General features: G+C 41.5%; 42 protein-coding genes and 8 pseudogenes (1 of these 50 cut by a window edge). 32 read left to right on the top strand and 18 right to left on the bottom strand.

Annotation, left to right across the window (positions count from 1 at the left end):
- Nucleotides 1–132 precede the first annotated feature (132 nt).
- The 6 genes and pseudogenes from V7K41_RS05650 (at nt 133) to V7K41_RS05625 (ending at nt 7290) form a co-directional block, all read left to right on the top strand.
- Nucleotides 133–2175, top strand: coding sequence for an LAGLIDADG family homing endonuclease (locus V7K41_RS05650; protein WP_442943133.1), 2043 nt, complete (start codon nt 133–135; stop codon nt 2173–2175).
- A 283-nt stretch (nt 2176–2458) separates the two neighbouring features.
- Nucleotides 2459–3532 (top strand): annotated as a pseudogene (gene nrdJ, locus V7K41_RS05645) (ribonucleoside-triphosphate reductase, adenosylcobalamin-dependent); the annotation flags it as partial.
- A 197-nt stretch (nt 3533–3729) separates the two neighbouring features.
- Nucleotides 3730–3951 (top strand): hypothetical protein, encoded by a 222-nt coding sequence (locus tag V7K41_RS05640; protein ID WP_334846271.1) that lies wholly within the window; start codon nt 3730–3732, stop codon nt 3949–3951.
- A 377-nt stretch (nt 3952–4328) separates the two neighbouring features.
- Nucleotides 4329–5522, top strand: coding sequence for a pyridoxal phosphate-dependent aminotransferase (locus tag V7K41_RS05635; RefSeq protein WP_334846269.1), 1194 nt, complete (start codon nt 4329–4331; stop codon nt 5520–5522).
- Between the two features lie 93 nt (nt 5523–5615).
- Complete coding sequence (locus tag V7K41_RS05630; RefSeq protein WP_334846286.1) at nt 5616–6053, top strand: secondary thiamine-phosphate synthase enzyme YjbQ; 438 nt, start codon at nt 5616–5618, stop codon at nt 6051–6053.
- A gap of 184 nt (nt 6054–6237) precedes the next feature.
- Complete coding sequence (locus tag V7K41_RS05625) at nt 6238–7290, top strand: aromatic ring-hydroxylating dioxygenase subunit alpha (protein WP_334846267.1); 1053 nt, start codon at nt 6238–6240, stop codon at nt 7288–7290.
- 1 nt (nt 7291) lies between these two features.
- Here the strand turns inward: V7K41_RS05625 and V7K41_RS05620 are convergent.
- A pseudogene (locus tag V7K41_RS05620) lies at nt 7292–7567 on the bottom strand (NAD(P)H-binding protein); the annotation flags it as partial.
- A 54-nt stretch (nt 7568–7621) separates the two neighbouring features.
- Between V7K41_RS05620 and V7K41_RS05615 the strand changes: the two are divergent.
- From V7K41_RS05615 to V7K41_RS05575, 9 genes and pseudogenes are all read left to right on the top strand, one after another.
- Nucleotides 7622–8017 (top strand): hypothetical protein, encoded by a 396-nt coding sequence (locus V7K41_RS05615; protein WP_334846266.1) that lies wholly within the window; start codon nt 7622–7624, stop codon nt 8015–8017.
- Nucleotides 8018–8425: 408 nt separating this feature from the next.
- Nucleotides 8426–10195: a WD40 repeat domain-containing protein gene (locus V7K41_RS05610; RefSeq protein WP_334846264.1), complete on the top strand. Its 1770-nt coding sequence runs from the start codon at nt 8426–8428 to the stop codon at nt 10193–10195.
- 451 nt (nt 10196–10646) lie between these two features.
- Complete coding sequence (locus V7K41_RS05605; RefSeq protein ID WP_334846262.1) at nt 10647–11078, top strand: hypothetical protein; 432 nt, start codon at nt 10647–10649, stop codon at nt 11076–11078.
- A 196-nt stretch (nt 11079–11274) separates the two neighbouring features.
- A pseudogene (locus tag V7K41_RS05600) lies at nt 11275–11454 on the top strand (Uma2 family endonuclease); the annotation flags it as partial.
- Between the two features lie 103 nt (nt 11455–11557).
- Nucleotides 11558–12118, top strand: a complete 561-nt coding sequence (locus tag V7K41_RS05595; RefSeq protein ID WP_334846259.1) for a Uma2 family endonuclease — start codon at nt 11558–11560, stop codon at nt 12116–12118.
- A gap of 2 nt (nt 12119–12120) precedes the next feature.
- Nucleotides 12121–12460 (top strand): annotated as a pseudogene (locus V7K41_RS05590) (ATP-binding cassette domain-containing protein); the annotation flags it as partial.
- 627 nt (nt 12461–13087) lie between these two features.
- Entirely contained in the window at nt 13088–14080 is a 993-nt protein-coding gene (locus tag V7K41_RS05585; protein ID WP_334846258.1) for a hypothetical protein, read from the top strand.
- Between the two features lie 382 nt (nt 14081–14462).
- Nucleotides 14463–14654, top strand: a complete 192-nt coding sequence (locus V7K41_RS05580; RefSeq protein ID WP_334846257.1) for a hypothetical protein — start codon at nt 14463–14465, stop codon at nt 14652–14654.
- Nucleotides 14655–14744: 90 nt separating this feature from the next.
- The gene (locus V7K41_RS05575) at nt 14745–15890 is read left to right on the top strand and encodes an AI-2E family transporter (protein WP_334846255.1); all 1146 of its coding nucleotides are present in this window, start codon (nt 14745–14747) and stop codon (nt 15888–15890) included.
- Nucleotides 15891–16009: 119 nt separating this feature from the next.
- On the opposite strand, the gene V7K41_RS05570 is transcribed toward V7K41_RS05575, so the two are convergent.
- A complete protein-coding gene (locus V7K41_RS05570) occupies nt 16010–16900 on the bottom strand; it encodes a DUF4231 domain-containing protein (RefSeq protein WP_334846253.1) in 891 nt (296 codons plus the stop codon).
- Between the two features lie 602 nt (nt 16901–17502).
- On the opposite strand from V7K41_RS05570, the gene V7K41_RS05565 reads away from it, so the two are divergent.
- Nucleotides 17503–18672, top strand: a complete 1170-nt coding sequence (locus tag V7K41_RS05565) for a homocysteine biosynthesis protein (protein ID WP_334846251.1) — start codon at nt 17503–17505, stop codon at nt 18670–18672.
- A gap of 141 nt (nt 18673–18813) precedes the next feature.
- Here V7K41_RS05565 and V7K41_RS05560 read toward each other — a convergent pair whose 3' ends face one another.
- Entirely contained in the window at nt 18814–19839 is a 1026-nt protein-coding gene (locus V7K41_RS05560; protein ID WP_334846249.1) for a hypothetical protein, read from the bottom strand.
- 378 nt (nt 19840–20217) lie between these two features.
- On the opposite strand from V7K41_RS05560, the gene V7K41_RS05555 reads away from it, so the two are divergent.
- Nucleotides 20218–21111 carry a tetratricopeptide repeat protein gene (locus V7K41_RS05555; RefSeq protein WP_334846247.1) on the top strand — a complete coding sequence of 298 codons (894 nt, stop codon included), beginning with the start codon at nt 20218–20220 and terminating at the stop codon, nt 21109–21111.
- A 129-nt stretch (nt 21112–21240) separates the two neighbouring features.
- On the opposite strand, the gene V7K41_RS05550 is transcribed toward V7K41_RS05555, so the two are convergent.
- The 8 genes from V7K41_RS05550 to V7K41_RS05515 form a co-directional block, all read right to left on the bottom strand.
- Nucleotides 21241–21861, bottom strand: coding sequence for a TMEM165/GDT1 family protein (locus V7K41_RS05550; protein ID WP_334846245.1), 621 nt, complete (start codon nt 21859–21861; stop codon nt 21241–21243).
- A gap of 339 nt (nt 21862–22200) precedes the next feature.
- The gene (gene ilvD, locus V7K41_RS05545) at nt 22201–23886 is read right to left on the bottom strand and encodes a dihydroxy-acid dehydratase (RefSeq protein WP_334846242.1); all 1686 of its coding nucleotides are present in this window, start codon (nt 23884–23886) and stop codon (nt 22201–22203) included.
- A 467-nt stretch (nt 23887–24353) separates the two neighbouring features.
- Entirely contained in the window at nt 24354–25484 is a 1131-nt protein-coding gene (locus V7K41_RS05540) for a calcium-binding protein (RefSeq protein WP_334846240.1), read from the bottom strand.
- A gap of 533 nt (nt 25485–26017) precedes the next feature.
- On the bottom strand, nt 26018–26170 hold the full coding sequence (locus V7K41_RS05535) for a hypothetical protein (RefSeq protein ID WP_334846238.1): 153 nt from the start codon (nt 26168–26170) through the stop codon (nt 26018–26020).
- Nucleotides 26171–26823: 653 nt separating this feature from the next.
- A complete protein-coding gene (locus V7K41_RS05530; protein WP_334846236.1) occupies nt 26824–27486 on the bottom strand; it encodes a calcium-binding protein in 663 nt (220 codons plus the stop codon).
- Between the two features lie 1329 nt (nt 27487–28815).
- A complete protein-coding gene (locus V7K41_RS05525) occupies nt 28816–29514 on the bottom strand; it encodes a calcium-binding protein (protein WP_334846235.1) in 699 nt (232 codons plus the stop codon).
- An 878-nt stretch (nt 29515–30392) separates the two neighbouring features.
- Nucleotides 30393–30653, bottom strand: a complete 261-nt coding sequence (locus tag V7K41_RS05520) for a hypothetical protein (RefSeq protein WP_334846233.1) — start codon at nt 30651–30653, stop codon at nt 30393–30395.
- A 215-nt stretch (nt 30654–30868) separates the two neighbouring features.
- On the bottom strand, nt 30869–33991 hold the full coding sequence (locus tag V7K41_RS05515; RefSeq protein ID WP_334846231.1) for an MFS transporter: 3123 nt from the start codon (nt 33989–33991) through the stop codon (nt 30869–30871).
- Nucleotides 33992–34529: 538 nt separating this feature from the next.
- On the opposite strand from V7K41_RS05515, the gene V7K41_RS05510 reads away from it, so the two are divergent.
- The 4 genes from V7K41_RS05510 (at nt 34530) to V7K41_RS05495 (ending at nt 37779) form a co-directional block, all read left to right on the top strand.
- Nucleotides 34530–35810, top strand: a complete 1281-nt coding sequence (locus V7K41_RS05510) for a histidine kinase (protein WP_334846228.1) — start codon at nt 34530–34532, stop codon at nt 35808–35810.
- A gap of 138 nt (nt 35811–35948) precedes the next feature.
- Nucleotides 35949–36410, top strand: a complete 462-nt coding sequence (locus tag V7K41_RS05505) for a BON domain-containing protein (protein ID WP_334846227.1) — start codon at nt 35949–35951, stop codon at nt 36408–36410.
- A gap of 183 nt (nt 36411–36593) precedes the next feature.
- Nucleotides 36594–37028, top strand: a complete 435-nt coding sequence (locus tag V7K41_RS05500) for a CAAD domain-containing protein (RefSeq protein WP_334846225.1) — start codon at nt 36594–36596, stop codon at nt 37026–37028.
- Nucleotides 37029–37371: 343 nt separating this feature from the next.
- The gene (locus V7K41_RS05495) at nt 37372–37779 is read left to right on the top strand and encodes a hypothetical protein (protein ID WP_334846223.1); all 408 of its coding nucleotides are present in this window, start codon (nt 37372–37374) and stop codon (nt 37777–37779) included.
- 172 nt (nt 37780–37951) lie between these two features.
- Here the strand turns inward: V7K41_RS05495 and V7K41_RS05490 are convergent.
- The 3 genes and pseudogenes from V7K41_RS05490 to V7K41_RS05480 all read right to left on the bottom strand — a co-directional run bounded on the left by V7K41_RS05490 (nt 37952) and on the right by V7K41_RS05480 (nt 40559).
- A pseudogene (locus tag V7K41_RS05490) lies at nt 37952–39008 on the bottom strand (IS630 family transposase).
- A gap of 514 nt (nt 39009–39522) precedes the next feature.
- Nucleotides 39523–39825 (bottom strand): muconolactone Delta-isomerase family protein, encoded by a 303-nt coding sequence (locus tag V7K41_RS05485; protein ID WP_334846221.1) that lies wholly within the window; start codon nt 39823–39825, stop codon nt 39523–39525.
- A gap of 110 nt (nt 39826–39935) precedes the next feature.
- A complete protein-coding gene (locus V7K41_RS05480; protein ID WP_334846219.1) occupies nt 39936–40559 on the bottom strand; it encodes an NAD(P)-dependent oxidoreductase in 624 nt (207 codons plus the stop codon).
- A gap of 198 nt (nt 40560–40757) precedes the next feature.
- Here V7K41_RS05480 and V7K41_RS05475 point away from each other — a divergent pair, with 198 nt between their 5' ends.
- On the top strand, nt 40758–41666 hold the full coding sequence (locus tag V7K41_RS05475) for a LysR family transcriptional regulator (protein ID WP_334846217.1): 909 nt from the start codon (nt 40758–40760) through the stop codon (nt 41664–41666).
- 599 nt (nt 41667–42265) lie between these two features.
- Here V7K41_RS05475 and V7K41_RS05470 read toward each other — a convergent pair.
- Both V7K41_RS05470 and V7K41_RS05465 read right to left on the bottom strand, forming a co-directional pair.
- Nucleotides 42266–43816, bottom strand: coding sequence for a metallophosphoesterase family protein (locus V7K41_RS05470; RefSeq protein ID WP_334846216.1), 1551 nt, complete (start codon nt 43814–43816; stop codon nt 42266–42268).
- A gap of 124 nt (nt 43817–43940) precedes the next feature.
- On the bottom strand, nt 43941–44912 hold the full coding sequence (locus tag V7K41_RS05465) for a YegS/Rv2252/BmrU family lipid kinase (RefSeq protein ID WP_334846213.1): 972 nt from the start codon (nt 44910–44912) through the stop codon (nt 43941–43943).
- A gap of 512 nt (nt 44913–45424) precedes the next feature.
- On the opposite strand from V7K41_RS05465, the gene hemC reads away from it, so the two are divergent.
- From hemC to V7K41_RS05445, 5 genes and pseudogenes are all read left to right on the top strand, one after another.
- Nucleotides 45425–46396 (top strand): hydroxymethylbilane synthase, encoded by a 972-nt coding sequence (gene hemC, locus V7K41_RS05460; protein WP_334846211.1) that lies wholly within the window; start codon nt 45425–45427, stop codon nt 46394–46396.
- 134 nt (nt 46397–46530) lie between these two features.
- Nucleotides 46531–47970 carry a glycogen synthase GlgA gene (glgA, locus tag V7K41_RS05455; RefSeq protein WP_334846209.1) on the top strand — a complete coding sequence of 480 codons (1440 nt, stop codon included), beginning with the start codon at nt 46531–46533 and terminating at the stop codon, nt 47968–47970.
- 221 nt (nt 47971–48191) lie between these two features.
- Nucleotides 48192–48410: pseudogene (locus V7K41_RS32820) on the top strand (ISH3 family transposase); the annotation flags it as partial.
- A 254-nt stretch (nt 48411–48664) separates the two neighbouring features.
- The gene (locus V7K41_RS05450) at nt 48665–49897 is read left to right on the top strand and encodes an FHA domain-containing protein (protein WP_334846208.1); all 1233 of its coding nucleotides are present in this window, start codon (nt 48665–48667) and stop codon (nt 49895–49897) included.
- 79 nt (nt 49898–49976) lie between these two features.
- The gene (locus V7K41_RS05445; RefSeq protein ID WP_334846206.1) at nt 49977–51383 is read left to right on the top strand and encodes a protein kinase domain-containing protein; all 1407 of its coding nucleotides are present in this window, start codon (nt 49977–49979) and stop codon (nt 51381–51383) included.
- Nucleotides 51384–51552: 169 nt separating this feature from the next.
- On the opposite strand, the gene V7K41_RS05440 is transcribed toward V7K41_RS05445, so the two are convergent.
- Nucleotides 51553–51972 carry a hypothetical protein gene (locus V7K41_RS05440; RefSeq protein ID WP_334846204.1) on the bottom strand — a complete coding sequence of 140 codons (420 nt, stop codon included), beginning with the start codon at nt 51970–51972 and terminating at the stop codon, nt 51553–51555.
- 672 nt (nt 51973–52644) lie between these two features.
- Here V7K41_RS05440 and V7K41_RS05435 point away from each other — a divergent pair.
- The gene (locus tag V7K41_RS05435) at nt 52645–53223 is read left to right on the top strand and encodes a L,D-transpeptidase (protein ID WP_334846203.1); all 579 of its coding nucleotides are present in this window, start codon (nt 52645–52647) and stop codon (nt 53221–53223) included.
- Nucleotides 53224–53276: 53 nt separating this feature from the next.
- Here the strand turns inward: V7K41_RS05435 and V7K41_RS05430 are convergent, their stop codons facing one another.
- Nucleotides 53277–54548 (bottom strand): HEAT repeat domain-containing protein, encoded by a 1272-nt coding sequence (locus V7K41_RS05430; protein ID WP_334846201.1) that lies wholly within the window; start codon nt 54546–54548, stop codon nt 53277–53279.
- Between the two features lie 175 nt (nt 54549–54723).
- Between V7K41_RS05430 and V7K41_RS32815 the strand changes: the two are divergent.
- The 4 genes and pseudogenes from V7K41_RS32815 to V7K41_RS05415 form a co-directional block, all read left to right on the top strand.
- A pseudogene (locus tag V7K41_RS32815) lies at nt 54724–54933 on the top strand (DUF1838 family protein); the annotation flags it as partial.
- Between the two features lie 344 nt (nt 54934–55277).
- Complete coding sequence (locus tag V7K41_RS05425) at nt 55278–55517, top strand: hypothetical protein (RefSeq protein WP_334846198.1); 240 nt, start codon at nt 55278–55280, stop codon at nt 55515–55517.
- A gap of 32 nt (nt 55518–55549) precedes the next feature.
- Complete coding sequence (locus V7K41_RS05420) at nt 55550–56458, top strand: HEAT repeat domain-containing protein (protein ID WP_334846196.1); 909 nt, start codon at nt 55550–55552, stop codon at nt 56456–56458.
- A gap of 19 nt (nt 56459–56477) precedes the next feature.
- Nucleotides 56478–56718, top strand: a pseudogene (locus V7K41_RS05415) (helix-turn-helix domain-containing protein) (its annotated part continues 83 nt past the right edge of the window); the annotation flags it as partial.

The following is a 56718-nucleotide window of genomic DNA, read 5'->3' as shown; positions in this document are numbered from 1 at the left end:
AAGGGTATGTTTTCTGAGGAGCCGGATGAGGTGAAAGTCTCATGTCCGGTTCTGGAGACGAGTAGCACTCGCGAGGGTGTTGCTTAGTTTAATGGTACTGGAGCCGTTCTAGAACCACAATTTATTAACCAGTTGCCTCCGATTCGCAATCAACTGAATGTCACTGTCCAAGGCGAAATTGGCAGCACTCCTGTCCAACAGCGGCGTGAATATACTGAAACTAATATAGAAGGTAATAACGTCACTATTCACGTTGGAGATAGTCGTGAAGGTTGGGTTGAATCATATCAAGCCCTATTAGAACTCTCTACTGATGAACAATTTTCAGCAGAAGTTGAAGTATTAGTTGATATCAGCGATGTCCGTAAATCAGGAGAAACTCTCAATGGCTTTGGAGGAGTTGCTAATCCGGTGAAATTGCCCGGACTTTATCAGCGTTGTGCTTCCATCCTGAATAAAGCTGTGGGAAGACAATTAAATTCAGTTGAATGCTGTCTATTAATCGATCAAGCCGCTGTTACAATTGTTGCTGGCAATATTCGGCGCTGTCTACCTGAGGATGCTTTAGTTCATACTTCCAAAGGTCTTATTCCCATTTGCGATGTCCAAGTGGGCGATCTAGTACAAACTCCTTTAGGATTTCGGCGAGTTGCTGATAAATTCGACCAAGGATTTCAGGATGTCTATGAAATTGAAACTAATGCTACTTACCCTAGAGCAACTTTAAACCACAGACAAGCAGTTCTTGCAGATGCTCAAGGGGGAATTACCTGGAAGTCAATTGCAAGTCTAGTTGAGGGCGATCGCCTACTGCACAACACACAAGTTCTACCTGGTACAGTTACCCATCTACCCCCTGATTTTACTGAATCTCGACCCTTAAACAGTCGTACTGCTAAGTCGTTTGTAATTCCCGAATTGACATCTGAGGTTGCTTGGCTAATTGGGTTAACCCACGGTGACGGCTATATTGCTCTCGGTCGCAATAAATTTGATAAGCCCTATGGCCGAGTTGAATGGGCAATGAACAGTTTAGATACGGAACTCACGGCTAGAATTCAAACCAAAATAGATGCTGCTTTAGCTTTATTTGGATTGACTGCTACTCATGGGATCGTTAAGGGCGAAAATACAGCCAAATCAATCTGTTCATCTATTCGACTAGCTGAGTACTTCCATCGCTACATCAAGCAGCCTAATATTCCCCTAACAATTCCTAGTTTTATTTTGCAGGGTTCAGTAGATATCAGGGCGGCTTACCTAGCTGGATTAATGGATAGTGATGGTGCTATCAATAACCGACCCCCTCACTTAGTTACCTCAGTCTATCGGTCATTTATTAGACAAGTTAGTGTAGTTTTATCTAGCTTAGGTATCGCTGGCAGAATTAGCATAACCCATCCACAGCAGCAAACATGGCAAGTTAAGTACAGCCTCACAATACCAGCCTTCAAAGAGCGTTATAACGCCCTTATTGCACCTCACTCAGTTAAGCGAGAACTGCGCCAAGGATTGAAGATGTATGATTTTACCGTCCCTGGTGCAATCATGCGGGAGGCTTACACCTATAGCGAGATGCGAGATATCGGATTTCAAGGATCTCGCACTGTTGAGGCCAATTATGAACGCTATATCGTTGAAGCTGATATTTCCCTAGATATTCCAGTTACTGTGAAAGGACTGGGCAGTTACGATTGTGTCCACACTTATGATATTGAAGTCGAAGAAGCTCATTGCTTCTATTGTGATGGCTATTTAACACACAATAGTGCTGGCATGAGGCAAGGTTCTAGCGAAGATAGTTTGTTCGCCGATGCCAAAGATAACTTATGGCAGCAAGATGAAAATGGCAACTGGCGAATTGATCCAGAACGTGATGCACTCAGGATGGCAAACCACACCAGAGTTTTTCACCGCAAGCCAACCTTAGAAGAATGTGTTGGTGCTGTCCGCAAACAATATTATAGTGGCGAGGGAGCCATTCAATGGGCTGGTGAAGCTGTAGCGCGATCAAACATTGATTTGCTGCCAACACAAGCTCTGAAAGTTGAGTTTTTACAAGCTTATGAACAAGGAACAGCAAAACAGTGGTTAAAAGAACGCCATTCCAATCTTGATGTTAATGAGTTAGAACATCGTTTAGCTCGCTATGGGCTAAATCCGTGTGGTAAGTGATTTTGCCTCACGTTAAAAACCTCGCAAAAACGGGGAAAGCTGAGATGCTAATCCCGTGGTAATCAAAGGAATTAAAAAGTCTTTGACACCGTACAGCGTAGAGAGTGAAACTAGATTACATCCGAAATTGTTGTTTAGAATATAATCTCTCCAAGAGTGCGGGGGCGGATGTGAAAAACACTTTTATTATCTCAAGTCACATCTGCAAAATGTACGCGGAGCTACTGCAAATAATCAAGCAGTAGAACTAGGGGATAAAAAGCCTCTAGGGTAACAAAGAAAGGAAATCATCGGTAGTAACTTCCACTGCAATTTGTCTGAGGTTCACCTCAATCAAATTGACCCACATAACTACAAAGAACAAGAGGAGGCTTTCACTGCTGGGGCGCTATCTGTAGCAGCACTTTTAAATCACAAATTCTTGGAACCACGCTATCAATACAGCCGTGAATTAGACCCGATTGTGGGAGTTTCTTTTACAGGTTTATTTGATTTCTTTGTCCATGCTTTTGGTGTTGATTGGCTGCGGTGGTGGGAAGCAGGAAGACCCGCAACTCCACAGGGATTAGCTTTCAAGCGTGAGGAAGAGAAATACCTCAGTTCTTGGAGAGATATTGTACATCGGGTGGTTTGGGATTATTGCGATCGCCACAATCTCAAGCGCCCAAATCGTTGCACCACAGTCCAACCCAGTGGCACTAAAGCTTTATTAACTAATGCTAGTTCAGGGTGGCATCCTCCCAAGGCGCAAAGATTTATTCGTCGGATCACCTTCGGCAAAAATGATCCAGTAGCCTTAGCTTGTATTGACTATGGTTACAACGTCATTCCCTCTCAATCAGACAAAGATGAACAGGGCAATTTGCTTAACGATCCCTTTGATTCACGGGTGAGTGAATGGCTAGTGGAAATCCCTGTTTCTGTGACTTGGGCTGATTTACCAGGGGCTGATGAAATTGATGTTTCTAAATTTTCAGTCTTAGCCCAATTTGATTTTGTCCTCCAGGTTCAACGCTGGTACGTTACTCACAACACATCAGCTACTTTGGAACTTCGCTCTGATGAAATCGAGCCTTTGGGACAGCGCATTTACGAAACCATCCAGAATGATGAAGGATATATTTCAGCGGCTCTTTTAGCACGTTTTGACGATTTGCAATCATTCCCACGTTTGCCATTTGAACCAATAAATAAATCAACCTACGATCGCTTAACTCAAGAGGTGAAAGCGCGGCGCAAAACAGATGATTTCTGTGCAGTACTAAGCCGCTACGATTTAGGCGAAATGACAGAGGCTGGTCCTAGTGGTTGTGATTCTGATAAGTGTATGTTTCCCGATCAGCAACCAAGCTCATAACGCAAAATGATCGGGGAGTAGGAAGTGGGGGAGATGAAGGAAGGCGACAAGGGGGAATTATTGAATAAGTCTCTCCCTTGTCTCCCTCCTCTTCTTCGTCTAGCTTGTCTCTTCTCCATGCCCCATGCCCAATCCTTTAACACGTTACGATCAATTAAGAAGTAATAATTTTTTACGGCAGTGCCAGGAGTCTTTTTATGTTCATTGATGAATTGTCACCTATATTCAGAGAATTTACTCGGCATCCAGTCTCATTTGTGGGTGGGTTTTTCTCTGGTGTGCTTCGACTCAATCTTGCAGACGATCCAGTTAAAAGCTGGCTAGATAAACAGATCCGCTCAAATAGTTACACCAGCAGCACCACAACGGATGCACATAACGGCAAAGCCACTGGCCCTCAGCAGATTTCGATTGACTAAAAACTCCAACCTGACATAGTTAAATTTACTACAAAATAGGGAGTCAGTCCTGACTCCCTATTTTCTATACAATAATTATTTTTATAGCCGTAGCCACATAGGTTAGGACAATGTTGATTGCTAAAAGCTTTGATTTCACTGGGTTTATACTCAGCACTCAACACTCATCAGCACTCAGCACTTTGATTTTTACTTTGGGGATTGAGATGGTAACGAGTAAACATATCATTAATTTGGAATGGTGAGGCAGTCCGGTCTTGGGGTTCCCCCCATGAGGAACTGCCGAACCCGAAGGGGTGGTTTATTTCCACCGTGCTGTACTAGTTGGTTGTTCACCTATTAAGAGATACTAAAGGCAGGTACATAGGCAAGAAAATATGGAATCCCTAACCTCTCGTATGCAGGCGGTACAGTCGCCAATTATTCCTGTGGTTGGGGAACTAATTAAAAACTCTCCTGGAACTATCTCTCTAGGACAAGGTGTTGTTTCTTACAACCCACCACATGAAGCTATAGAATTTTTAGCCAAATTCTTAGCCGAACCCGCAAATAATTTATACAAATCAGTTGAGGGAATTCCCCCATTGCTGACAGCACTTGCAACAAAATTGCAAGCCTTCAACAGCATTGAAATCAATGGGGAAAACTGCATCGTCGTGACAGCAGGGAGCAATATGGGATTTATGAATGCCATTCTTGCTATCACCAACCCAGGCGACGAAATTATTCTGAATACACCCTACTATTTCAACCACGAAATGGCGATCGCAATGGCTGGTTGTCGTGCGGTATTAGTGGCGACAGATGAAAATTACCAACTCTGCCCAGAAGCGATCGCTCAAGCAATTACTCCTAAAACACGGGCTGTGGTGACAATTTCACCAAATAATCCGACTGGAGTTGTCTATTCACAAGCCGCATTGCGCCAAGTAAATCAAATTTGTGGCGTTCAGCGAAGCTGTGCCGAAGGCACTCGCAGTATTTATCATATCAGCGATGAAGCTTATGAATACTTTACCTATAACGGGGTAAAACACATTTCACCTGGCTCATTTGGTAATAATAGCGAGTACACCATTTCTCTCTATAGCCTTTCCAAAGCATACGGTTTTGCCAGTTGGCGCATTGGCTACATGGTGATTCCCAAACACTTACTTGTCGCTGTTAAAAAAGTCCAGGATACAATTTTGATTTGTCCGCCAGTCATTTCTCAATATGCAGCTTTAGGGGCATTGCAGGCAAAAGATGAGTATTTGAAGAGTAATATAGGAGCCATTGCTCAAATACGCCAACTAGTATTAGACTCCCTTAACCGTCTACAAAGCTTATGTAGCATTATTCCTGCCAATGGCGCTTTCTATTTTCTCCTCAAAGTTCATACCCAGATGGATGCTTTTGAGTTAGTCAAAAGACTGATTCAGGAACATAAAATAGCAGTTATTCCAGGTACAACCTTTGGCATGGATGACGGATGTTACCTACGGGTTGCTTATGGGGCGCTACAAAAAGAGACGGTAAAAGAAGGTATAGAGAGATTAGTGCAAGGTTTGGAAACTATAGTCAAGATTTAGTAGTCATCCAATTTTTGCCTCCTGCCTCCTTCAAAAAGAAGTTAAGCTGTGTTAGCGTACCTCGTCCGCAATCCTAAATATAAAATTCAACAGATGTCAATTATTAATAAGTTAATTGAAATTGAAACTGAGCCAAAAATTAATATTCATAATATCACCCCACAAATTCAAGATTTTATTGCCTCAACATCAATTAAAAATGGACAAGTTTTAGTATTTTCTCGACATACGACAACAGCATTAGCTATCAACGAAAATGAAGTTAGATTATTAGAAGATATAAAAGTGTTTTTGCAAAAATTAGCACCTGAGTCAGACAGCTATTTGCATAATGATTTGCATTTAAGAGATGTTCCAGAAGATGAGCCGATTAATGCTCATTCTCATTTGATGGCAATGATGCTGACCACGAGTGAGATAATTCCCATTGTGGATGGTAAATTAGCTCTGGGAACCTGGCAATCTGTGTTGTTTTTTGAGTTGGATGGCCCGCGAAAAAGAACGGTATTTGTACAAATTTCTGGCGAATAATGCAACTTTACACCCGCAGTTCTCCCAGAAGAACCTAAATCTGAGAAAATTACAAACACGATCAATAAATGTATCAGTTGAATTTATCTACAGTAATTTAAAACCTGAAAGAATGTTTTCTAACATAACCTTCCTTTCCACAAACCAGGACTTTCGTTGTGTCAAAGGCAGACACCATTAAGTTATGAAAAATAACGATAATTTTGTATTACGTAATACTTGGTACTATGCTTTGCCCAGCAATCAAATCAAGCCAGGTATGATGATCAGCCGCATTTTCTTAGGAGAACCGGTGCTGTTAGTTCGTAGCCAGGATGGCAAAGTGTCTGCAATGACGGACATTTGTCCCCATCGTGGTGTGCCCTTGAGTTGTGGGAGATTCAATGGGCAGGAAGTTGAATGCTGTTATCACGGTTGGCGCTTTAACTCTGCTGGGCGCTGTACTGCGATACCTTCTCTTGTAGAGGAGCAGCAAATGGATTTGAGTCGCTTTGATGTGCAGTCATATAGTGTTCGCGAAGCCCAAGGGAATATCTGGATATATATGCCCGATCCCGATAAACCTCAACCGGCTTCTGAGATGGAAATCCCGGTAATTCCAGGGTTTGACGATCGCTCGCACCAGTTTGTAGAGGTGGTAAAATTCCCTTGTTTTATAGATCATGCGGTAGTAGGTCTGATGGACCCTGCCCATTCACCTTATGTTCATCGCGCTTGGTGGTGGCGAAATGAGCAATTGCATGAGGAAGTAAAGCAATTTGATGCTTCGCCCTACGGCTTTACGATGCGACGACACCGATTACCAGCAAATGGGGGTCGATTATACTGGCTGATTGGCGGTGGTGTCCCGGAAACGGAGATTTCTTTTCGTTTACCTGGAGTCAGAATCGAAGAAACTACCATTGGTAATAATCGAGTTGTTAATTTGACAGCAGTTACACCGATTTCAGACACAGAAACGGAGGTTACTTTTGCTCTTTACTGGACACTTCCTTGGGTAGGATTTTTCAAGCCACTGCTACATGTGCTGGCGCGGACTTTCATTGGTCAAGACCGAACGGTTGTGGAAAAGCAGCAGATTGGTTTGAAATATAATCCTGTGCTACGGCTGATTAAGGACTCAGATATGCAAGCGCAGTGGTACTACCAGTTAAAGCGGGAGTATGCTCGTTCTGTTGCTGAAAGACGAGAATTTGTGAATCCTGTCAAGGGTCAAATACTCCGCTGGCGTGCTTAAATTACTCCAAAGTAAATTCGGCAAATTCTTTTTGTCCAAACATCATATTTCGGTCTACGGCTGACAAAATTTTATTATTGGCACGTTGGCTATTTAAACAGCGACCAACCAACTGCGCGACATCTGCACGATTGATGCTACCAATAATCTGCGGATCTTCAGTCAAAACGCCATTACCCGTTGCTGGTTCTGACTTTAGTCCACCAGGACGGATGATTGTATAGGTAAGTCCACTGGCAATTAAGTGTTGTTCAGCTTTGTCTTTCTCAGCTAAAACAATTGTACCAATCTAGCAAATAAGTTTTCAAGGATAAACTTCAAGGATAAATTTATGGCTAAAAAATCTCAACCCAATCTAGAACAATACCAAGATGTCAGATTATCTGCTACCACAAGAATTTGGGTAATTACAGTAGCCATTCTCGGAGTTTGCGTTCCACTGTCAGCTATTACTAGAAGCGGTGCTATTCTTCCTTTAGTTGCTATTGGTGGCGCAGCTATTGGTACAGTTGCTGTTTGGCGTTCTGATGAGCAAAAATCCAAAACTAACTATTTGCACCAGCAGCAAATAGAACTGCTAGAGCAGAGATTAGCAAATTTAGAAACAATTGTTAGCAGTGATGATTTTAACTTACAAATGAAAATAAAACAGATCGACGCAAGGGATACTTTTGGTGACTCTTCTGATGTAAGTACTACACACAGACAACCAAAACGCAAAGGTTAAATATTAGCCAATCTTCACCATTTACATCGATTTCAGATGATATTTGCGAGAATTTATGCTTACTAGGTTATTTTTATGTAGCTATTTGCTGACTTAACGTCACTGTAATCTTTTAAATTCGTCTCAAATTCAACTTTCCTTTACAGCCAGAACTGTTTTTAGGGAAACAGTATCTCGTTCTCCATCTCCGTTAGAATTGACTGACATCATTTAATTCTATATACTTCAACTGCATCAGTTCATGAAACGTCTAAGTGCTATCCATCTATCTCTTTCACGGAAACATTTGTCAATGGCTGTGTTTTATTAGACTGTTAATATTACTGAATTTTTAATTAATTAAGGTTATAAACTTGAGTAATTGCATTTGTATAGCTTACCGTAGGTATGCAATAGTTTGCCGCAGGAATGCAGATGGATTGGATTAGCTTACTCAAAGCTCAACAAACTGACTTCCTTCAACGTGTGAAAAAACCTAAAACTTATGACTTATCTTTGTTGGAAAGTCAAGTTAAAGGTTGTCACACTGAAGTTATGGTCTTTTGGGGTGAGCCATTGGCTAGACTCCAAGAACTTTCTCGTCAACAAGCAGAAGTTCTGTCCAAAAATCCGCCGCCTATCCCCCCGGAATATCCTGAGCCTCCTGACTGGACGATACCTTTTCCCAAATACTTCCAACAACAAGCCCAAGATTATCTTTTACGAGAGCATATTGTTGACCGGGTAATAACTGAACGCTTAGGCAAGTTTGTAAAAAAGGTGTCACAAGATACCTTGCAAAACATGATTTTAGATGATGAGGGAAATTTGGGTGGCGAAAGTAAATTTTCTTATATACTCAAAGATCATCCTCAGCTAAGTGTTCAAGTTTACGTTGCTGATGGAGAAAGTTTTAACGGTATTAAAAAAGACAAAATTAGGTGGTCAGTTACTCAAGAAGATTTGAAAAATCACCAAGTATTAATTTTTCTGTGTTTGTTTTATCCATCTACAGGTAATTTAGGTTACGAAAAACAAAGCATAATAACAGGATTTTTACCTACAAATCAACTTGAATTTACTGAACCAAAACTGTATGTAACTCCGAGTAACTTGTTGTATGCAGGGGGGTTGAGTTGGTATTTAGAATCACTTATGGGCAAAAAAGACACGTCGCTAGTAATTAATGAGAGAGCGATCGCACATACAATACAGACTCTACCATCAGAACATTGTCTCAAGGATATAGTCGGTGACTGGGAATACTGGCAGACTTTGCAAGGACACACCAGAGGCATTAATTGCCTAGCTTTCAGTTCTGGGTGCAACAATAGCAAAGCCTTACCCATATTGGCCAGTGGTAGTCGGGGAGAGACGAAACTCTGGGATTTAAGCAAGGGTGAATTAATAGAGACATTATCAGAGTATCCTTGGGTGATATCTGGGCTGGTGGATGAAGTGAATTCCCTAGCTTTTAGTTCAGATGGACAGACTTTAGTGAGTTGCGGTGCAGATTCGACAATTAAGCTTTGGCACGTAGGCGCTTTAGACTTGATAGATATTTTGCACAAACACAATGGAGTAGTGCGGTGTGCTGCTTTCACCCCAGATGGCAGAATGTTAGCGACAGGCGGAGATGACAGAAAAATTCTCTTTTGGGATTTGATGCAACGTCAGGTAGCGATCGCCCTTTCTTTAGATGATACAGCTGCTCATTCCCTAGTTTTAAGTCGAGACGGCGAAACTCTAGTTACAGGTAGCTACCGCAAAATCAAAGTTTGGCGCACCTCACCCCAAACAGGAATTAAAAGTTTAAAAGATGCACAACCACTGCATACCCTCATGGGTCATTCTCACATCGTTTGTTCCTTAGCAATCAGTGCAGATGCTAAACTGCTCGTGAGTGGTAGTTGGGATCAAACAATTAAAGTTTGGCAATTGGAGACTGGAGAATTACTTCATACCCTTAAAGGGCATAGAGATAGAGTATATGCGATCGCTTTAAGTCCTGATGGGCAAATTATTGCTAGCGGTAGTGCTGATAAAACTATCAAGTTGTGGCATTTACAAACCGGAGAATTGCTGGGTACGTTTACAGGTCATACTCATATAGTTACAGCATTAGCCTTTACAGCTTCCGGCGAGATGTTGGTGAGTGGTAGTTTGGATAAGACAATTAAAATTTGGCAACGGAATTGAAATTAGGAGTTAAGAGTGAGGAGTTAGGAGTTAAAAAACTCTGTTCATCCACCTTTAATACTCGTTAACGAGTGTTTGAACTGGATTCATCCACCTTTGATACTCGTTAATGAGTGTTTAATACTCATTAATGAGTCTTTGATACTACTCTTTGCGTCTCTACGCCTCTGCGTGAAACTTAATACAGATTTTAAACCAATTTTCTGCTCTCAGTGCATAAAAACTAAAAGCCATCGTAAAGAATTATAGTACAGAGGTTCACCTAGTAAGTATCACAAAAAAGGTGCAAATTTGGGGTGTTGCTGAATCATAAAATGATTTTTTCCAATAGGGAACGAAGTTTTGATGATTACAGTTGCCGATTCACCTTGCAAATATGTAATGCCAATTTAGTGAATTAAAACTTATTTAATTATCTCTGTATGCACTTAATTAAAAAAGGACAAAAATCATGCTAGGCATCAACAAAAAGACTCTTAATTCTGACCTTTTTAGTATCAATGACGAACAATTATTCTCTCAATTGACTCCTGACGAAGGGGCTGTCATAGAAGGAGGCGGGGGGTTCCTTATTATAGATCAACTTCAGGCGATCAATGCTGGTGCAGATACATTCAACGATGATGATACCTATATCACAGTCAATGGCAGTAGGCTCTGGGGAGCTAGTGGTTTTTCTACAGGAACGACATCTGGAGTTAATAGAGGTTTAGGCGTTGATTTCCCTACAAATATCGCTCTTTTCGATGAAGACGATGGTTTCTTCGGCGGCGATGACGATTATCTAGGTGGTTTTACTGTCAATGGGCCAACAAATGGTCAGGCAATAACACGTGTGTCTGGAAGTGGCTCTACATATGATGTGTATTACCGTGTTTTTTGATCAAGAGGATTGTAAGTTAGGGCGAAAGCAGCAATAGCCGAGCCTTCCCAAGTCTGAATCTAAGTTAGGTTTTTCGTAGGGGCGCACATCTGTGCGTCCTTACTGCGTGTTGCTCTGTGCAAAAATATTTGTAACTTAGCAATCAACTAAAATCAAACTAAAGCTATTGTCGAAGCGATAGAAAAAATATGCAAAAGCAGGCATTGCTGAATATTGGGTTGTCAATCTCAAAAATTCTCAGTTGCAAGTATTTCGAGACTTAAAAAATGGGCAATACACAACTGAACTGACATTAACCACAGGTACTATTGTCCCCCTAGTTTTTCCTGATGTATCCGTCCAAGTTCATCGCCTCATAAGTTTCCCAAAAATATAATTTCTAGCACTTGTCATAAACGAAGGATACGAGGCGTAGCAAGCTTTAAGAGTAGGCGATCGCTAACGCACATAATAAAACCATCCCCTCTATTTCACTCACTATGACTATTGCCAGTCAACCCCAACTAACTTTGGACGACTTCCTCAAACTGCCGGAAACTGAACCAATATCAGATTTTATCAACGGGGAAATCATTCAAAAACCAATGCCTCAAGGTGAACATAGTTTACTCCAAACTACTCTTTGCGAAACAATTAACGGCATAGCTAAAAGCCAAAAAATTGCTTACGCTTTCCCAGAACTACGCTGCACTTTTGGCGGCGCTGCGATCGTCCCTGATATGTCTGCGTTTCGCTGGGATAGAATTCCTAAAACTCCATCTGGCAGAATTGCTAACCGCTTTGAAATTCATCCCGACTGGGCAATTGAAATTCTTTCCCCAGACCAAAGATTAAAAAAAGTATTGAGTAAATTATTGCATTGTTCGCGCAATGGTACTGAAGTCGGCTGGTTAATCAACCCTGAAGACGAAAGTGTGCTAGGGATTTTTCCTGGACAGCGATTGGAATTATACGAAGATGCTGATAAATTACCCATTCTTGAGGGTATCGAGTTGGAACTGACTGTTGAACAAGTTTTTGGCTGGTTGAGTTTGATGTAAAAATGCAAATGCATACAGTGGTGAGTGAAGGAGGTAGTAATCTCTCTGGCGGACAACGACAACGGCTGTTGATTGCGAGGGCGTTGGCGTTCAAACCCAGGATTTTGCTATTTGATGAAGCGACTAGTGCCTTAGATAATAGAACCCAGGCAATTGTCAGTCAAAGCTTAGAGCAGTTCGTGACGAGAATTGCGATCGATCGCTCATCGCCTTAGTACCATCCAAAACGCTGACCGAATTTACGTACTTCAAGCTGGCAAGGTAGTACAGCAAAGTAGTTTCACTAATTTGGCAAATCAGCCAGAGTTATTTGCCCAACTCATGTTAAGACAGATGCTTTAGCGACTTCTAGTCGTCGGGTGCTTGCAGCTGTGGAAATTTCAAAATATATATGTAAACTTTAATCACAAAATTATTTATTATGCCAAAAAAAATTTACAATTGCACAGATTTAGCCCAGAACGATAATACCGTAGTTGTTGAAAACAAGCATTATTTCCCTACTGACACAATTAGCAAAGAATACTTTCAAGATAGTAATAATTGTCTCAACTAAAGCGTACGTTAGGCTTAACGCCATAACGCACCCTACTGCTTTGTGTTTACTAGCAAAGCCAAACTAACAGTAAGTATACTACTAGCGATCGCGCTAGTTTCTGGCAATGATTTCAATATCAAGTTAATAGATGTAATAGAAATCTATTTTCTACATTTAATTTTAGGGTTGAATGAATATAAAATCCGATAGCTGTGTTGTTTATTGGTTGTTTCTTGCTGTACATATTCATTTTTCTAAAGGCAACTAACTAGGTCTTTTTAAACAGATTAAAATAAAATTTAGACTAGACTTTACGGACACTTTATATAGAATTTAAGCTTGGTTGATATTATTAGATATCTATCCTTTAGCGTGTAAGTTAAAATTCAGTTAGACAACTAAGGCTTAGATGCTGTTAATTAATAAAAATAATGTTTATTTCACAACGTGGCATTATCACCTATGCTTACGGAGCATCTTATTATCTCGAAATGGCAAAGTCGTTAGCACGTTCTCTACGTCTTCATTCACCAAATGTTCCGCGTGCTATTGTTACTGACAATCAAAACGATCGAGAGTTAATCGGACTTTTTGATTACGTTATAGACCTGAGAGATGAATACGGTTCTAACGTTAAACAAAAGCTTCATGTCTATGATTATTCTCTATTTAAATACACACTTTGTATTGATAGTGATTGCATAGCAGTAAGGGATATTAACTTTATTTTTGATGATTTTCAAGGCAGAAGTTTTAGTGTGGCAGGTAATGTATATCTTCAAGCAGGCGATAAAGATAAGTTCATTGATGTAGATGACACACTCAAACGATTTAATCTCACAAAACTACCTAGATTTAATGGAGGTCTCTATTATTTTGAGAAAAATGATACTGCTAAGGCATTTTTTGAAACAGCACTAGAATTTTCAAGAGATTGGAGAAAGCTAGGCATTAGTGAATTTCGTGGTGATGGCCCTAATGATGAACGTATTTTTGCCCTAGCGATGATGCTACACAATCAAAGTATGTTTGAAGATAATGGTCAGATGATGCGAACACCTATCGGTCTTCGTGGTTCTTTTAATATAGATACGATTAAAGGTCAATCTACTTTTAAAAAATACAATCAGGTGGTGTCACCTGCTCTTGTACACTTTGCCTGCGTTTGGGGAGAGCATCCCGTATATCATCGTGAAGTATCAAAGTTAAAAAACCTAGACAAAGGTTCAGATAACCAGGTCAAGTCTAATATATTTTCTGCAATTAGATATAAGTTTGGTTATCAGATTGCTTTCTTAAGGTATATAGCTAAACGTGTACCTAAAAATTCTAAATATATTCAAGCTAGAGTGAAAAAATTTTTGATAGAATTGCCTGAGTTGATCAAAGCTAAATATAGAATTGAACTAGTTCGGAGCAAATAAATAGGACTTACGCAAAAAACCTCTCTAACTCTTATTCCTCTGTGTTCTCTGCGTTCTCTGTGGTTTGATTTTCCGTGACCTGTGCGTAAGTCCTAATAAAGTTTGGTAAAACTCTGCATTTTTTTGTGCTTAGTTTAAATTACTCAAAGGCTGCTCTGATTACTTTCTGTATAGCTTTAATAGTGTATAATATGCTGTCTGTGGTTCAGGCAGCACTCACAAAGTTTATTAGCGATCGCACCTCACATCCTTCGCTTCTGACAGGTACTCAAAATTATATTTTTGTGAACCTACAAGGATTGTATCTGTGGGTTTATTCTAGAAACTAGACGCTACAGCGCAAATTTGTGCGTACCACAAAAATTTGTATTGCCGTACTTTTATGGAAAATCAACTAGGATTAATTCTGAAACTGCTTTTACTCTCGGCTTTGTTATCAGTATTGATTAAGTATGCAGGCCCAAGTCTACCAATTCCGGCGACAGCAAGCAACGCGCTGATTATAGTATTGTTGCCGATTGCGATCGTAGCGAGCGCTCTACTGTGGCGATTTCAAGCACAAAAACAAAATTAACTCAAACCATTTACGCACAAGTTCCTAAAATCAGCTAACCTAGCTTAATTACAATAAAATTGCATCTCGCCAACCGTTGGGAGTTAGCCTGTGAACCTGGGTCAATGGATCGGCTTAATCGCCATAGTTCTTTCTTTATACATCTTGTGGCAAATTCGAGAAGTGCTTTTGCTAATGTTTGCCGCAGTTGTGTTAGCCACCACCTTAAATCGGCTAGCGAAACGCTTCCAAAGGTTTGGGATGAGGCGTGGATTTGCCGTCCTCCTAGCAGTAGCTATCTTTTTCGCAGGTGTCGTGGGTTTTTTCTGGCTAATTGTGCCGCCATTTGCCCAGCAGTTTCAAGAACTAACCTATCAAGTTCCTAAAGGGTTTGGACGCTTTAATAGTTGGCTTGATGCCTTGAGAACTCGTATTCCTGACCAGTTAGTTCCTTACATCCCAGATATCAATAGCCTCATTCAACAAGTACAGCCCTTCGTCAATCGGCTACTGGGAAACTCCTTTGCCTTTGTATCTGGTTCTTTAGAAGTCGTCCTCAAGATTTTGCTAGTGTTGGTTTTGACAGGAATGATGTTAGCCGACCCCGTGGCTTACCGCAAAGTATTTGTGCGGCTTTTCCCTTCATTTTATCGGCGGCGGGTAGATGGAATTTTAGATAAATGTGAAGTCTCTTTGGAGGGATGGATTACAGGCGCTTTCATTGCCATCTTTGTAGTGGGTCTGATGAGTCTGATTGGCTTATCAATTTTGCATGTCAAGGCAGCACTAGCTTTAGCAGTTTTAGCGGGATTTTTTAACTTGATTCCCAATCTGGGGCCAACGATGAGTGTAATCCCAGCAATGGCGATCGCCTTCTTGGATGAACCTTGGAAAGCGATCGCTGTCTTGATTCTCTACTTTATCATTCAACAGGTTGAGAGTAATTTCATCACGCCCGTTGTCATGGCGCATCAAGTATCATTGCTGCCAGCCATAACCTTAATTGCACAGCTATTTTTCGTGACTTTCTTTGGCTTTTTAGGATTATTTCTAGCGCTACCTCTAACTGTTGTCGCTAAAATTTGGTTGCAAGAAGTGTTAATTAAAGATGTTTTGGATGAATGGGGAAATAACAATAGAAAAGAGACTGAATTTGTGATAGTTTCTGAATCTCCTGGAACAGATGATAATTGGACGGCAGAAAATCCAGATATAAATGAAAATCCCTCGATTGATGATGATATCTTGAAACAATAAGATTAATCACTCGATTTTAGAGGATGTTTGAAAAGTCGCAAAGTATAGTAAGCACCCCTCTCCAAACCTCTCTCCGTTTCGGAGAGAGCCTTTAAAACTCTCATTTTTTGTTCAGTTCATCAGCTATCCTTGTGGTTCGTTCCCTCTGCTGTTACTTTGTTTGACTCATTAGATGAAGCTGATTCTGTCTTCTCTGATTGCGTCTCACTCGTTTGTTGCAATTGGTTGAGATGAATATTGTTCACTTGAACAATAAAGTATTCTAATGCCTGACTTGCCTTTTGTTGCTGTTGGGTTTCGTCAGACACATCATAACAACGATAAGGCGGAGTCACTCCCAATACAAATTTCTCTTGTTCAGCTTCTAACAATTCAACGGCTGTATTAGCAGCAAGCGAATTCTTCTGAAAAGGAAAAGAGGTAACTATACTCGCGACTATAGAAGCAATCGCTGGGCAAAGCACAGGGAGCCACTTGAGCCAAGCTTGCCCTGCTTCTAATTTGTCTACCAGAACTAAAATTGGTGTGACTCCTGATAAAATCACTGTCGCAATTTGCAAACTATAGTAAAGATTCCTTGATACACCTCTAATTCTTTTGTAATCATCAATCAAGTCTTGGCTGTATTGTAAAGCCTTCCCTCTTGTCAGAGTTAGCGTATCTTTATTCCAGGAATTAGGATTGGTCAATAAATAACTATAGAGTTCAGCTTTTTTGGTGAGTTCAGACTTATAAGCTGCCTGCTTATAATTCTGAAATACTTGTCTATTGATGAGCAACAAAAAAAACAAAAAAGTTAGAGATACCGCTCCAGAAATTACAACGGTTTTATCATCTGAAAGAAAAATAATAAATAGTCCAGCAGACACAAAAGCTGCAAGTAATAAATATTCTATTACCTTCAGGTTAAACAACTTTTTTTCATCTGATGGGGAGGATAAATTTTCAATCCTATCGGAAATATTACTTTGGTTTCTTTGCTCAAGATTAGTTAATTCAGAAGTAGTCATTGCCTCTTACTCAATTCGTTATCAGGTGAAATGTAGCAATAAAATCAATCGCAACAAGTAGAATTGTTTTAAGGGGGTAGAAGTCAGAATAAGTTACCTAGAGAGCAACTTCTTTTTGCTTAGATATCCCTTCTATTACCGCTCTTAAATAATTTCTCCCTCCCCAAAACTTTCTAGCATCTGCTATTAACTCCCACTATGCGATTGACTAGTTGGCTTAGAATACTTTACAAAAACCAAAAATGTTTCTTTCGGTTAACGTAGAATTATTTAAGTCCAGTAAGTCCGCTTAATCCTAACCATACATACATTTGATTGATAATGCAAGGGTTTTTTCTGGTAATTTTACGTAGATATAAAAGTTTTTTAGATACAAACGGTTTGCTTGCCCCAAAAAATATATCATTTGGACTTTGCAATACTTGAATTATTTTTTGGAATTTTACCCTTATCCGGGTAAGCTGTCGGGCAGAGATTGGCGACAAATATTTCGAGATGAAATTATCCAAGAGTCTCGATAATCTGCGCTCAAAAGGAGCAATAAAAATTTCTTTTCCCTACTCCCTATTCTCAATTCACTAGGAAGCGCAAGCACTGATAAGATGCGAACAATTGCAGAAATTAACGAGAAAATTAAGCGCCAACGTGCAGTGGTGTTGACAACTGAAGAATTAAAAGCACGAGTTGTAGAAATCGGTGTTGCTAAAGCTGCTAAAGAAGTTGATGTAATTACCACTGGTACTTTTGAGCCGATGGAATCAAGTGGTGCAATTATCAATCTGGGACACACTGACCCCCCAATAAAAATTCGCCGTTGTTGGTTAGATGGCGTACCAACATACTCTGGTTTTGGGGCAGTAGATTTATATTTGGGTGCGAGTTGTGCTGTGGAGACGACAGATGGAGAAGAAGTGCGAGAACGTGGTGGCGGTCATGTAATCGAAGATTTAATCGCTGGTAAACCTATACACGTGAAAGCGCAAGGACAAGTAACAGATTGTTACCCCAGAGCAAATTTTGAAACTACAATTACCAGTGACACAATTAATCAGTTTTATTTATTCAATCCGCGCAATCTTTATCAAAATTTTATTGTTGGTGTAAATGGTGGCGATCGCTCCCTCTTCACTTATCTCGGCCCTTTACAACCGCGTCTGGGGAATGCTGTTTATTCTAATCCCGGTGCTATTTCCCCCTTACTCAACGACCCCGATTTGCAACTCGTTGGTATAGGTACTCGAATTTTTTTAGGCGGTGGTGTTGGCTATGTCGCCTGGGAAGGCACTCAGCACTTCCCCTTACAAAAGCGTTTAGCTAATCGTACACCGATTGGGCCTTCCGCCACTTTAGCTTTAATTGGTGACGCCAAGCAAATGGATGCTCATTGGGTGCGGGGGTGTTACTTCAAAAGTTATGGCCCCTCATTAATGTTAGGCGTTGGTGTACCGCTACCTGTATTAAATGAACAAGTAGTTGAACATTGTGCCATCCAAGATCGAGACTTAGTAGCCCCAATAGTAGATTTTTCCATTCCTCGGCGCGTCCGTCCCACCTTTGGTTTAGTGAGTTACGCCCAACTCAAATCTGGACGGATCGCCATAGAGGGCAAAGCAGTACGCTCTGCCCCCTTAGCGAGTTTGTTTTTTTCTAGGCAAGTCGCCCTAGAGTTGAAAAAGTGGATCGAAGCAGGTACGTTTACCCTTACAGAACCAGTTTCTCCAATTCCGATGGAGCGATCTTTTCTACCCCAAGATCGTCGGACGGATTTTTGATATTGGGGACTGGGGACTGGGGACTGGGGACTGGAAAAAATTAGTTGAACTCTAATATTTAATCTAATTCCCTATCTCTAATCCCTAGCTCCCAATCCTTAATCCTTAATGCCCAATCCCCAATTCCCAATCCCTAATACTCTACTCTTGAGTCGGTTTCGGTCGCTTGATAGGTTTAGGAGCGGGTGTTCTTGGTATAGGTTTTGACACCACTGAGGGATCGCCGCCTGTACTTGTTTTCTTGATGGGGCGAGGGGTTTCGCCAGCGCGTCTGGGAGGGAATGGTTTTCTACCACCAGCACCACCACCGCCAGCACGAGGCCCACCTTTAAATGGTGGTTTGCGTTTTTTAGGCAAATCAGCGATCGCCTCGGCTTTTTCTACTACTAAAACGTCTGCTTCCCGCTTGGCTTGGAAGTCCCAGAATTTACCCACTGCTTTGGTAGTTAGTACACCCCTTAATTTCAACTTAAAATACTTGGGTTTGTCAGTTGATTTACGCGGAGCCTGCCTAATTTTGACTACCAAGCTTTTAGCATCAAAAGATTGGTATACTACTTCACCACGAACAGAAAAACCACCATCTGCAACTTCTGATGAAGGTTTGGGGGCAGTTGTACTTAGTTCAGAGTTCTCGGATAAGCCATCATCGAGTATCTGTAACTCTTGCAACTCAAAATCCGATTCGTCTTCATCTGTTGAGTTTTTAGCCAAATTTTCTGGCTCCCAAACTCCGACGATTTGGATGTGCAAGGTATCATTTTCTTGTCTGGTACGTGGATATACTACCCACAAGTGTTCTTTTTCTAAGTCTAGATGATTCTTGACTAAGCTCATAATCCGGCCTAGGAGGACGGCATTGAGTTCTACACCATCTGGAGTCAGCAGCGTACCTTGAGTAAATTGTTCGCTGCTAGCGTGATAGCGACCCCGAACTAACCCGATCGCTCGATACTGCATCGGTTCACTGGGAGGCGGAATCGGTTGCTGGCGATTAATCAAGTTCCCATTTGAGTCAGTCTCGCTGGGGTTGACAGGCAAATTGTCAACTTCTTTAGAGGACTGGGCTGCTATATGAACATTAGCGGCTGCCTCTACGTTAGTTGGGCGTTGGTTAGAGGCAGAAGAATTAGAAGATTCAGGCAACGGCATCAGGTCGGAATTCATAAAAACTCCTTGCGGCACAGACACATCCCATTGTGGGATTTTACAAAGGCAGCTGGAAAGAGCATTTGTGCGACTGATGAAAGTATATTGGCTTTTCACAAAATCACACTAGGGTACTCTATACAATCCTAAAAGCGCTAAATTTAATGTATAAACACTAAATGTCTAATTTAGCGGCTTTACACTAGTTTCGGAAGCATATCATAGCTACAATTCTGACGGCTCCTCCTAAAGTCATCACTTACTTTAGCAGTGTGGATAGTTAATTGTTATAAAATTCACAGGCAATTGGCGGTATTCCGCAAAGTTTTGGAAATTTTTAACTTTACGATTTGTGTAAATAATAATGTCATTAAAATTTAGGAGAAAGACAAAACCGTGTCTCAACCGCGCAATCGTTGGATAGTTCAAGTCGTCTTAGCGGTAGCAATTCTTGCTTTTGTGGGTGTTTCGGTGATTCCCATAATTGGAGCATTTAATAATACGCCACCCTCAAGTCAGAATACCGCTAGCACCAAAGGTAGTTTGCCCTCTGCTGACCAAAAATCAAAACTGGAAGACGAAGTACGGGGTTATGAACAGGTTTTGCAAAGGGAACCAGAAAATCAGACTGCGCTTAAGGGTCTGTTACAGGCGCGGCTGCAATTACTGAGTCAAAAAGATAAAAGTGAGGTTAAACCGGCTGATATCCAAGTTGTCATTGAACCCCTAGAAATGCTAGCAAAACTGAATCCCGAACAGTCAGAATATTCAGTGTTACTAGCTCAAGCCAAACAGCAAATTGGCGATCGCGAAGGAGCCGCTCAAGCTTATCGCTCGATTTTGTCTACGAAACCAGGGGATTTGAAGGCTTTGCAAGGAATGGTTGCTCTATTGATTAGTCAACAACGCCCCGAAGCAGCCATTGGTTTGTTGCAAGAAACCCTCTCTAACGCAGCCCAAGCAAATACAATTCAGCCTGGAAGTGTAGATACAGTCGCCGTGCAGGTGCTGTTAGGTTCTGTTCATGCTTCCCAGAAACGTTACGCTCAAGCTAGCTCTGTTTATGACCAGGCAATTAAGAAAGATCCCAAGGATTTTCGCCCCGTCGTGGCAAAAGCGATGCTCCTAAAACAACAGGGCAAAGACGCAGATGCAAAACCTTTGTTTGATAGTGCCGTAGCTTTAGCACCTGCTCAGTACAAAGACGGAATTAAAAAGGCAGCAACGGTTTCCCCCACACCTAATCCTGTTGCATCTCCCGCGCCTTCACCGGAAAGTACGCCCAAGTAAGGGTATTGGGCATTGGGCATGGGGAAGAGACTTGGGGACAAGGAGAAGGGAAAGACTTGTTGCAAGTTCTAACTTTTGTCACCTTGTCCCCTTGCCTCCCCCGATCCTCTGCTCTCCTACTTCTTCCCCTCACGCTCCCTCAATGGCTGCAACTACACCAAAGACTAAAAACAGGCATCCGCCAATAAAAGTTAGTTGACGCTCAGAAATGCGTCCGGCAATCATTTTGCCGCCGATAACTGCGATCGCAGCACATAAGGAATGTCCTAAAATTGCACCTATTGTAACTCCAATGGGGTTATTGCCTGCTGCTAGGGCAATAGTGGCAATTTGGGTGCGATCGCCCCACTCTGCCATAAATGTCAACACAAAGGCTTCTACGACAATTGCCAAGGAAGTCTTTTGCTTTGGTAACTGCAAATCTGCTTGTTTTACCGCAGCCTCAGCTTCTTCTACAACTTCTGTATCACAAGCAGCAGCGGACATCTTACTAGCGTCATACAACAGCTTGATACCGAAGGCAATAAATAAAGCTATTTCGGCGTAATGAATATAAACTTTTGGCAACAAAGATACCGCTTGTCCAAATATTACCGAAAGGATTGTCATCGCCGCCAAAGCAGCTGTCACACCTATAAATACCAGCCGCCGCGGGTGGTGCATTGCCAAAATTACAGCAATAAAAAATGTTTTATCGCCTAGTTCTGAAACTGTAATTAGTAATAAACCTGCGGTAAAAGCTGTTAACACTCTCTCAAGCTCCTGAAGAATCGTTTACCGATGTGAAGCTTGATGAGAGCCAAAAGACCTCACCAAGTTTACACTTTTCGGTGTGAACTTAGTGAAGGTCTCGCTTTCAAATATTGATTACTTGCCACCTGAACCAGGCTCATCGCCAGTATGTTGATTCAGATGTACTGGCTTTTATATTTTTTGCCAGCAGCTACTCCCCTTCTGTGCGATCGCAATTATACATATTTCCCATCTATAAGTCAAGGTAGTAGGGAATGGAGAGGTATAACTTTAGAGTATAACTACCCACACTGTACCTAGCGGCCAGTCTAGGTAGTTCAGATCGTGTCAGGTTAATTAAAACAAGTCCAAATCTGTCACAGCACCAACACTGCTAGAAGATACTAATTTGGCATATTTCGCCAACACGCCTTTAGTGTAACGGGCAGCGGGAGGCTGCCAGTTGGCACGACGACGGGTCAATTCTTCTTCGGATACGTTCAACTGTAATAAACGAGCGGGTGCATCAATAGTAATACTATCGCCTTCTTCTACAAGCGCGATCATACCACCAACTGCGGCTTCTGGTGCAACATGACCAACCACCATGCCGTAAGTACCGCCAGAAAAGCGTCCGTCGGTAATTAATCCTACAGCGTCACCCAAACCAGCACCGATAATTGCTGAGGTGGGAGCCAACATTTCTCGCATTCCAGGGCCGCCTTTAGGCCCTTCGTAACGGATGATGAGAATATCGCCAGCTTGAATTTTACCCGCCAAAATTGCATCTAAAGAAGCTTCTTCCGATTCAAATACCCTTGCAGGCCCGGTAATTACTGGTTTTTTCACCCCAGTAATTTTGGCGACAGCCCCTTCTGTTGCCAGATTACCTCTGAGGATGGCTAAATGTCCTTGAGCATACATCGGGTTATTCCAAGTCCGAATCACATCTTGATTGGCAGATGGTTCTTCTGGTATGTCTGCTAATATCTCTGCAATGGTTTGACCGCTGATGGTGAGGCTATCACCATGTAATAAATCATGCACAAGTAACATCTTCATAACTTGCGGAATACCACCAGCTTTGTGCAAATCTGTAGCGACATATTTACCACTTGGTTTCAAATCACACAAAACGGGAACGCGGGCGCGGATAGTTTCAAAGTCGTCTATAGTTAACTCTACATCAGCAGCGCGGGCGATCGCTAAAAAGTGGAGTACTGCATTGGTCGAACCACCGACTGCCATAATCACAGAGATGGCATTTTCTATAGATTTACGGGTGATAATTTGGCGGGGTAAGATTTGTTTGCGAATGGCTTCGACTAACACAAATGCTGATTTTTCCGTGCTGTCGGCTTTTTCGGCATCTTCTGCCGCCATTGTCGAGGAATAGGGTAAACTCATCCCCAGCGCTTCAAATGCTGAAGACATAGTGTTAGCTGTGAACATACCCCCGCAGGAACCCGCACCAGGACAAGCTCGACCTTCAATTTCTAATAATTCCTTTTCGTCAATTTTTCCAGCACTGTATTGACCAACAGCTTCAAAAGAACTGACAACAGTTAAATCGCGTCCGTTGTAGTGACCGGGTTTAATTGTGCCACCGTAAACGAATATTGCAGGGATATTCATCCGAGCGATCGCCAGCATTGCCCCTGGCATATTTTTATCACAACCGCCAATGGCTAGCACACCATCCATACTTTGTCCAGTACAAGCGGTTTCAATGGAATCGGCAATCACTTCCCGTGACACTAGGGAATATTTCATCCCTTCAGTTCCCATTGAAATCCCATCGCTAATAGTAATTGTGCCGAACACTTGCGGCATCGCCCCGGCGGTTTTAATCCCAACCTCTGCTATGAGCGCCAGTTGATTTATCCCCATATTACAGGGAGTAATCGTGCTGTAACCATTGGCAATGCCCACAATGGCTTTATTGAAATCTTCATCTTTAAAACCAACTGCACGCAGCATAGCTCGATTAGGCGATCGCTGCACCCCTTGCGTTACAATTTGGCTTCTTAAATTCTCCGACATCTTTTTTCCTTCCGTGCCATCATCGCAACAGTTGCGATTGTATTACCTGATTTTCTCATGCCTGGGCGATGCGATCGAATATGAGTAATTCTCTATATTTCACCATGTCTTTTGGTCAGTCCTAATTAGAATAAATCTTCATCTAAGCGTTTGTATAAAATAAAGATGATTCTTGTGTGTTAGACATCTAGAGTGCCGGAAATACTAGGGATAGCAGTACGAATTTAAATATGAAAAAAAGCCATTGCCGCAAGTTGAGGCTCTGACTTTCTACGTTTATAGCTCAGTATATTGATTCCGCTGCAAAACTGGAGACACTCTAACTTTGCACCAGAGTTCTTCTTCCAAATTATATCTGCCTTGAAAATAGTGACTAGGGACTGAGGGCTGGAAAGAGATATTTTCATTCTTTAGTGCCTTCTGCCTCCTGCCTCCTGCCTTATTTCCAAGGCAGGAATATTAAAAAATTAAAGGATGAGTTCACTTGACACTAATTGTGGTGCTCCTATAAGCCTAATTTCAAAATTAGCCGACAGATTCCCATCAGTGTTACCTTGCAGAATATCTCCAGAATAACGGATTTGACCGGGTGCGGAGAATTGACCACTCCCAATGAAAGTGAAAGCTTGGTTGCCCCCAATAGTGGAGTTGGCATCGATACTAGATAGATCGATTCGATCGCCTGGCAAACTACCGTTTCCACGAAAGTCAGCGATTAAGTCACGTGACGAAAGTGGACTCTCAGAAGTTGAGTTGTACTTGAAAATATCATTACCCGATCCTCCAGTGAGAATATCAGCCCCAGTACCGCCAGTGAGTATATCGTTGCCACGACCGCCGTTAATAGTATCGTTGCCCGCTCCGCCGTCAATCGTATCGTTACCAGTACCGCCAGCGTTAATAGTATCGTTGCCACTACCGCCTTTAATAGTACGGTTGAAATTATCGTTAGCACCAATGTCAACAAAACCGCCGTCTTCACCAGAGCTAGCACTAGAGTCGCCAATCCCCAAACCGCCATCACTAGTTGTGCCATCTGTGCTGGTACTGATACCCTCATCGCTATCATTAAAAGTCAAAGTATCAGAAAAAGTAAAAGTACCGGAAAGGATAATGTCGCTTGCCACTAGTTGTGGCGCTCCTGTAAGCTGAATTTCAAAGTCAGCCGACAGATTACCATCAGTGTTAGCTTGGAGAATACCTTCTGAATAACGAACCTGACCGGGTGCAGAGAATGCGCTAGCCCCAATGAAAGTGAAGGCTTGGTTGCCCGCTATAGTGGAATTGGCGTCAATGGTAGATAGATCGATTTGATCGCCTCTAAAGATACCGTTTCCAACTCCAGCAAAGTCAGTTATAACATCCCGTAAAACACCAGGTTGACTCTCAGAAACTGAGTTGAACTTGAAAACATCGTTACCGAATCCTCCACCTCCAGTGAGAGTATCAGTCCCAGCACCGCCTATGAGTGTGTCGTCACCGTCTCCACCGAAAATCGTATCGTTGCCATCAAATCCATTGATGATATCACCGAAACTAAAAAAATCAACTCCACCGGACAGATTGTCAGGGCCATTAGTACCGTTAATGGTTGCCATAGCGAGTTTCTCCTAAACTTAGAGGGTAAAAAAATTACCTCGTCACTTCCCCATCAGAAAACAGCATTGCTAATTAAGAGGATGAATTTCCTTTGCTCTTTTGGGGAAAAGGAAACTGTTTCAAATATTGAATTTTGAAATTTCACATTTTTATTCAGCAACCCTGAGAAAACAAGGTGGAGAAATAACCAGTGGGAAGATATAACAAATTAGACCTGTTCTAATCAGGTCTTTGCTGTTAATCCTGAAGATTTGGGAAGCACTGGATGTATTGATGATGTTGGCATCAAAATTGATTGTGCCAAGAGTCGTTTTATGTCCTTGTGCTTTATATCTTCATAGGTTCTAGTGGTAGGCTGCTAGAGAACAAGCAGATCATCTCCTACGGAATTGCATAGGTTTTAAGATATTTTTACTTTATTTATAATCACAATAGTTATAATACTACCTTCAAGCGGGCTTTTTTATCTTTATAACAAATAATAACGAACTCTCTTTTATTACTCTCGACAGAACCTGTCTGAACACAGCTTTCAAATAGTGTTGGTTTTGCCTATTGAGATTTGTTTAGTGGTTTCTGTCGTTAATGTATAATCAAGTAATTGCCAATAACTTAAAAGCCTTGTTGAGTGATGCGATCGCTGCACCCCTTGCGTTACAATTTGGCTTCTCAAATTTTCCGACATCTTTTTTCCTTCCGTGCCATTATCGCAACAGTTGCGATTGTATTACCTGATTTTCTCATGCCTGGGCGGTGCGATCGAATATGAGTAATTCTCTATGTTTCACCGTGTCTTTTGGTCAGTCCTAATTAGAATAATCTTCATCTAAGCGTTTGTATAAAATAGGGATGATTCTTGTGTGTTATACCAATTCTGTATAAAGATGCGCCAAATTATATCAGGAACAAACTGCATAGACGCAAAGTGACTACTCTTACGAGAACGCTAAGAGCGAACCTGCAAGGTAGGGCGCATTCGCGTAGCGTCTCGTTAGAGAAGGATACAAAGGAAGAAAGAAAATTTGGCGCAGGCTCACAAAGAAATGGTATTAGGCATCTAGAGTGTCGGAAATACTAGGATAGCAATACGAATTTAAATATGAAAAAAAGCCATTGCCGCAAGTTGAGGCTCTGACTTTCTACGTTTATAGCTCAGTATATTGATATTGATTCCGGTACATAACGGAGACACCCTAGCTTTGCAGTAGAGTTCTTCTTCCAAATTATATCTGCCTTGAAAATAGTGACTAGGGACTGAGGGCTGGAAAGAGATATTTTCATTCTCTAGCGCCTTCTGCTTTCTGCCTCCTGCCTTATTTTCAAGGCAGGAATATTAAATTAAAGGATGAGGTCACTTGACACTAATTGTGGTGCTCCTATAAGCCTAATTTCAAAATTAGCTGACAGATTTCCATCAGTGTTGCCTTGCAGAATACCTCCAGAATAACGGATTTGACTCGGTGCGGAAAATTGACCACTCCCAATGAAAGTGAAAGCTTGGTTGCCCCCAATAGTGGAGTTGGCATCGATAGTAGATAGATCGATTTGATCGCCTGGCAAACTACCGTTTCCACGAAAGTCAGTGATTAAGTCACGTGACGAAAGTGGACTCTCAGAAGTTGAGTTGTACTTGAAAATATCATTACCCGATCCTCCAGTGAGAATATCTTTGCCAGTACCGCCAGTCAGGATATCATCCCCATCACCGCCGATGAGAGTATCATTACCCGATCCTCCAGTGAGAATATCTTTGCCAGTACCGCCATTCAGGCTATCGTTGCCAGCACCACCGTTAAGAGTATCGTTGCCAGCATTACCAAAGAGCTTATCGTTGCCACTACCACCGTTAAGGAAACTGTTGCCACTACCACCTATAAGGGTACTGTTGCCACCACTAACGTTAATGATATCGCTCTGACCATTATTGCTACTACTGCTATGACTACTAGAACTGTTACTAACACTGCCGCTACCGACGGAAATTGATATTGAAGTTGCCATTGATGAGTTTCTCCTAAACTTAGAGGAAAAAAAATTAAGTCTTTACTTCCCTATTATAAAACGGCATTGCTGAATTAAGAGTATAAATTTGGTTTCCTTTAAAAGCATAAAGTAAACAATTTTAAACATATAATCTGGGAATTTCACACTTTCATTTAGCAATGCCGATAAAATAAGGTCAAAAGCTTGCGAGTAGCAATATATTCTTGAACCAAACCTGATTGGAACTGGTCTTGACTATTAAGTTTGAATATTTGAGAATATTTGAGAATATTTAAGAAGTACTGGATGTATTTGATGATGTTTATATCAAATTTTCGCTAAAACTCCTTTGATGTCCTAATAACTTATGTTTTCAGTCGTTATATTTGGAAAACACTAATGAATAAGTAGATTTTATCCTACGTAATTATATAGATTTAAATAAAATATTCCTGTATTCAGGATAACAACAGTATAGTATTACCTTCCAGCATAATTTTTCCTTGATAAAAAATAATAGTTAACTTTCTTTTATCCTCTCACCATAATAAAATCGGGAACCTTTGTTCAGATAGGATTAATTTTGCATATTGATATTTGTTTAATGGTTTCTGTAGTTAGATATAAGAAATAATTGCCAATAAGTTAAAAGCTTTGTTAGACGCATGACCCTAAGAAAAGCCTAAAGATTTGTGTAACTTGAGTTCGTTCCCAGTCTTAAGACTGGAAATGTATTTCAAGAGGGCTGCTGCCTATGGTAAAGTCACTCGAGCCTCCTAGAATCGGGGCTGTATTTTAACTTAGTGTCATTCCCTTGTTAGACTAGTGCGATCGCTGCACCTCTGGCGTTAGGGACTTCCAACAAAAAAAATACCCATCGCTTGCGTGAGCAGGGGAAGCAGGGGGCGCTCTTGAAGCAGGGGAGGAAGAATCTAACGATCGTCTTCGCTCACAAAATTGAATAATTTAATTTCTGGAAGTCCCTTACAATTTGGCTATTATGGCATCATCGCAACTGTTGCGATTGTATTAACTGATTTTCTCATGCATAGGCAGCACGATCAGACCCTGGCAAGTATTGGTAATTTTCTATTTTTAGATGTGCTTCTGTTAGGTGTAGCTAATATGAGCAATTTGGTTAGTATTTAACTGTGCTTGATTCTTGCAATATCATTCTTGACAGGTTCAAGCTGAGTACATTTTCTCACAGTTGGAGGATGTTTGGCTTTCCTGCTGAATTATTCTTCAATATTAGATTTTTTGCATAAATCATAAATAAGAACCCCACTCCTAAGCGCTTGCTCTTAGAAGTAGGGTGTGAAGCGTTTTTGCAAGAGGTCTATTAGATTAGAGGATGATGTCGCTTGCCACTAGTGGTGGTGCTCCTGTCACTCCAATCTCAAACTCAGCCGACAGATCCCCATCAATGTTAGCTTGAAGAATACCTCCTGAATAACGAACCTGACGGGCTGCTGAGAATGCGCTAACCCCGATGAAAGTGAAGGCTTGGTTGCCCGCTACACTGGAGTTAGCATCAATGGTAGATAGATTGATTTGATCGCCTGTAAAGATACCGTTTCCAACGAAGTCAGTGATAACATCCCGTAACAAACCAGTAGGACTATCTGAAACTGAGTTGAAATCGAAAATATCGTTGCCAGCACCGCCAGTAAGAGAATCAGTCCCAGCACCGCCAGTAAGGATATCGCTGCCAGCACCCCCATTTAGGGTATCATCGCCGGCATTGCCGTTAAGGATATCGCTGCCAGCATTGCCGTTAAGGATATCGCTGCCAGCATTGCCGTTAAGGATATCGCTGCCAGCATTACCGTTAATAATATCGCTGCCAGCACCCCCATTTAGGGTATCATCGCCGGCATTGCCGTTAAGGATATCGCTGCCAGCATCCCCATTTAAGATATCGTCGCCGACATCGCCGTTAAGGATATCGCTGCCAGCACCTCCATTTAGGGCAGGACGAAAGATAAGTGGGGAACCGTTGATGGTATTGTTGTCATTAAAAATGGTACCGTTGACAATTGCCATTAGTAAATTTCTCCTGAACTTAGAGGATAAAAATAACCTCGTCACTTTCCCATCAGAAAATGGTGTTGCTGATTAAGAGTATGAATTTGCTTTCCCCCAAAGGTGTAAAGGAAACAGTTTCAAAGATTGAATTTTTAAATTTCACACTGTCATTCAGCAACGCCGAAAAAACAAGGCAAAGAAATAACGAGTGGGAAGAGATAACTGACGCACACCTGATTGCAACAGTTCTTTGCTGTTAAGTTTGAAGATTTGACAAGCACTGAATGTATTGATGACGTTGGTATCAAAATTATGCCAAGAGTGATGTGATGTTTTTATGTCTTTACTGGTTGCAGTAGTAGGCTGTCATAATACAAGTAAACTTCCTCGTACAGAAGCGCATAAATTTTAGAACCTTTTGATTCTATTCATAATCACAAGACTATAGTATTACTTTCAAGCCTAATTTTTTCTATCTATAAGAAAGAGTAATTAACCTTATTTTATTCCTCTCGCTAAAACAAAATCGGAAACCTTTGTTCAGATAGGGTTGGTTTTGCTTTTTGAGATTTATTGAGTAATTTATCTAGTTATGTATAAAAAAATAATTCCCAATAACTTAAAAGCCTTGTTAACCAGTGCGTAGGCGTAGCCCGTCGTAGACATCGCTACATACCTTGGATCACAACTTGCCTTCTAAAATTCTCTGACATCTTTTTCATTAAGTGGCATCATCGCAACAGTTGCGATTATATTACCTGATTTTCTGATGTATATGCGGCGCAATTTAATAACTATAAACTATAAGAGAGGCAAGCTAAACTTATCTCTATTTACAACTATTCAATTATCAAAATTCTGCATTCTGCCTTATTTTCAAGGCAGATAATATTAAATTAAAGGATAATGTCGCTTTCCACTAGTTGTGGCGCTCTTGCAAGCCGAATTTCAAACTCAGCCGACAGATCCCCATCATTGCTACCTTGGAGAATATCTCCTGAATAACGGATTTGACCGATTCCAGAGAATGCGCGACTGCCGATAAAAGTGAAGGCTTGGTTGCCCTCTTTAATGGAGTTGGCGTCGATGGTAGATAAATCGATTCGATCCCCTGCAAGGATACCGTTTCCAACAAAATCAGCGATCGCATCCTGCAATAAACCAGGTTAACTCTCTGAAACGAAGTTGAAATCGAAAACATCGTTACCCGATCCGGTGTTAATTATATCGTTGTCTGCTTTGCCAATCGGAATAACAAGGTCATGGTAGTACAGACGATAGTACTTGTTTTTATAAATAAAAAAAGTGGCATTCATTTATAAAGACTGAATACCACTTTGTATTTCTCTAAATTCCTGATGATGAAGATATTTTACCCAGGTAAAGTTATCCCAGTCACAGCGATCGCACCTGCGATCGCACTGGCGCAAAGGGAAGTAATCGCTGTCCCAAATATCCACCACGCAGCATTTGCAACGGTTTTCTTGGTTTCTTCAGCTTGCTTTTTAGATTGTTTTTGAATCGCTTTCAAGCGTTTTTGAGTTTCTTTTTGGATGCGTTCGGCTCGTTGCAATACGCCATCTCGCGCCGCTTCTATTTGGCTAATTATCCGGTTAGCATCCGCCTCGGAAATATCTTCACGAGAACTCAATACAGCAACTAAGGTGTCACGATCGAATTCACTGAGGCGATCGCGCAATGCTTCAAATCCGGCTTGGGGATCGTCGAACACTTTCGCAAAGTCTTGCTTAATGCCTTCATAGTTGAGTTCGGAACGATTCAGGGAGTTGAGATAGTTGCGAACTTTCGCAAAAACTCCATCTAAAACTGATTGCACTCTTTGCTGAATCTGCTGGAATTGTTCGACAATCGAGCTGCGAACAGAATCAATTTGATCCACAATTCGGTTAGCTTCCTCTTCTGAGATATCCTCACGTTGGGATAACAGCGCCACAATTGTCGAACGGTCAAATTTCGAGGCGCGATCGCTTAAACTCCCGATTCCAGCACGGGGAGAAGACAGCAGCAATTGTAAATCGCGTTTGATTCCTTCGGGATTGAGTTCTTCTTTGTTGGTATTACGCAGATATTCTTCGAGATTGGCTTCAAAATCTAAAGCTTGTTGAGTGGTGCGCTTGGCTAGACGTCGTGGCGTTCTCAGGATATCACCAATGGCATCTTGAGCGCGATCAATGATCTGATTAACCTGTTCTTGGCTCAAGTCGCCGCGTTGACTGACGAGTTTTACCAAGGTTTCTCGATCGACATTAGACAAGCGATCGCGCAGTGCTAAGGCTCCAGCTTGAGGATCGTCGAGTAATTTTTCCAAATCTGCTCTAATACCTTCTGGATTAAGTTCTTCCAAGTTGGTATTGCGGAGATATTCAGCGATCGCTTTTGTAGTTTTTTCGTACTGTTCCTTTGCTTGTTGCGGTACTTGTAAAATACTATCTCGGACTGCTTCAAGCTGGTCGAGAGTTTGGTTTACCTGTTCTTCGCTCAAATCTTGACGCTGACTGAGCAATTGTACCAGTGTATCGCGGTCAAATTGCGATAGGCGCGATCGTAAAAGGCTAATTCCGGCTTGGGGATCGTCTAGTAAAACTTTAAACTCGCGTTTGATAGCTTCAGGATTGAGTTCGTCTTTATTAGTATTTTGCAGATAGTCTTCAACTCTTTGGCGCAGTTCATCGGCTTTTGCTTTTGCTTGTTCTTGCAATTCTCTAGCACGATTCAAGAAATTATCGCGGTTGCGTTCGAGTTGACTAACAATATTATTAGCTTCCTCTTCGCTGATATCTTGACGCTGTTGGAGCAATTGTACAAAAGTATCGCGGTCAAATTGCCCAAAGCGGCTACTTAAATCTTCAAAACCAGCTTGTGGATCGTCTAGCAACTTGCCAAAGTCTCGTTCAATACCTTCAGGATTGAGTTCGTCTTTCCCTGTCGAACGCAGATAATCTTCGATGCGGCTGCGAAAATCTTGCTCTTTTTCTCGTGCTTGAGCCTGTTTGACAGTCTCTAAAACTTCCAGGCGATCGCTTTCCATTTGTTCGGAAATTTCTTTCACCCTAGCTTCGCTAATATCACCACGTTGCTTTAGTAAGTTGGTGAAATATTCTTGATTGATTTCTTCTAACTCCCGTCTCACAGTTGTTGGATCTGCATTTACGTCATAGATGACTTCTTTAAATTCATCTACTAGGGTAATTCGATTGAAGTGCCAAGGAAACGAATGCAATATGTAGTCTTTTACATCTGCCTTAATCGCGTTTTCCAGTGAGATTGGCAATTTTGCAGATACTTGCTCAGTTGCTTGCTCTTTAAACTTTTGAAGTTGTTCTGTGATTTGTTCGACATCGACATCTTGAACTTTTTCTTTCAGTTTTTGCAACTGAGTTGTAATTTTGTTCACATCGATATTAGAAAGGTTTACTCGTTCCATAACTGCTGGTGCAGCTGCACTTAAGCCATACCTAATAGCTTGCTTGATTACACCATTGCCATTACCGCCTCCGATTGTAACCAGTTCTTGAAGCCGTTCGCCCAATTGCTCAGAATTAAGTTCTTCAGGAGTAGCAGACTTGAGTAAATTAATTACTTGTTCTGTGGGATTTTGGCGATTTAAAGCTTGTTGCCATGCACCTTCAAATTGGTCAGCAATGCTATTGATATCTTCTTTAGATAAATCGCCACGGCTGCTGATCAAATCAACAAATGTTTGGCGATCGATATTTTGTAAAAGGTCGCTGTTAGTAACAGATTGCAAATCTGTATCCTTAAGAAGCTGGTCAAATTGACTCCGAATTTCTTTAATATCTAGCTTTGGTAATTGCAGAGAGCTTAAAGAACTTTGAAGCGTATTTTTAATACCTTCAGAATCAAAACTTGAAGTTAATTCCCGTCGGACTGCGGCTGTAATATCTTCAGCAGTAGAAACTAACTGTTTTTTCGCACTATTAGCACCGATGCCAGCAGTTGCCGTGCCCATCAGAGTTTGAAAACCAGAAGTGACAGTATTAGATATAGAACCAATTAAAGAGCCTACCGCCGATGAACCCAACCAAATTACTAGTGAAAAATAGGTAGACCAAATAACTACACCAATAATTGCTCCTAAAAATGCGCTTTCGATTAGGCTCAGTTTTACTGCTAAAAAACAAGCAATAAATAATGCGATGCTAACGGTTATTAGCGCCCAAGTACCAACTTTAGCTTGACCTTTACGAATTGTCTTACCCAAACTTTCAGACTCATCATCAGAATCTGAATCAATTTCCCAAGATGAAATTCCGACAGCAACTGAAAAGTTTGTCAATAACAATTGAAAAGCAAATGCCATCAAAACCCCAGCTAGCAGTGCCACCAACAATTTAGGCCCAGAAAAAACAACTGATGCTTCTTCTGGAGTTAGTACTTCCTGAGCTAAAGTTATCGGCGCTAATCCTAAAGGTAGCCAATTCCATCCCCAAATCGTTAAAACACCTTGAAACATAGGATTTTCCCACTTTTACTCAATTAAATACCCATTTATAAAATGGCTTATTTATCAGTTTAATTATCATTTATGTAAGCTGGTACTTTCTTAGGTAATAGGTTAGTTGTCCAAAAGTTGTATTTAAAAAGATAAATATTTTTCTTGTATATTTCTAAATAAAATTTATGATTTATTTAATATTTTACCAAAGAAAATTTATTATGCAAAAGTAAATTTAATAAAATTGTATCTATCTATATAGCAGGTTTTGAGTGGGTGAGTTAGAGTAGTCAACGCTAGAAAATCATGTTTTTTGGTATCAATTTTATTGAGTAAACTGAAAACATCGAATAATTGTTATATAAACTTCATAAAAGGAAATATATTTACTAATAGAGATTTAGTTACTAACTTTAGATAAAATCACCTATATCTAATGATAGAGACAAAAATTCTTCCAAGCGATTGATGAAAAATAAATAGAAACATGTATTAATAAGGGTTATTAGGAGCTATAAATTAGTAAATAATTGATTTTGGCTGAGGAGAAAGAATAATGGTTGTAGGTCTACATAAACGTGCTGTAGGTGTATTTTCTCATCGTCGAGATGTTGAACATGCCCTACATGAATTAAAAAAAGTTGGCTTTGACATGAACAGAGTTTCTGTCATTACACAAGATGGAGACAGAGACGATATTGCTGGTGCGGATGTGAGCGATCGCGTCGGCGACCAATCTGATGAAGGTGCTAAAGTTGGAGCTGCTACAGGCGGTGCTTTAGGGGGATTGGCTGGCTTATTAGTCGGTCTTGGCACTTTAGCAATTCCTGGAATTGGGCCAATTATGTTGGCTGGAGCCGCAGCAACTACCCTAGCTACAACTCTCGCTGGCGCTGGTATTGGCGCAGTAGCTGGTAGTTTACTTGGTGCGTTAATTGGTCTAGGAATTCCTGAAGAACGAGCTAAAGTTTACGACGAACGCGTCAGACGAGGACACTATTTAGTCATTATCGATGGTACAGATTCAGAAGTCCTAAGAGCAGAAGGAATTCTAAATCGTCAGGGCGTAGAAGAGTTTGGCATTTATGAACATCCAGATGCTACGAATGCAACCACTGGTTATGTGACTCCAACTCCAAATACGGGTTATAGTGGTGTTGCCAAACGTGCAATCGGGATATTTTCTCATCGTCGAGATGCTGAAGTAGCAATTACAGAATTGCGAGATGCAGGTTTTTCGTTGAATCAAGTCTCCATCATTGCCAAAGACACAGACGGTCGTGGGATCGGTGGTGTAGATGTAGACAGAAATGTTGGTACTGGTAATAAAGCTGACGATGGTGCAAAAGCTGGAGCAGCTACAGGCGGTGTTCTAGGCGGCTTGACTGGCTTATTAGTTGGACTTGGAACTCTAGCAATTCCTGGAATCGGGCCAGTGATTGCAGGTGGTGCAGTTGCAACCACTTTGGCGACAACATTAACTGGTGGTGCGATCGGTGCAGCCGCCGGGAGTATTGTAGGCGCACTCGTTGGCTTGGGAATTCCTGAAGACAAGGCGCGAGTATATAGCGATCGCTTCCAAAGAGGCGACTACTTAGTAATTCTTGATGGTACGGAAGCTGAAATCCACCAAGCTGAAGCGATTCTCAAACATCGAGGTATTGAAGAATTTGCAATCTATGATGCTACAGAGATTAGTGAATATCGCCCAGGTTCCGACAGACTAAGCGATCGTGATGCAGCAGTAGTCGATCCCATTCGTCCCAATTACTCAACAGAGACTAATAGAAACGATCCTTCTGTAGTTATTGTCGATCGTCGTGATGAAGTACTTTAACCGAAAGTAGTTTCACTTACACTAATTAGACAAAATTGCCGGAGCAATAATTTGAAAACTTTGCTCCTGACAAAACAACTTGCTCCTCCCTTGCCGTAAATATCAACAAATTTCACTTTTCGATTGCGAATTAAACGTATGCAAAAGTTAACCCCCTTCTTAATTAGCGGCTTATTAATCTTCGGTGTTGCTGCTTGTGATAACGCTTCTAAAACAAGTGAGTCTGCACCCAATAATCCTAATGCAGCTCCCCAAACACCGACTGCAAAAACAACACAAGCTTCTCAACAAGACGCACAAAGTGAAGTTCGCAGAAACCAAGCTAATTCTGATATCCGCGCCCGCGAACAGCGCAATAATACTACGGGTGGCGATACACAACGAGCCAAAGGTGACTTAGCAAGTGAAGTTCGCTCTAAGTTGGAGGTTAACATACCTAAGAGCCAACTAACAGTTAATGCCGCAGATGGTGGGATTGTGACTGTCTCAGGAACTGTCAGCAATCAGCAAGAGTTGGGTAAAATTGAAAAATTAGCTAAAGAAATTAAAGGTGTCAAGAGTGTAGTTGTGAAAGCAACTGTTGCCGCACCAACTAAATAGTGCAGCTAACAACAAATTTAATTGAGCAGGTAGGCGTTAAGAGATTTAAATGCTCCTGCTCGGTCTCAGTGGTCAGTAATAAGTTTAACTGACCACTAATAATTGAAAACTGACGACCTTCATAACTATATTTATTAATGCTCACAGTTATACAAAGTCTTGTATTTACCGAACATAAAAATTATGGAAACCGAACAACAGCAACGTGAATCCATCAATGCTTCCTTATCACAAGGTACGCTAGCACTTGAAGGTACTGATACTGCAAACTTGCCAAAGTTACCACCAGCCCCTGAACCTGAATCTCAATGGCAGCAAATTAACAGACAAATTTCTCAATTTTTAGAGCAACTGCCCCAATACTTAAGTGGATTTTTTCAGGACTACAAGCAGCCTCTAATAACCGTTGCTTTAATTTTAACGGCGATTGTTACAGCTAGGCTAGTACTAGCATTACTAGCTGCAATCAATGATATTCCACTACTATCACCACTTTTTGAGTTAGTTGGAATTAGTTACACTAGTTGGTTTATTTTCCGTTATCTACTGAAGGCTTCAACTCGGCAAGAATTAGCCGATGAAATTCAATTACTGAAAAACCAATTCGTAGGCGAGTAAATTTACTCACCATTAAAGTAGGATTTACACGGGCAAATAGAATTTGCAGCTACATAAACTCTCGTCAGTCTCTGCGGGCTTGGGTAAAGCTTTGTATAGTTGCAGTTTCTAATTGCCCTTTTAATGTTAAGTTGACTTTAACTAAAACCTTGTTATACCAATAAATCTAAATTCACAGTATTTAACCGGACTCAATTTTATTTTTTTGGATACATCAAAAGATAGAGAATATAACATTACTTTTAAATTTAAGTCACTTCTCAAGATAGTAGCTCGGAGATGAAAAACAGCCTAATCTGGTTTTTGAAGTTATTTAATAGATTCTTTAACGAGGACATAAATTATGGCTAATGAAGCAGTTAAGAGAGATACAGATTCATCTGATAGAGCGGAAATTAATAATTACGATCGCGGCATCATCCCAGCTGAAACTGCTGCTCGAATGGAAAGAGAAGGAGATAAGTACAAAACACGTCCCACAGAAGAACGGGAGGCAGACGCACCTACGGATGACCAAACCGATTCAGAAAGTATACGCACCACTGACGGCTATACCGTGGACAGAGAAGGTTTGTCTAATAACTATGCAGTTGAACCGGAAATGTACTACGAAGAACCGGGTGATGCACGCCAACAAGCGGCAGAAGATAGGGAAGAACGTATTGAAGAACTTGGAGAAATTAATCAGGACGAAGAAGGCAAGTTGACAGACAAAGGTGACAGCCGAGGTAGAGGCCCAGGAATAATTTAATTAACAATTTCCTTTTGCTGGGTGCAATTACACGTAATAAGGCTAAATAGGTGGTTTCTAGAGACGCAATAATTGCGTCTCTAATTTTATAGGCGAATAAAGCACAACCTGACATATCAAAATTTTTGAATAAGTAGGTAGGCAGGAAAATTTATAACTATGTAACGAAAATTTAATCAGAGCCATTAGAGTTAAATTTAATACGTTCTGTACTGTAGTTGCCTTTTTCTCCTCTAGCTTTAACGCCATCAATCACGGCGTAAGCCAGGTCTAGCTGATCATCAAATATTTGACCAGATAGTTCGTCTTTTTTAAGGTGCTGCCACTCCAATTCAATTGGGTTCATCTGGGAGCAGTAGGCGGGTAAGAAAAAGATGTACAAACCCATGTCTTCCCACTTCGACCATAGCTTTTGCACTTCAAGACATCGGTGTATCGGTCCGTTATCCTGTACAACTACCCTAGTGCGCCCAGCCTTTTGAGCTTCAGTCGCTTCCAACTCCATCATTTTGATGTAAGATTTACGACCAACACCACCAATAACTAGACCGTAAACAAAACTGATTAAAGGTTGAAGAAACGCGATAATACTTAATCTCCGACCACGACGCTTGGTTTGTTCTAAATGTTTTTGCTCACCTTTAAAGTAATAGGTGTAACAAAGAGTTCGCTCCAAACACAAAACCCTGATTCATCTAGATACTTTAGGTCTATTTCTCCCGCAGCAGCAGATAATTCCAACATATCTAGGTCTGCTTGTTTCTTCGCTCGTACTACGGGGTCTTGTTTTCCTTTGTGGCTCTTCTTAGCGCGTTTCCAAATGATCCCCTTTTTTTGAGTACCCGTCTTAACCTGTCGGGACTTAGTTTCACGTTGCGATCGCTCTCTAATTTTTGGGTTAATTGAAGACTGTTGTATGTACGTGGTTCATTTTTGAGACATTCTTCCAAAAAAACGATGTCTTCTTCGGTATACTTCGTTTTTCCTCCTCGACCTGCCAACTCCCAAAGACCCTCTAACCCAAGTTTTCGCCATTTATGTAAGACTTCTCTTACAGTTTGAGCAGTCCAGTTAAAGTGAGCAGCTATTTTTTCTACGTACCACCCATGTGCGTTTAACCTAATTATCTCTGCTCTGTCTTTAACCTTCTGTGGTACATCGGCAGTTCTTAAGTTTAACAGGGTTTTGTCTTGTTCACGAGTTAGGAATACCCTTATACGAGCGCCCATATCTCACTTACCTCGGTAGATACATTCTACGTATTTATGTATCTTTACATAGTTTGGTTTTTTCACGTCGTTCTACTTATTCCAATGCAATTAATAAATTGTCTTCCACGCTTAACTTTGGCTGACCGCCTTTTTTACCAGTTCTTACCAGATCAGGCTTTAGAACTTCTACCATTCTTCCAAACGTGGCAATATGCACTCCACATAACCGTTTAAATTCTGATGGTGGCAGGTCTTACAAATGGCAAAGAATGCTGTAGAGGTAACTTACCACCGATTACACTACGCATAACATAGACATAAGTCTAAAGGGCAGTTGCGTAAAACCCGTAAAGGAAAGAAACAGAAACCTGAATTGTGAGGTTTAGGACTCACCGTGGCTAAAGCCACAGTGAGGATGGCAAGACAGCATATTGATAAACGTTTTTGCTTTTCTTATTGCCATTCGGTCGAAAAACACAGAAAGCTCGAGCGCCAATCTTTGTTCGCTGGAGCGCATTGTTAAGCGGTGCGATTAAACGGACTTCTTCGCGAATGCTGGATACGGCGCGAGCGGCAAAATCTGGTAGTCAGCGTAATCAATCTTGATCAGCGGAAAGGTGTCGATTATCTTTTGCAGATGCTCCGGTGACTCCGCTTCAAAGAGAACGGCTGCGCCGCGGTTTTTTGTGTCTAGCGCCCACACTTGACGCAGACTTCCCTCCGCGTAAAGGACTTGCGCTTGTGCCTGCTCTTCGAGTTCCCGTTTCTGGAAGTCAGAGGGCATTCCGTCAGTCTCGAATTTCTGTTTAGGCGTGAAGATAACAAGATATTGCATAGGACACTTCTGTTTAGCTTGCTTGGTTGTGAAAACTGGACAGGAAAGCAGATGCCAAGCCTCAACGAACACGCTGTCGGCCCCAAAAAGAGAGCGTGTCCGAAGAGTTCTTAGCTATTTGCGATAGTAACGGCTTGATGGAGGTATTCGTTATTGGAAAGCTGGGCAAGCATGAAGGCAGCCAGGTCGCCACGTGTAATTTTATGGGCTTTCTCGCCCGTTTCGGCATCAAAGACTCGAACGTTTCCCCTGGCAGGGTCGTCGGTGAGGATGGCTGGGCGAAGAATCACCCAGTCCAGACCGCTCGATTCAACAGCGGACTCCATTGCTGCTTTATCCTTGTCCGCGCCGCGCAACAAGGTCGAAACAAGTAAGCGCTCATACAGGGTGGCATTTGCCTCACTCTCCCCTTCGCCAATCATGGAAGTTACCACCAGACGGCGCACGCCGTTTCGCTTCATGGCAGCGATGATTGTGTTGGCGGCACTCGATTCGAGCGTAGTTGCCTTGTAAGGCGTTTTGCCGCCAATTGTGTCAACAACAGCGTCTTGACCGACTACTGCTGCGTCCATCGTGGCACTGTCGGTAGCGTCACCTTCAATAACGCGAACGTCTGAGACCTCGTATTCGTCAGCTTTGTGAACGAATGCCGTGACCTGATGTCCAGCGGCCACAGCCTGTTCAACTACAGCTCTACCGGTCTTGCCAGCGGCTCCTATGACTAAAACTTTCATGTTTTAACGCTCCTATGTAACACTTAGTCGGTTTTCCGATTAGAGAAATACGGCTTTGATTAAGACTGTCTCCCTATTTTTGACATCACTAGTATGATTTATCAATTCATGCAGATAAAGATAGTTTTTATGGATTGATTGTTTATAATGCTGGACAATAACAGAGTTTTGATAATATCAACGCAGTGAGTGCAAGATATGGATGACGTGAACGCTGTTTTAATATTTCTCAAAGTCGCCCAACTGGGAGGATTTGTCGCAGCAGCACGATCGCTAGACTTGCCTAAATCTACCGTCAGTATGAAGGTCAATGCGCTAGAGCAACGGTTAGGAGTCCGATTATTTCATCGCACGACGCGGCGGGTTTCTCTAACTGAAGAAGGACGACTGTATTACGAAAACTGTTTACCCATTGTCGATGCGTTACATGACGGTGATAATGCGATCGCTAGCTTGCAAGGGCATCCGCAAGGGACTGTGCGAGTGACAACCACCGTGTTGTTTGTGCAGTCTATTCTCGCACCCAATTTGCCGGAGTTTCTGCTGACCTACCCCGATATTCAAGTGATTCTCCATGCAACGACTGAATACAAAGATATTGTCAAAGAAGGGTACGATCTAGCGATTCGGATTGGGGAATTGCACGATTCATCCCTAATCGGGCGGCGGATTAGCACAGATCGCATGAAACTCTTTGCCAGCGCGACCTATCTCAAAACCGCTGGCGAACCAAGAGCGATCGCTGATTTGACCAGTCATGCGCTGCTTTGTATGGCTCATCGTCAGAACGATGTGACCTGGACATTGCACAATGAACAGCAGGAAACAGTAACGCTCTCCTTTCGTCCACGACTACTCAGCAATCACGTTGCCCCTATTTATCAAGCAATCGTTGCTGGAGTAGGAATTGGGCTGCTGCCGGAATTTCTGTTTCAACAAGAGTTACAAAGTGGGAATATAGTAAACGTCTTGTCTCAATGGTCACTGGCTCCAGTCCCAATTAACGCACTTTATCCTAGCCGAAAATATATTCCGATGAAAGTCAAGGTCTTTGTAGAGTTCCTTGAGCAAAAGATGCGCTTACATCACTTCCAGAAAATAAACTGATACTGTTGGCGAACTTAATAATTCACCCAAAAGTGCGAGAATTGCACAGTAATGAAACTAAGCTAATCCGCTTTTAAGTTGCATAGTTCAAATCGCTAGAAAGACGCAAAGATGTAATTTCAGTAGACCGAAAAGTTTTTTAGAAGCCTTACCAATCCTTCATTTCCACTTGGGAATACAAGCAGCCGAAATCAGCTTGTCCTTTGCGTTTTCAAAACTTTTGTTCTGCGTGAGCTTCAGAGCGATGTCTACGACAAGCCGAGGAAGCGTCTACGCTTGTGGTCATGATGCAATACGCTTGGGTTAAGCATCTTCTCTTCACTGGGACAAGGGGGACAAGCAGGACAAGGGGACAAGGGGACAAGGATAAGAAGGACAAGAAAAAATTTCTCCCTTGTCTCCCCCCTTTCCCTTGTCTCCCTTAACCCAAGCGTATTGGGTCATGATGGAAAGCTCCAACAACGACGGCTCAAACCCTGATAATTTCGTCAACTTACAAAAGTTTTCGATCTACTGAATTTTGGCTCTGTGCGGCGATAATTGGCTAGTTGTTAGCACTTGGTTAGCTCAGTACAAGTGCCCAATTTCCAATGCCCATTTTAAATGATTAGTGGCTCAAGTTCACGATTATGCCATTGCCTTTGATGCCATTCGGCAACTAAAGGACGGACAATAAACTTGGGCTGTCCATCGCCTTTAACATCAATACGTAAACCTGAATAAGGTCGTCGCTTTTGAAAACCTTGACCGTTGCGACCGATGAAAAGATGCGATCGCGCCACTAATTTTTTATCTTCCATCAAATCTGCTCCCTCAATCCGTTGGCGTCGCAAACTAAACCCGCTACCGCCACAAACAATCCAGTGGATATGAGAATCAGCGTGTCCTGTATCCATTGTCTCCAGGTGTTCCAAGCAGTGCGCGTGACCGTTTAATACCAAATCGACCAAAGGACGCTCTTGAGTCAGGGAACCGATTTCTTTCGCTACTGCATCCAGCACACCACGCAGGCGATCGCGAACAATCAGAGTTTGTGCTTGTTGCCACTTTGTCGCCTCAGTTACATAAGGTGGATGATGAAAATAAATCACCCTTCCCCGAACTTCACTATTATTCCAAGATTCAATTAATCTTTGTTTGAGCCATTCCAGTTGTTCGATATCCGTCAGCGTTGTTTTATTCGTAGCTAGTTGCTTATCGATATCAACAATAAGTTCTTCAATTTGTGATAGCTTGGCGTGGAAGTCGTCTAATTGATCGGCTTCATTGGGATTTTCAGGACGAAGCTTTGATGAATTTTCAATGATTTCTAGCTTTTCTTGCTCGAAATCTTCACGGCGTTTTTCTAAGAGTTTGCGATCGGCGTCACCTTGTTTTGTTTTAGGCAGCGGTGGTGGATCGTTAAATGTATTAGAATCCAAGGCAAAGAAATCAATACCGCCATAGCGAAAAGTGTAGTAGCGATTGGGAAGACGGGTAAATTGTCCAGGTTGATAAGAAAGACAACGACCTGTGTCTGTCTTAGCTGTGTAGTACCGATCTAAATGACTAGCTAACTCTCCCGGAAGCTGAAACGCCTTCAGATAGTCGAGAAAAGCCTTTGCGTAAGCGTCACCGCATCCTGAGCCATGCAAGCCCACATCTAAGTCTAATCGCGATCGCAACAGGTGACGAATGGGTAATGTTGTTAGGGATGCCAAGCTCAATAAAATCGGCAAGTTATAGTAATCGTGATTTCCCGGCACTGGTAAAATGGGTAGCTTAAAAACCATTTGGTCATAAGCAATCCGTTTAGGATGCTCTGCGCCCAAGATAAACTCTCGGTAAGGCTGGATGAAGTTTTGCTGGTAGTATTCACTCGATCCCACTAAATAAATCACATCCCCGGTATGCAGCATAAACCGGGATTCTTTGTGATGGGGCAGCATGAGTTCAGCTACCTGTCGCTGGGGATTGTGTCCCCGGTGCGCGCCAGAACCACTATCACCGACAACTAAAAATGAGAACTCAGAATTGTCTGTTTGACCATCTTCCAAAACCAGCCGAGTTTGGTCAATATCCCGTTCCACAATTAACGGATCTTGCCACTGTACCCGCTGATTCATTTTCCGAATTTTGTTAGTGATCGTTGGATCAGATACAAGTTTCAATGCAACCTACTCCTGAGTTTTCAATTGAAGGGGAGCAGGGGAGCAGGGGAAGTTGCAGTAAATTTTTACCCTCTGCCCCTTTGCACCTCTGCCTCTTGTGCCCAATGCCCCATGCCCCCTGCCTTCATTCTCCTGCTGTATCTTTCATCTCAATAATCAGATTAGGGAGTCCTTCTAGTTTTTCGGTAGGCTCAACTTCTTCTACTAATGGCACAAAAATTCTTAAGCCTGCTGGTACACACTTAATTTCTACAGGTGTTGTGCCTACTATTTCACCATCTAGAACAACTTTTTGTGGTGGGTTAGTCGTAATTTTAAATTGTTTGGCTCGCAAAAAGCCAATATCATCTCGTTCTACGGCGTTACCTGTAGAAGCTGTTTGAAATAGATGAAATGTGGCAGCGATCGCTCCTGCCTTGTTAGCTGGAGCGACAATTGTTAAATCTAGTAACCCATCATCATAAATCAGACCTGCCGGGCCTTGAGCCAAAACAGAAGTAGGAGGCGCGGCATTTGCTACCGTTACTGCACAGGCACTAGTTTTAATTATCCTGTCTTCAGTTTCAATTTCAACATCAAAGTTATGTAAATTTCTTAATTGCTGGATTCCTGCCAAAACGTAAGCCATCATCCCAAAGCGATTTTTGGAGTCTCGATCTGCCAATTCTACAGTTTCAGCTTCAAAGCCAATACCTGCCAAGAGTACCATTGGCCGATCGTTGCAATAGGCTACGTCTACATGGGTGGTTGCTCCGTGCAAAATTGTGTTACAAGCACCTGCGATCGTGTCAGGAATTCCTAAGGCTGTGGCAAAAGCATTTGCTGTTCCTCTGGAAATAATCCCAAATGGGATATCAGTTCCCACTACAGCCGCCGCCGCTATTGAGAGAGTACCATCCCCCCCGGAAGCAATGATTGCATCTACTCCTCGCTCTACCGCTTGATATGCCAGTTGGTCAGCATCGATTTCTTCAGTTGTAAAATAAATATCTAGATCGATATCTGACTCTAATATTGCCCGAATTTCTGCTAGCTCTGTATCTGGGTCGCCCTGACCCGCAACAGGATTAAAGATGAGACAGGCGGAACGATTCATAAGGCATAATAACTAAGCTTGGATAACTAATGAAGATAGCAAATTATTTTTAGCATTCCTGTAAATTTTCAACTTCCCTTTTGAGGCTGAGTTTTTTAGAGATATTGACCAAGTTTAGCGCTAGGTGCGAGTTTGAGTTATATCGTTCCTGATTTTTTAGCATTTGACCTCGTTATCGGGCAATTGAGTTGAATACCGAGAATTGGTCAAATTACATTAAGATTTCATTCGAGAGTTAGCAATATCTGATGCATTTTGCCGACTCAATTACGAAAGCACAACTATCGCTTTGTGCAGATATGCATACAACGCTTTGGGTCGCGAGGTTTATAATGAACGCGAAAAATATACCTACTCCCCACTCCCCTCTATTATTTGAGATTCCTCAAACAAGCTTTTGGTAAAGAATTGTAATCCAAAATCCCAAATTCAAAACCCAAAATTCCTATGAGTCACTGACTACGGTAGTCTAGATGAGAGTGAATTTATCGCCTGCGATATTATATTGTTTTATGACTTCAGTTGTTTCTAGTCCCCCACGCACTATTCGGATTGGTTCGCGCAAAAGCCAACTTGCTCTGGTTCAGACCTACTGGGTACAAGAGCAACTCAAGAATTGCTATCCAGATATCACTTTTGAAGTCCACACCATGTCTACCCAAGGCGATAAAATCTTGGATGTAGCATTAGCTAAGATTGGCGATAAAGGACTTTTTACTAAAGAACTTGAACTTGGAATGCTCAATCAAGAGATTGACTTTGCGGTTCATTCTCTCAAGGATCTGCCGACTCACTTACCAGAAGGGTTAACGTTGGCAGCAATTACTGAACGAGAAAACCCAGCAGATGCATTAGTGGTGCATGAAAAGCACAAAGATAAACAAATCGATACGTTGCCAGAAGGTGCGGTAATTGGTACATCTTCGCTACGGCGGTTAGCACAGTTACGCCACCACTTCCCCCACTTTACCTTTAAGGACGTGCGGGGAAACTTAATTACACGGTTGGCAAAACTGGATGCAGGTGAATACGATGCCTTAATTTTGGCAGCAGCAGGGTTAGAGAGATTGGGAATGAGCGATCGCACTCATCAAATTCTCCCCAAAGAAATCTCCCTCCACGCCGTTGGACAAGGTGCTTTAGGGATAGAATGCCGTGCTGATGATAGTGAATTGCTATCTCTACTCAAAGCGATCGAACATCCCCAAACACGCGATCGCTGTCTCGCCGAACGATCTTTTCTTCGCTCTTTAGAGGGCGGATGTCAAGTACCTATCGGTGTAAATACAGAAATATCTGGTGAGAATTTGACCTTAACTGGGATAGTTGCCAGTGTAGATGGTCAAAAGTTCGTCAAAGATACCGTTACCGGGATTGCCAATAACGCCGAAGCAGTAGGCACAGAACTAGCAGAACTGTTGCGAAAACAAGGAGCGCAAGAAATTTTATCAGAAATTTTTGCGGTGATTCAACGAGGTTCCTAAGCAATTGGGCAAGCTGATGTGATTAGATAATAATTGATCGCCGTTGCACTGATGTGCCAGACGCGACAAGTCGCGTTGATCGGGATTTCAGAAAGTTAATTTGACAATATAGACTCAGGGAAGCAAAAATTACCATGCGGATTCTATTTGTTGCAGCAGAGGCAGCACCAGTTGCGAAAGTAGGAGGAATGGGTGATGTTGTCGGGGCATTACCCAAAGTCCTGAGAGAAATGGGGCATGATGTGCGGATATTCTTGCCTTACTACGGCTTCCTGCCAGACAAAATGGAAATTCCCCAAGAACCCATTTGGTGGGGAGATGCCATGTTTCAGCACTTTGCAGTATATGAAAGTATTCTGCCTGGTACTGATGTTCCCTTGTACTTATTTGGACATCCGGCCTTTATGCCGCGCCGCATCTATTCTGGAGAAGATGAAGATTGGCGGTTCACATTGTTTGCTAATGGTGCAGCCGAGTTTGCCTGGAATTACTGGAAGCCAGAAATTATCCATTGCCACGATTGGCATACGGGGATGATTCCGGTGTGGATGCACCAAGATCCTGATATCACCACAGTGTTTACCATCCATAATCTGGCTTATCAAGGGCCGTGGCGTTGGTATTTAGAGAAAATTACTTGGTGTCCTTGGTACATGCAAGGACACAACGTCATGGCGGCGGCAGTACAATTTGCCAATCAGGTAAATACAGTTTCGCCCACCTACGCCGAGCAAATCAAGACACCTACCTACGGTGAAACATTAGAAGGTTTGCTATCTTTTATTAGCGGTAAATTATCTGGGATTATTAACGGTATTGATACCGAAGTTTATAACCCAGAGAATGACAAATACATTGAGCAAACCTTCACTGCTGATACTTTAGAAAAACGCAAAGCCAATAAAATTGCTTTGCAACAAGAACTAGGATTAGAAGTCAACTCCAAAGCCTTTTTTATTGGGATTGTTACCCGATTAGTGGAACAAAAAGGCATTGATTTGATATTGCAAATCCTCGATCGCTTCCTATCTTATACAGATGCACAGTTTGTGCTGTTGGGTACAGGCGATCGCTACTATGAAACTCAGATGTGGCAGTTAGCATCCCGCTTTCCCGGACGTATGGCAACTTACTTGCTGTATAACGATGCCTTGTCTCGCCGGATCTACGCTGGTACTGATGCCTTCTTGATGCCCAGTCGTTTTGAACCATGCGGTATTAGCCAAATGATGGCTTTGCGCTATGGTTCTGTGCCCATTGTCCGCCGCACAGGTGGATTAGTTGACACCGTAACCCATCACGACCCTGAAAATGCCGCAGGCACTGGTTATTGCTTCGATCGTTATGAACCGTTAGACCTTTTCACCTCTATGATCCGGGCTTGGGAAGGCTTCCGTTTCAAACCGCAATGGCAAGAACTACAAAAACGGGGCATGAGTCAAGATTTTAGTTGGTATCAATCTGCCAAGCAGTACGTGAAGTTGTACAGGTCAATTTTCGGTTTGCCAGAAGAAGAAGAGACACCACAACCAGAGTTAGTCTTAAACGAAGCAGTCACCAGTAGCAAGTCCTAAACTGCGAGGGGCGTGCAGCAAAAGGCGGTTAGAAACCGCGTCTACACAAGTTCAAACCCGCCTACGCGGGTTTGAAAACTTTAATTTTAGCTTAGTCAGTGGAGGCGGTCTACCCTGCGGGAACGCCAAGGGCAAACGTTTGTGTAGCCGCGACTTCCAGTCGCCCTGGCTATAAGTTGACGTGAGTTCGACAGAGCTAAAAAATGGGGTTCTTTCGGTTCTTTTATGGTAAGCCAACATCAGAGTAATTACCCTAGATATATCGAAGTCAAGTCAAATCTGGTACTCATTCATTTTACGCCTATGCAACTATTACCAAGAATAAGCGTGTAACCTACGCAGTCATAGGTGTTCGGCAACTAAATACCAGTGTAGCGATCGCTACTTATCGATTGGGGATAAGAGGCATCAAGTTTGGCATTGATGTAGGCTCATTTAATGAAGATGGTAGCCCCCGTTTGCTCTGAATTAAAGTTAGGGTCATGCAGAACTTTGCTAAACACAAGGATTGCAGATTATTATCTGCAAAAATAATAAAAAAGATAATCACTGCACCAATAAAATTATTATTTCAAGCGATGGAACAGCTAGTTTATTCATCGCCCTTGTTTAATATTTTTCAATATTGTATGATTTTTCTGGAATCCCCCTCTGATAATCTGTATTAACTAGGAAAAGTTACAGATATAGAACCATGAATCAACTTACTCTACAGTGGGCAATTACCTTCCAATGGAGCGAAACAGGGAATTTAAGAACTCAGCAAATTTCTAAACAACAAGTAAAAAGTAACAACCATAATGGACTAATAATCATTGGTCGAGACCCTAACCCTAAAGTCTGCGACCTAGTGCTTAATGATAGAAGCGTATCTTCTCAACATGTGAAAATTTATTTTCAAGAACAGCAGCAAAAGTTTTTTATACAAAGTTTGAGTCCGCAAAATATATCTAATATAGATGGAAAAAACCTTGATCTTGGTAAAGAATTGCCATTACAAAATAACAGTAATATTGTTTTAGGAACGCAGAGTCTCAAAGTTATTGATATTCAAATTTACCAGTTAGAATCAACAGCTTATTCAGGGATAGCTCATTCAAATACTAATTCAAGTCAAGTCGGTCAGAATTCAAATTTACACCAAGTCAACTCTGTTCCCAATCTAAGGCAAGTCAGCCCTAGTCAAAATTCAGGTCAAGCCATTCCCTTTTCATCCATCATAAATCCAAATCAGACTAATTCGAGTACCAATATCAATCGCAAGAAAGAACACACTTGGCAGGATAAAACTATAATAGCTGCAATAGTAGCTGCAACAGCGACGATATTAGCAACAGGTGTAACTGCTTTAGTCACTTATTATACAAATCAACAGACACAGGAAACAGAAGAAAAAAAGGCAGAATTGGAAAATAATACTGAAATACAAAAATCAAATATAGAAACATTGACAAAAAAACAAGAAAAAGCTGAAGATAGATTTTACGCGCATAAAGCTGAAATTTTAAAGTTACAGCGAGAAAATAAAGGTAATTATGAGCAATTGGTCATTAAAAATAATTGTGATAAAATTATCAAAATTGCAATCAATTACAATGCTTTAAATGATGTAGAGCAAACTCAAGGTTGGTTGATAATTCCTAGTAATGATAAGACAAGTATTCCTCATAATATTACAAAATTTGAAAGTATATTTTTACATGCTATTAGCAATGACAATAACTATCAATGGCAAGGAGGAAGTTATCGTGAAAAATACACGCCCATAAGCGGACATTTTAATTATATTGCTGATGATATTACTCTTTTTTATCCAGATAAGGAACAACGGGAACTAAGTAAATTTTATGAAGTTAAATATGATAAAGATAATTCTATCACTACTAAAACATTTACTTGTAATGGAGAGAGTCTAAAGTTAAATTAAGAATTGAGATAGGACAATACCAGTTTGTCAAAAAAATAATACAACCCGGTAAATAATATCCTACGGTATCATATAATAAATGTTTATAGACACAGTTCTACGTAAACGCTACAGAATCTTAGGAAGCTTGGGAGGCGGTGCATTTGGCGATACCTATCTAGCTGAAGATTTAGATTTGCCTAATAATCCCAAATGTGTCGTAAAGCAGCTTAGATGTAAAACTTTTGAACCAGAAGTTTTGATAATTGCTAAACGGCTATTTGAGAGTGAAGCAAAAGCTTTATACCGTTTAGGTAACCTTAGCAACCAAATCCCTAAACTCTTTGCTCATTTTGAGGAAAATGGTGAATTTTATCTAGTGCAAGAATTTGTAGAAGGGTATAACTTGACCGCAGAAATAATACCTGATAGCCAATGGAGTGAAGGTCAGGTCATTAAACTTTTGCAAGAAATTCTACAAGTTTTGACTGTGGTTCATCAGCAGAATATCATCCACCGCGATCTCAAGCCCCAGAACTTGATGCGTCGTCGTGATGATGGCAAGATTGTGATGATTGACTTTGGAGCTGTTAAGGAAATTAAAGGTTTAGCTACGAATATTGAAGGTCAAGTTACTTCAACTATTGTTATTGGCTCCAATGGTTATATGCCAAATGAGCAAGCTAATTCTAAGCCAAGACTATGTAGCGATATCTATGCAGTAGGAGTAATTGGTATTCAAGCTTTGACAGGTAAATTACCTAGAGACTTCCAAGAAGACCCCACTAATGGAGAAATAAATTGGCGAAATCAAGTAAATGTAAGCGATAGATTGGCTGATGTTTTAAGCAAAATGGTGCTTTACAACTTTAGCCGGCGATACCAAACAGCAAGTGAGGCTTTGCAAGCACTGAGTTCTATATCTCCACCACTATCAAAGTCAACAACTTTATGGAAATTGCCATTCCCTAGAAAACTTTTAGTTGCAACTGGAGTAGGAGCAGGAATACTTGTAATGCTAGTGTTAGCTCTTTTTATTATGTTACTTATTAAAACGAGCGAAAAAGTTAATCAACTAACTTGCGATGTTAAACTAGCTTCATTATATTCTAGTAAATTACTAAACCGAAAACCAGACAAAATTTACCTAAATCGTAAATATTATGGATCTTTAGATAACAATAATCCAAGCGGCAAGGGAACTATGATCTTTCAAGACAATAGTAGGTATGATGGAGAATTCAAAAATGGTAAGCGTTATGGTTGTGGAAAATTTTTATACCCTCCAGATACTAGTTCGTATGAATACTATATAGGCAATTTTGTAAATGATAGTTTTGATGGTTTAGGAAAAATAAAATGGAAAGATGGTGGTGAATATACAGGTCAGTTCAGAAATGGGAGATGTGAAGGAGAAGGAACATTTAAACTTGCCGATGGCACTTCTAGGAGTGGAGTGTGGAAAGAAGGAAACTTGTTAGACAGTAATATATCGTGCAACAGATAGTTAATATAAATACCATATTTATATATAATATTCATGATTAATTGTAGCAAAAGTTAATGATTGTAACAAATCAATATTTCCAAAAAAATGAATCAAAAACCTTCTAAGAAACTGAAATTTCTCTTTACTGTAGCTTCTTTACTGTTTTTCACTCCGTATTTCAGCGTTGCTATTCTCCGAGAAATAGCTGTAGGACAAGTACAACCACCACCAACAACACCACCACCAACACCAACACCAACATCAACACCAACACCAACACCAACACCAACACCAACATCAACACCAACACCAATACCAACACCAACGCCAACACCAACACCAACACCAACACCAACATCAACACCAACACCAACACCAACACCAACATCAACGCCAACGCCAACACCAACATCAACGCCAACACCAACATCAACGCCAACACCAACACCAACATCAACGCCAACACCAACATCAACGCCAACGCCAACACCAACATCAACGCCAACGCCAACACCAACACCAAAACCAACATCAACGCCAAAACCAACATCAACGCCAACACCAAAACCAACACCAAAACCAACGCCAATTCCAGGACTAGGGTCAATACCTTCGCCAATTTACGAGGCTTGATATAGAACAAACCTAAGATTTTACACGCTTCTTTTTGTATGATGGCAAAAAATTGAGCGTGTAAAATTTTCTATGATTTTAGTGGAAGTAATTTTGACTATCCTGTACTTCTAGTAAGGGTTCTACGTTTTGCCCAACGGGACTTAAACATTTTTAAGGGATAAACAAGCCTCAAATCCACGCAGGTAAAGGAAATATACCAAATGCTCAAAAATAGCCCAAACCCAGATATATCAATAAATTAAGCAAAACGATGTCAAAGTCCTTCTGTATATAGATTTGAGGCGTTTCTTAGGTGTTTTTTGTCTAAGTTCCGCTAAGAAATAAGCACAAGCTTGTCTTGGGCTATTTAGACTACCTCTGTTTTTAGTAAAGGTATGGTAGGGTAAAACTTGTTTAATTGGTGAAACGTCGCAATCTAGTGATTAAAAATTCAGAGATTCAGACTTCAAGCTCATTTATATCTGAGTTCTGAATTATTTATTTTGGATAAAGGCATATCCTATAACTTAAATAGCTTTGTTATATACTTACGTAATTAGTACAAAAAATTATGAGTAGTAGCGTTTATTGCCTCAGTGCTGTCAAGTTTAGTTTGACTACAATCGGACTACTTTTATGGCTTCAATTGCATGCTAGTGCCCAAATGACAGTCGAACAAGGAGCAAAGAACCAAATAAATATTAGTCAGTCTGATCAGCCAAACTTTACACCAACTCTAGATTCTCCTCAAGTGCAATCAGCCCTTCCTAATACATCTGAGCGTATGAGGAGCTTACTGATGAGGATCAAACCACCTGTTAAGCCAAGTCTTCCTCATACTACTGAGCAAAATATTTATTTACTGCTCATTCTTAAGCAACGAAGACTTTACGTTTATCGGGGAGATATTTTACAAGCCAGCTACCCAGTGGCGGTCGGTAAGTTAAAGTGGGAAACGCCAACAGGCAAATTTAAAGTTATTAATATGGTTGAAAATCCAGCTTGGGAAAACCCTTTTGTTCCCAATAGGGGAGTTGTACCTCCAGGTTTAGAAAATCCTTTAGGAGAACGTTGGATTGGATTTTGGACTGATGGAAAAAACCAAATCGGATTTCATGGTACTTACAAACGAGACTCCGTAGGCAAGGCAGCTTCTCATGGTTGTGTTCGTATGTACAATGAGGACGTGCGGAAATTGTATGAAATAGTGAAAATAGGAACCTCTATAAGCGTAGTTCCTTAATTCGCCCTTTCGTAGCAATGAACACGAATGTACGTTAAGCCCAGGATACCTAACTATTGCTTACTCGTTGCTTTCGCCCTAATTAACCAGTCAGCATCATGAGCACAAATTTCTCGACCGGACGAGTCTCCTAATCGGTCTAGCGCCAATAAACAAGCGTATTTCAAATCCCAAATCGGCGTATTGAGGCAAATTTTGAGTTCAGGAATTGCTCGTGAATCACCCAATTCACCAAGAGCGATCGCACACGCAGCACGAGATTTCTGAAACTGAGGTTCGCGGTTGTGCAGGTTTTCTATTAACAAATCGTAGGCGGGAGCATATTTAAGCCAGCCGAAAAGTTTCATCACATGATAATGAGCGCCATAATCGTTATATGCCTTGTCCGAATAAGTTGCTAGAAGTGCTGCTGGTGCTTCTTGTGCATAAATATCCAATAAAGTTTTTGTCGCTAAATAGCAACGTCCAAAATCGGTTTCGTAGAGTTCGTTAATCACAAAATCTAGAACAGGGGTAGCATCATACTCATGTACTAGATCGAGGTCCTTGGGACAATCGTAGAGTACTTGCTCTAAGTAAGGTTGAATTTCTGTAAAGGTAATTTCACCACTGGGAACGCCTGCATCCAAAAGCATCCGCAATCCTCGCAACCGAAACACCAGAGATACAGGACAACGGGCGATTTCTGGGATGGCTTTATAGTAGCAAGAATCAATCAGGTCTTGAATACAACCCCGCCGTGCATTGACGCTAGAACTTTGTAGCAGCGCCATCACTTCAGTAATTTGGGAGTAGTCATTTGTGAAACGACAAACTGTAGCGATCGCTGCACTACGGGTAGGTTCATCCTCAATTTGGGTAAATTTACGTACACGTTCTAGGGAAGGCTGATAGTCAGCATTAGCTAAAGTGTGAATAATAACTCGATATATTTGACCTGGTTTATCCAGCAGCTGCGCTACTTCTTCGAGAATCCCTGGATCTTTAGTCCCGATTTCTCCGATCGCCCACACGCTGTTTTCAACAGTATAAATATCATCATCTTTAAGACATTGCCGAATTACAGGTAAAGCTGATTGTGCCTGCAATCGCCCCAGACTTTCCACAGCTTTGCGTCGGACAATGCGGTGGTCTAACTTATCAGGGTTGCTGGTTTCAATCGCCCGCACCAAAGCCGCGATCGATTGCTCAGTTGGGAAGTTAATTAAATGGGAAACAGCAATATACTTATCAGAAGCGTCTTCGAGTTGTTCTAATGGTGTATCAATAATTGCGATCGCTTCTTCTTCTGTTAGCCCAAACATTTTAAAAAAACGTTTATCCATTGATCTATAAATGGCTTTTGGATAATTTTTAGATGTCACGTTTACTATCGTACTAGGGACTGGGTACTGGAAAATAGCGACTTGCCGAACCGATGCAATTGATGTCCCTCCTGCTAAGTGGGCGAGGGACTGTCCTTGGTTGTCCTGGATGAAATAAGGATATGCTCATCCAGCTAAATTAAGATTTGAAACCACAATATTTAGAGTAGATTCTTTTGAGCAGCTTCATCCTAGCTTGGTCAAGCTGGTAAGGGAAAAAGTACCAATTTATGAATTCACGCCAATGGAAAGTGATGAACCGAATGTGACGAGCATTCAATACTTTAAGAAAAACTTTGAGTCCTACTTGCGGGGAGATATTTTTCCACTAGAGGAAACTTCTTGAGCAGTTTTTGCACAGTGCTAGACCATGCTGTGCAATGTCTACGACGGGCTACGCCTACGCACTTTCAATCAAAAAAATCTCAAAGACTTATCAGAACTTGGATCGAAGGCTCTAGTTGGGTTCGACTTTTGAAGATTTCCATCAAAAAGCTTTACCAGTGGTAACGCAATCTGAGAAGATCGGAATATATGCATTTGTCAGCTATTAGTTTAGTTGCCTCTTGTCAATTGTTCCGTTTTATGTAATAGCTAAGTGCTGGTTTTTAGCGAGTAACCAAATACAAACGATAGTCGAACACTGACTACACGTCATTCATATAAACACACAATTAGGAAACAAAACTTATGGATGAAATCTCAGAACTCACAACAACCAATAACGTAACCGTTCAAGATGTAGCAGAAGTGATTGCAGAACTTGAGCAATATCGGGAACGTCTAGTTCAAGAAACTATGGAAACAGCAAAACGGGCTAAGTTGATGAGGGTAAATGTTATGGCAAAACTGGAGCCTGAGCTTGCCAAGATTGATTCTGCCCTCCAAGAACTCCGTAATCAGCAAGCTGCTCTGAGCGTCAGCAACTAGTAATCCATCTTGATAATTTAGCTATAAGTGATATGCTCAACTCCAAAACTCAATCCGGGGAAGATTCGTTAAATCTGTCTCAGGCAGAAACTGATGCTTTATTTGCAGCGGTGAGTGAGCAATTAGGCTTAAACACCTTCAACCCTGATGACCAAGACCTACTCAAGCAGATGATTGAGAGTATGGGAGACTCACGGGGGATGGTTAGGTTGAGTTTTGCAGAGGCGTTGGGGAAAATCGGTAAACCAGCGGCCCCTTTATTGATGGAAGCTGTGGCAAATCACCCAAACCCAGTTGTGCGGCGAGCCAGCACCAAAACTCTGACACTGATCGCTGACCCGATCGCAATTCCAACCTTGGTCAAGGCTCTGTTAAATGATGAAGATACGGTGGTCAAAGCCTCGTCGGTGGGAGCGCTCGCCAAGATAGGTAAGCCCGCTGTGCCAGCATTACTAAAAATCTTAGCGTCAAGCGAGTATCCAGAAAGTTCCAAAGGATATGCAGTATGGGCGTTGGGATTTATTGGAGCAGAGGCGAAGGAATATTTATATCAAGAGATTAACTCAGACTCAGCTGAGGTTCGCGCTGCGGTGGTGGGAGCGATCGCTAAAATAGCTGAAGAAGGTACTGAAGAAGGAGCATTTAATATTTTAATTAATGCCCTCACCGATCCATCTGAAATTGTGCGGTGTGAAGCGGCATCTGCTTTGGGTAGTCTAACCTATCGACCAGCGATTCCTAACCTCGTTGAATTATTGCATCATACCGATTTGGAGACTCGAAAAGCAGCGGCTCTGGCATTGATGAAAATTGGCGATGACGCTGCTTTAGAACCCCTGCAAGCTGCATTGACCAAGGAAGGGGATGCAGGGGTTCAGGCAGTGTTCAAGTTGGCGATTTCTCAAATTAAAAGACAGTTAGAGGAAGATACTTGGGAATAGGGCCATACTATCAACTTGACAAGAGTACGATCGCGCCCTAGCTGTAGCAGAGCGCCTAACGTTTTGCAAGAACCGGACTCCAGAAGAGCAAGCTGTGCATAAGCTGATAGTAACGCTCATTGAAGCGTATGAGGCACAGAACTATCCAATGGATGAATCTGCACCGCATGAAATTCTCCAACACATCATGGAAGTCAGTGACACCCGTCAAGCTGACTTGGTGGGCATTATTGGGTCGAGCGGCGTGGTGTCTGAGGTTG

Source organism: Nostoc sp. (assembly GCF_036917415.1).
Classification (GTDB): Bacteria; Cyanobacteriota; Cyanobacteriia; order Cyanobacteriales; family Nostocaceae; genus Nostoc.
This window is presented reverse-complemented; position numbering and strand designations above follow the sequence as displayed.

Coding starts and splice junctions, on each gene's coding strand:
- V7K41_RS05635 (WP_334846269.1), top strand. CDS start 4,329: ATGGAATCCCTAACCTCTCGTATGCAGGCGGTACAGTCGCCAATTATT.
- V7K41_RS05450 (WP_334846208.1), top strand. CDS start 48,665: ATGAATCAACTTACTCTACAGTGGGCAATTACCTTCCAATGGAGCGAA.
- V7K41_RS05435 (WP_334846203.1), top strand. CDS start 52,645: ATGACAGTCGAACAAGGAGCAAAGAACCAAATAAATATTAGTCAGTCT.
- V7K41_RS05540 (WP_334846240.1), bottom strand. CDS start 25,484: ATGGCAACCATTAACGGTACTAATGGCCCTGACAATCTGTCCGGTGGA.
- ilvD (WP_334846242.1), bottom strand. CDS start 23,886: ATGTCGGAGAATTTAAGAAGCCAAATTGTAACGCAAGGGGTGCAGCGA.
- V7K41_RS05480 (WP_334846219.1), bottom strand. CDS start 40,559: ATGAAAGTTTTAGTCATAGGAGCCGCTGGCAAGACCGGTAGAGCTGTA.
- V7K41_RS05625 (WP_334846267.1), top strand. CDS start 6,238: ATGAAAAATAACGATAATTTTGTATTACGTAATACTTGGTACTATGCT.
- V7K41_RS05565 (WP_334846251.1), top strand. CDS start 17,503: ATGCGAACAATTGCAGAAATTAACGAGAAAATTAAGCGCCAACGTGCA.
- V7K41_RS05570 (WP_334846253.1), bottom strand. CDS start 16,900: ATGACTACTTCTGAATTAACTAATCTTGAGCAAAGAAACCAAAGTAAT.
- V7K41_RS05515 (WP_334846231.1), bottom strand. CDS start 33,991: ATGTTTCAAGGTGTTTTAACGATTTGGGGATGGAATTGGCTACCTTTA.
- V7K41_RS05595 (WP_334846259.1), top strand. CDS start 11,558: ATGACTATTGCCAGTCAACCCCAACTAACTTTGGACGACTTCCTCAAA.
- V7K41_RS05425 (WP_334846198.1), top strand. CDS start 55,278: ATGGATGAAATCTCAGAACTCACAACAACCAATAACGTAACCGTTCAA.
- V7K41_RS05485 (WP_334846221.1), bottom strand. CDS start 39,825: ATGCAATATCTTGTTATCTTCACGCCTAAACAGAAATTCGAGACTGAC.
- V7K41_RS05465 (WP_334846213.1), bottom strand. CDS start 44,912: ATGAATCGTTCCGCCTGTCTCATCTTTAATCCTGTTGCGGGTCAGGGC.
- V7K41_RS05610 (WP_334846264.1), top strand. CDS start 8,426: ATGCAGATGGATTGGATTAGCTTACTCAAAGCTCAACAAACTGACTTC.
- V7K41_RS05505 (WP_334846227.1), top strand. CDS start 35,949: ATGCAAAAGTTAACCCCCTTCTTAATTAGCGGCTTATTAATCTTCGGT.
- V7K41_RS05640 (WP_334846271.1), top strand. CDS start 3,730: ATGTTCATTGATGAATTGTCACCTATATTCAGAGAATTTACTCGGCAT.
- V7K41_RS05530 (WP_334846236.1), bottom strand. CDS start 27,486: ATGGCAACTTCAATATCAATTTCCGTCGGTAGCGGCAGTGTTAGTAAC.
- hemC (WP_334846211.1), top strand. CDS start 45,425: ATGACTTCAGTTGTTTCTAGTCCCCCACGCACTATTCGGATTGGTTCG.
- V7K41_RS05510 (WP_334846228.1), top strand. CDS start 34,530: ATGGTTGTAGGTCTACATAAACGTGCTGTAGGTGTATTTTCTCATCGT.
- V7K41_RS05500 (WP_334846225.1), top strand. CDS start 36,594: ATGGAAACCGAACAACAGCAACGTGAATCCATCAATGCTTCCTTATCA.
- V7K41_RS05525 (WP_334846235.1), bottom strand. CDS start 29,514: ATGGCAATTGTCAACGGTACCATTTTTAATGACAACAATACCATCAAC.
- glgA (WP_334846209.1), top strand. CDS start 46,531: ATGCGGATTCTATTTGTTGCAGCAGAGGCAGCACCAGTTGCGAAAGTA.
- V7K41_RS05420 (WP_334846196.1), top strand. CDS start 55,550: ATGCTCAACTCCAAAACTCAATCCGGGGAAGATTCGTTAAATCTGTCT.
- V7K41_RS05495 (WP_334846223.1), top strand. CDS start 37,372: ATGGCTAATGAAGCAGTTAAGAGAGATACAGATTCATCTGATAGAGCG.
- V7K41_RS05580 (WP_334846257.1), top strand. CDS start 14,463: ATGGAAAATCAACTAGGATTAATTCTGAAACTGCTTTTACTCTCGGCT.
- V7K41_RS05445 (WP_334846206.1), top strand. CDS start 49,977: ATGTTTATAGACACAGTTCTACGTAAACGCTACAGAATCTTAGGAAGC.
- V7K41_RS05430 (WP_334846201.1), bottom strand. CDS start 54,548: ATGGATAAACGTTTTTTTAAAATGTTTGGGCTAACAGAAGAAGAAGCG.
- V7K41_RS05615 (WP_334846266.1), top strand. CDS start 7,622: ATGGCTAAAAAATCTCAACCCAATCTAGAACAATACCAAGATGTCAGA.
- V7K41_RS05585 (WP_334846258.1), top strand. CDS start 13,088: ATGTTTATTTCACAACGTGGCATTATCACCTATGCTTACGGAGCATCT.
- V7K41_RS05630 (WP_334846286.1), top strand. CDS start 5,616: ATGTCAATTATTAATAAGTTAATTGAAATTGAAACTGAGCCAAAAATT.
- V7K41_RS05605 (WP_334846262.1), top strand. CDS start 10,647: ATGCTAGGCATCAACAAAAAGACTCTTAATTCTGACCTTTTTAGTATC.
- V7K41_RS05560 (WP_334846249.1), bottom strand. CDS start 19,839: ATGAATTCCGACCTGATGCCGTTGCCTGAATCTTCTAATTCTTCTGCC.
- V7K41_RS05535 (WP_334846238.1), bottom strand. CDS start 26,170: ATGTCGGAAAATTTGAGAAGCCAAATTGTAACGCAAGGGGTGCAGCGA.
- V7K41_RS05475 (WP_334846217.1), top strand. CDS start 40,758: ATGGATGACGTGAACGCTGTTTTAATATTTCTCAAAGTCGCCCAACTG.